The following is a 57,671-nucleotide window of genomic DNA, read 5'->3' as shown; positions in this document are numbered from 1 at the left end:
TTTTTCTGAATTTATGTACCTGATACTTGTGGACGTATCAGGTAAATGATTAATTTTTAGGTGATTGTGCTTGAGGTGTTTGTTTAGAAGACGTATTGGTATTATTTGATTTATTAGCAGGTGGTGTGTTCTGTTGTTGATTATTTTGGTTGTTTGTTGACGATTGACTACCACCATCGTGAGTATTATTTTTATTTGAATTTGAGTCTTTTGGCTGAGCTGGTTGCGTATTCGATGGTGCTGTTGAATGGTTGTTAGGAACATTTGACGGTGAAGATGGTTGATTGTCATTAGTATCGTTATTGCCATTATTTTGATTTTTATCTGCTTTGTCTGCACTATCATCTTGTTGATCATTTTCTTCGGTTTCTGTCTTTTTATGTGTAGCTTTATTTTCTTGTTCTTGGTTATTACTTGATGATGTAGAATGATTTATTGCAGCATAAATTGCGAACCCAAGTGCTCCGATTAATACGATAATTACGATGGTAATAAGAAGTTTTTTCAAATATAACGCCTCCATGTTAATGAAAAGTAGTTGATACGTGAAGCTAAATAATTTATTTCAATATTGCCATAATCATTTTAAAAAATAAATATTAGAAAAGTAGGCGATATTAATATTTTCATTGTTTTTTGTGTACTTCAATTAGTATAACAAAACTGTTATGTATTTATAAATATAATCATTAGTATTTTTATGGCTGAAAAAGTTATAATAAAAGTGTAAGGAATAAAATATTTGTATGGAAAAGAGAGATAATTATGAATAAAACCAGTAAAGTTTGTGTAGCAGCAACATTAGCATTGGGCACACTGATTGGAGTAACAGTTGTTGAAAATTCGGCGCCAACAAGTAAACAGGCACAGGCAGCAATAACCCCATATTATACTTATAATGGTTATATTGGTAATAATGCTAATTTTATTCTGGATAAGAATTTTATTAACGCGATTAAGTATGATAATGTGAAATTCAATGGTATTAAATTAGCTAAAACGAATACGATAAAAAAAGTAGAGAAATATAATCAAACTTTTAAAGGTGTTTCTGCAAAAGGAAACGAAGCAAGTCAATTGCAATTTGTAGTTAAAAATAATATTTCATTAAAAGATATCCAAAAAGCTTATGGCAAGGACTTGAAAAAAGAAAATGGTAAAACAAAGGAAGCTGATAGCGGTATTTTTTACTATCAAAATGCTAAAAAGACATTAGGCATCTGGTTTGTCGTTGATCATAATAGAGTTGTCGAAGTAACAGTTGGACATACACCATACAAAACAAGTAAATAAAATAATGGCATATTAAGGCTAGAGTGTGAGGGGAGATACCGCATTCTAGTCTTTTTTATTAAATAATAACGATTATTGCGTCTTACATAGTTGTTTGAAATTGATAAAAATGTTTATTTGATCATGATTATTTAAATAGTTATCTCACATATTTCAAGCATTGATTAAGTGTATAGAGCACCATTTTGTATTTGTTAATATTTTCACAAAAATAAAGCCTTGATAAATTTTAAAATATAATTAAGCTCAATTTTTAAAATTTTATTTAGTTACAGATAACATTTTTAAAAAAGAAAAGAATCAATAAATAAAATCAACGAACAAAAAGTATCGAAATAAATAGAAATAATCATTTACTTTTCTGAAAAATTAAATTAATATTTTATTTATAAGCTGTTTTTAAGATTTCAGGAGGAATGAAATGTGAGGAAATTTTCAAGATATGCATTTACAAGTATGGCAGCAGTAACCTTGTTGAGCACTTTATCACCAGCAGCATTAGCGATTGATTCAAACAATAAACCAGCTAATTCTGATATTAAATTTGAGGTGACTCAAAAGAGTGATGCGGTCAAAGCATTAAAAGAATTACCTAAATCCGAAAATGTAAAAAATATTTATCAAGATTACGCTGTTACTGATGTAAAAACTGATAAAAAGGGATTTACGCATTACACATTGCAACCGAGTGTTGATGGTGTTCATGCACCTGACAAAGAAGTGAAAGTACACGCAGACAAATCAGGAAAAGTCGTTTTAATCAATGGGGATACTGATGCGAAGAAAGTAAAGCCAACGAATAAAGTGACATTAAGTAAAGATGACGCAGCCGACAAAGCATTTAAAGCAGTTAAGATTGATAAGCATAAAGCGAAAAATCTTAAAGATAAAGTCATTAAAGAAAACAAAGTTGAAATCGATGGTGACAGTAATAAATACGTTTATAATGTTGAGTTAATTACAGTGACACCAGAAATTTCACATTGGAAAGTTAAAATTGATGCTCAAACTGGCGAAATTTTAGAAAAAATGAACTTAGTTAAAGAAGCTGCAGAAACTGGTAAAGGAAAAGGTGTACTTGGCGATACAAAAGATATCAATATCAATAGTATTGATGGTGGATTTAGCCTAGAAGATTTAACGCATCAAGGTAAATTATCAGCATTTAGCTTTAATGATCAAACAGGTCAAGCAACATTGATTACTAATGAAGATGAAAACTTCGTAAAAGATGAGCAACGTGCTGGCGTAGATGCAAATTATTACGCTAAACAAACATATGATTATTACAAAGACACATTTGGTCGTGAATCATATGACAACCAAGGTAGTCCAATTGTTTCATTAACGCATGTTAATAACTACGGTGGTCAAGATAACAGAAATAATGCCGCATGGATTGGTGACAAAATGATCTATGGTGATGGTGATGGTCGCACATTCACAAGTTTATCGGGTGCAAATGACGTAGTAGCACACGAATTAACACACGGTGTGACACAAGAGACTGCAAACTTAGAATATAAGGACCAGTCAGGCGCTCTAAATGAAAGCTTTTCAGATGTTTTTGGATACTTTGTAGATGACGAGGATTTCTTAATGGGTGAAGATGTCTACACACCTGGAAAAGAGGGAGACGCTTTACGCAGCATGTCAAACCCAGAACAATTTGGTCAACCAGCTCATATGAAAGACTATGTATTCACTGAAAAAGATAATGGTGGCGTACATACGAATTCTGGAATTCCAAATAAAGCAGCTTATAACGTGATTCAAGCAATAGGGAAATCTAAATCAGAACAAATTTACTACCGAGCATTAACGGAATACTTAACAAGTAATTCAAACTTCAAAGATTGTAAAGATGCATTATACCAAGCGGCTAAAGATTTATATGACGAGCAAACAGCTGAACAGGTGTATGAAGCATGGAATGAAGTAGGCGTGGAGTAAAAATATATAAACAAGAAGAAGTAATGTTAAACACTTATAAATAATTAAATTTTAAATACAGCTTATATATGGGGTATACCTACATTGATAATTGACTTTGTAGGTATACCCTCTCTTTGTAATTAGATGAGAGGAGTGTGAGGGTTGTCTGCCGAAAGACTACTCGGCAGTCTAAAATCATTACAAGTAGTAGATATGTGATAATTAAATGCTGACTTAGAATACAAAATTCATTTTAAAAGTTGTCACAAAAAATTTACATGTATTTTTATTATCTTTTGCAAAACAAAGTGTTAAATTATAAATGAAACATGCATGAATTTATTTTTTAATACAAGAAACGTAACTACCAAAGGAGTTTACAATATGAAGAAAAGTAAACGATTAGAAATTGTTTCTACAATAGTTAAAAAGCATAAGATTTATAAAAAAGAACAAATCATTTCATATATTGAAGAATATTTTGGTGTAAGATATAGTGCAACAACAATTGCTAAAGACTTGAAAGAACTTAATATATATCGTGTCCCTATCGATTGTGAAACATGGATTTATAAAGCTATTAATAATCAAACAGAACAAGAGATGAGAGAAAAGTTTAGACACTATTGTGAACATGAAGTTCTAAGTTCAATCATCAATGGTTCATACATTATCGTCAAAACCTCACCTGGTTTCGCCCAAGGCATAAACTATTTTATCGATCAGCTAAATATAGAAGAGATATTAGGTACGGTGAGTGGAAATGACACTACATTAATCTTAACTGCCTCAAATGATATGGCAGAATACGTATATGCAAAATTATTTAAATAGACATGTATCAAATGAATAATAAAAATTTGTTTCGTATCACGTGTACTCAAGTTAGTTACCAAATATTAACTTGTGTACGCGTTTTTTTATGGAAAGAAAGAATTCATAGTCATTCAATTGACTGTATAAAAAACTTTATACAACATGTTTTTATGGGTATTTTTGAATAAAAAATGCATATTTTGACCCAAAATACCTTTATTTATGTATAAAAATCCATTATTATGTATTGTATAACAAAAAGATATGAAATTTTCGACTTTCTTTATGTGAATATAATCACATGTAAGCGTTTGAAGATTGTCTATACTCTAAATGAATTCAAAGATAAAAGGAGGAAATAGACATGACAGATGGTCCAATTAAAGTAAATAGCGAAATTGGAGCTTTAAAAACTGTGTTACTTAAGCGTCCTGGAAAAGAATTAGAAAATTTAGTACCTGATTATTTAGATGGATTACTATTTGATGATATTCCATATTTAGAAGTAGCTCAAAAAGAGCATGACCATTTTGCGCAGGTGCTAAGAGAAGAGGGTGTTGAAGTACTTTACCTTGAGAAGTTAGCAGCTGAAAGTATTGAAAATCCTCAAGTAAGAAGTGAATTTATTGATGATGTATTAGCAGAGTCTAAAAAAACAATATTAGGTCATGAAGAAGAAATTAAGGCATTATTTGCGACACTTTCTAATCAAGAACTTGTAGATAAAATAATGTCAGGGGTACGTAAGGAAGAAATTAATCCGAAATGTACACATCTAGTAGAGTATATGGATGATAAGTATCCATTCTATTTAGATCCAATGCCAAACCTTTATTTTACTAGAGATCCACAAGCCTCAATAGGACACGGTATAACAATCAATCGGATGTTCTGGAGAGCACGACGACGAGAATCAATATTTATTCAATATATTGTAAAGCATCATCCTAGATTTAAAGATGCGAATATTCCAATCTGGTTAGATCGAGATTGCCCATTCAATATTGAAGGCGGCGATGAACTTGTTTTATCTAAAGATGTCTTGGCTATAGGCGTTTCAGAACGTACATCTGCACAAGCTATTGAAAAGTTAGCGCGACGTATTTTTGAAAATCCGCAGGCGACGTTTAAAAAAGTAGTAGCAATTGAAATTCCAACTAGTCGAACTTTTATGCACTTAGATACAGTATTTACAATGATAGATTATGACAAATTTACAATGCATTCAGCCATTTTAAAGGCAGAAGGCAATATGAATATATTTATTATTGAATATGATGACGTAAATAAAGATATTGCCATCAAACAATCTAGTCATTTAAAAGATACTTTAGAAGACGTACTAGGTATAGATGATATCCAATTCATTCCAACAGGAAATGGTGATGTCATTGATGGTGCTAGAGAGCAATGGAATGATGGCTCAAATACATTATGTATAAGACCAGGCGTTGTAGTGACTTACGATAGAAACTATGTATCGAATGATTTATTGAGACAAAAAGGCATAAAAGTCATTGAAATATCTGGTAGCGAACTGGTACGTGGACGTGGGGGCCCTAGATGTATGAGTCAACCACTATTCAGAGAAGACATTTAACGTAATAAATTATAGAAGCGAGGGTGAAAATAATGACAGAAATTCAAAAACCGTATGATTTAAAAGGCAGATCATTATTAAAAGAAAGTGATTTTACCAAAGCAGAATTCGAAGGACTTATTGATTTTGCAATTACATTAAAAGAGTATAAGAAAAACGGTATTAAGCATCACTACTTATCTGGAAAAAATATTGCACTACTATTCGAAAAGAATTCGACGAGAACGCGTGCAGCGTTTACAGTTGCGTCTATTGATTTAGGTGCGCATCCAGAATTTTTAGGGAAAAATGATATTCAATTAGGCAAAAAAGAATCTGTAGAGGATACTGCGAAAGTATTAGGTAGAATGTTCGATGGTATTGAATTCCGTGGTTTTTCACAACAAGCTGTTGAAGATTTAGCGAAGTTCTCTGGTGTGCCGGTGTGGAATGGATTAACAGACGATTGGCATCCTACACAAATGTTAGCTGATTTTATGACAATAAAAGAGAATTTTGGATATCTAGAAGGAATAAACTTAACTTACGTTGGAGATGGACGTAATAATATTGCGCATTCATTAATGGTAGCAGGTGCTATGTTAGGTGTTAATGTAAGAATTTGTACACCTAAATCATTAAATCCAAAAGAGGCATATGTTGATATTGCAAAAGAAAAAGCGAGTCAATATGGTGGTTCAGTCATGATTACGGATAATATTGCAGAAGCAGTTGAAAATACAGATGCTATATATACAGATGTTTGGGTATCGATGGGTGAAGAAAGTGAATTTGAACAACGTATTAATTTATTAAAAGACTATCAAGTGAATCAACAGATGTTTGATTTAACAGGTAAAGATTCAACGATATTCTTACATTGTTTACCAGCATTCCATGATACAAATACACTTTATGGACAAGAAATTTATGAAAAATATGGATTAGCTGAAATGGAAGTTACAGACCAAATCTTTAGAAGTGAACATTCAAAAGTGTTTGATCAAGCTGAAAATAGAATGCATACAATTAAGGCAGTAATGGCAGCAACATTGGGGAGTTAATCACTAAATGGAACGATATGAATATGATGTGTCTGATGATATAAGTGTCATGTACAGACACCTCATATTGGTATTAAAGGAGAAATGAATATGAACGAATCAGGAGATAACAAACTCAGTAAATCTTCTTTAATTGGACTAGTTATAGGATCCATGATTGGTGGCGGTGCGTTCAATATAATGTCTGATATGGGCGGTAAAGCCGGTGGATTAGCCATTATTATTGGTTGGATTATTACAGCTATAGGAATGATTTCATTAGCGTTCGTATTTCAAAATTTAACCAATGAACGGCCGGAGCTAGACGGTGGTATTTATAGTTATGCTCAAGCAGGATTTGGCGATTTTGTAGGATTTATCAGTGCTTGGGGATATTGGTTCTCAGCGTTTTTAGGCAATGTTGCCTATGCAACACTATTGATGTCAGCAGTAGGTAACTTTTTCCCGATTTTTAAAGGAGGCAACACATTACCAAGTATTATTGTCGCCTCGTTACTACTCTGGGGTGTCCATTTCTTGATTTTAAAAGGCGTTGAAACAGCAGCATTTATCAATAGTATTGTTACTGTTGCAAAGTTAATACCGATTTTACTTGTAATCATATGCATGATAATTGCATTCAATTTTGACACTTTTAAAACAGGCTTTTTCGGTATGACGTCAGAGGGTGTATTGCCATTTAGTTGGGCGAGCACAATGAGCCAAGTTAAAAGTACGATGCTAGTGACAGTTTGGGTGTTTATCGGTATCGAGGGTGCAGTAATTTTTTCTAGTAGAGCTAAAAATAAAAAAGATGTAGGTAGTGCCACGGTTATAGGACTTATATCAGTTTTAATTATCTATTTCTTATTAACTGTATTAGCTCAAGGCGTGATTTTGCAAAATCATATTTCTCAATTAGATTCGCCAAGTATGGCACAGGTGCTTGCAACTATTGTAGGTGGTTGGGGATCTACACTTGTAAATATTGGTTTAATTATTTCGGTACTAGGTGCATGGTTAGGATGGACATTGCTTGCTGGTGAATTACCTTTCATTGTTGCAAAAGATGGATTATTTCCAAAATGGTTTGCTAAAGAAAATAAAAATGGAGCACCTGTAAATGCACTGCTTATTACCAATATATTAGTACAATTATTTTTAATAAGTATGCTATTTACACAGAGTGCGTATCAATTTGCATTTTCACTAGCATCAAGTGCTATTTTATACCCTTACATGTTCAGTGCATTTTACCAAGTTAAATACACTTTAGAGCATCGACAGCAAGCAACTACTAAACAATGGACGATTGGCATCATAGCCTCAATTTATGCTATATGGCTTATATATGCAGCAGGTATCAATTACTTATTATTGACGATGTTACTTTATATTCCAGCTCTTCTTGTTTATTCAATCGTTCAAAAGAATAATCAGACACGTTTGATTAAATCAGACTATATTCTTTTTATGATTATTATCGTACTTGCAGTTATCGGATTAATTAAGTTATTGATGGGAACGATAAATGTTTTTTAAAAGGAGCGACAAAAATATGAAAGAGAAAATTGTCATTGCATTAGGCGGTAATGCGATACAGACAAAAGAAGCAACAGCTGAAGCACAACAAACAGCTATTAGACGTGCGATGCAAAACCTTAAACCTTTATTTGATTCACCAGCGCGTATTGTCATTTCACATGGTAATGGCCCACAAATTGGAAGTTTATTAATCCAACAAGCTAAATCGAACAGTGACACAACGCCGGCAATGCCATTGGATACTTGTGGTGCAATGTCACAGGGTATGATAGGCTATTGGTTGGAAACTGAAATCAATCGCATTTTAACTGAAATGAATAGTGATAGAACCGTAGGCACAATCGTTACACGTGTGGAAGTAGATAAAGATGATCCAAGATTTGATAACCCAACTAAACCAATTGGTCCTTTTTATACGAAAGAAGAAGTTGAAGAATTACAAAAAGAACAGCCAGACTCAGTCTTTAAAGAAGATGCAGGACGTGGTTATAGAAAAGTAGTTGCGTCACCACTACCTCAATCTATACTAGAACACCAGTTAATTCGAACTTTAGCAGACGGTAAAAATATTGTCATTGCATGCGGTGGTGGCGGTATTCCAGTTATAAAAAAAGAAAATACCTATGAAGGTGTTGAAGCGGTTATAGATAAAGATTTTGCTAGTGAGAAATTAGCAACGCTGATTGAAGCAGATACCTTAATGATTCTTACGAATGTAGAAAATGTATTTATTAACTTTAATGAACCTAATCAACAACAAATCGATGATATTGATGTAGCAACACTGAAAAAATACGCGGCACAAGGTAAGTTTGCGGAAGGATCGATGTTGCCAAAAATAGAAGCTGCGATACGATTTGTTGAAAGTGGGGAAAACAAAAAAGTTATCATTACCAATTTAGAGCAGGCATACGAAGCTTTGATTGGTAATAAAGGTACACACATTCACATGTAGCACTTTATCACGCGACAAAACATTAAATATGTTTCTCCGTTGATTCAAATGAAAAAGTTGTCTGCTGACACTTTGCAAGGTTTGAAGGAGTTTAACTTATGACAGAAAACTTTATTTTGGGTAGAAATAATAAATTAGAACATGAACTAAAGGCATTAGCAGATTACATTAATATCCCATATAGTATATTACAACCATATCAAAGTGAATGTTTTGTCAGACATTATACGAAAGGCCAAGTTATTTATTTTTCGCCACAAGAAAGTAGCAATATTTACTTTTTAATTGAAGGTAACATTATTAGAGAACATTACAATCAAAATGGAGATGTATATCGTTATTTTAATAAAGAGCAAGTATTATTTCCAATCAGTAACTTATTTCATCCGAAAGAGGTTAATGAATTGTGTACAGCATTAACCGATTGTACAGTTCTTGGATTGCCTAGAGAATTGATGGCCTTTTTGTGCAAAGCTAATGATGATATATTTTTGACACTTTTTGCATTAATAAATGATAATGAGCAGCAACACATGAACTATAACATGGCATTAACAAGTAAATTTGCTAAAGATCGAATTATCAAATTGATATGCCATCTATGTCAGACAGTAGGATACGATCAAGATGAATTTTATGAAATCAAACAGTTTTTAACTATTCAACTCATGAGTGATATGGCTGGGATTTCCCGGGAAACAGCTGGTCATATTATTCATGAACTTAAAGATGAAAAACTTGTTGTTAAAGATCATAAAAATTGGTTAGTAAGCAAACATTTATTCAATGATGTATGTGTTTAATATACAATGTAAAATGAATAAGTTGAACATGAGGTCTAACGTACATTTATACGTTAGGCCTTTTTTGCTAGCATGATGAATAATTTAAAATGTTAGTTAAATTTATCGTTGAAATTGCAATAACATTTCAGGTTATGAATAATTTAGAACTTCTAAGTTTTTGAAAAGTAAAACATTTGCAATAGTGTAAAAATGGTATATTGATTTTTGCTAGTTAACAGAAAATTTTAAGTTATATAAATAGGAAGAAAACAAATTTTACGTAATTTTTTTCGAAAAGCAATTGATATAATTCTTATTTCATTATACAATTTAGACTAATCTAGAAATTGAAATGGAGTAATATTTTTGAAAAAAAGAATTGATTATTTGTCGAATAAGCAGAATAAGTATTCGATTAGACGTTTTACAGTAGGTACCACATCAGTAATAGTAGGGGCAACTATACTATTTGGGATAGGCAATCATCAAGCACAAGCTTCAGAACAATCGAACGATACAACGCAATCTTCGAAAAATAATGCAAGTGCAGATTCCGAAAAAAACAATATGATAGAAACACCTCAATTAAATACAACGGCTAATGATACATCTGATATTAGTGCAAACACAAACAGTGCGAATGTAGATAGCACAACAAAACCAATGTCTACACAAACGAGCAATACCACTACAACAGAGCCAGCTTCAACAAATGAAACACCTCAACCGACGGCAATTAAAGATCAAGCAACTGCTGCAAAAATGCAAGATCAAACTGTTCCTCAAGAAGCAAATTCTCAAGTAGATAATAAAACAACGAATGATGCTAATAGCATAGCGACAAACAGTGAGCTTAAAAATCCTCAAACATTAGATTTACCACAATCATCACCACAAACAATTTCCAATGCGCAAGGAACTAGTAAACCAAGTGTTAGAACGAGAGCTGTACGTAGTCTTGCAGTTGCTGAACCTGTAGTAAATGCTGCTGATGCTAAAGGTACAAATGTAAATGATAAAGTTACGGCAAAAGATTTTCAATTAGAAAAGACTACATTTGACCCTAACCAAAGTGGTAATACTTTTATGGCGGCAAACTTTACAGTGACTGGACAAGTGAAATCAGGGGATTATTTTACAGCGAAGTTACCAGATAGTGTAACTGGTAATGGAGACGTGGATTACTCTAATTCGAATAATACGATGCCAATTGCAGATATTAAAAGCACGAATGGTGATGTTGTAGCTAAAGCAACATATGATATCTTGACTAAGACATATACATTTGTCTTTACAGATTATGTAAATGAAAAAGAAAATATTAACGGACAATTTTCATTACCTTTATTTACAGACAGAGCAAAGGCACCTAAATCAGGAACATACGATGCAAATATTAATATTGCGGATGAAATGTTTGATAATAAAATTACTTATAACTATAGTTCGCCTATTGCAGGAATTGATAAACCAAATGGCGCAAATATTTCTTCTCAAATTATTGGTGTAGATACAGCTTCAGGTCAAAACACATACAAGCAAACAGTATTTGTTAACCCTAAGCAACGAGTTTTAGGTAATACGTGGGTGTATATTAAAGGTTACCAAGATAAAATCGAAGAAAGTAGCGGTAAAGTAAGTGCTACAGATACAAAACTGAGAATTTTTGAAGTGAATGATACATCTAAATTATCAGATAGCTACTATGCGGACCCAAATGACTCTAACCTTAAAGAAGTAACGAATGAATTTAAGGATAAAATCACTTATAAATACCAAAATGTAGCAAGTATTAATTTTGGCGATATTACTAAAACGTATGTTGTATTAGTGGAAGGTCACTATGATAATACTGGTAAAAACTTGAAAACACAGGTTATTCAAGAAAATATTGACCCAGCGACAGGTAAAGACTACAGTATTTTCGGTTGGAATAATGAGAATGTTGTACGTTATGGTGGTGGAAGTGCTGATGGTGATTCAGCAGTAAATCCGAAAGACCCAACTCCAGGGCCGCCGGTTGACCCAGAACCAAGTCCAGACCCAGAACCAGAACCAACGCCAGATCCAGAACCAAGTCCAGACCCAGAACCGGAACCAACGCCAGATCCAGAACCAAGCCCAGACCCGGATCCGGAACCAACGCCAGATCCAGAACCAAGCCCAGACCCGGATCCGGATTCGGATTCAGACAGTGACTCAGAATCAGACAGTGATTCAGAATCAGACAGCGATTCAGAATCAGACAGTGACTCAGATTCAGATAGCGATTCAGAATCAGATAGCGACTCAGATTCAGATAGTGAGTCAGATTCAGACAGCGACTCAGGTTCAGATAGCGATTCGGATTCAGACAGCGATTCGGATTCAGACAGTGACTCAGAATCAGACAGTGATTCAGAATCAGACAGTGACTCAGATTCAGATAGCGATTCAGACTCAGATAGCGACTCAGATTCAGATAGTGAGTCAGATTCAGACAGTGACTCGGACTCAGATAGCGATTCGGATTCAGACAACGATTCAGACTCAGACAGCGACTCAGATTCAGATAGCGATTCAGACTCAGATAGCGATTCGGATTCAGATAGCGACTCAGACTCAGACAGTGATTCAGACTCAGACAGCGATTCAGATTCAGACAGCGACTCAGATTCAGATAGCGATTCGGATTCAGACAGTGAGTCAGATTCAGACAGCGACTCAGACTCAGATAGCGATTCGGATTCAGACAGCGATTCAGACTCAGACAGCGATTCAGATTCAGATAGCGACTCAGACTCAGACAGCGATTCAGAATCAGACAGCGACTCAGACTCAGATAGCGATTCAGACTCAGACAGTGATTCAGAATCAGACAGCGACTCAGACTCAGATAGCGATTCAGATTCAGATTCAGATAGCGACTCGGATTCAGATAGCGATTCGGACTCAGATAGTGACTCCGATTCAAGAGTTACACCACCAAATAATGAACAGAAAGCACCATCAAATCCTAAAGGTGAAGTAAACCATTCTAATAAGGTATCAAAACAACACAAAACTGATGCTTTACCAGAAACAGGAGATAAGAGCGAAAACACAAATGCAACTTTATTTGGTGCAATGATGGCATTATTAGGATCATTACTATTGCTTAGAAAACGCAAGCAAGATCATAAAGAAAAAGCGTAAATACTTTTTTAGGCCGAATACATTTGTATTCGGTTTTTTTGTTGAAAATGATTTTAAAGTGAATTGATTAAGCGTAAAATGTTGATAAAGTAGAATTAGAAAGGGGTCATGACGTATGGCTTATATTTCATTAAACTATCATTCACCAACAATTGGTATGCATCAAAATATGACAGTCATTTTACCGGAAGATCAAAGCTTCTTTAATAACGATACAACTGCTAAACCATTAAAAACTTTAATGTTGTTACATGGATTATCAAGTGATGAAACGACATATATGAGATATACAAGCATAGAAAGGTATGCGAATGAACACAAATTAGCTGTGATTATGCCCAATGTGGATCATAGCGCATATGCTAACATGGCATATGGTCATAGCTATTATGATTATATTTTGGAAGTATATGATTATGTTCATCAAATATTTCCACTTTCCAAAAAGCGTGATGACAATTTTATAGCAGGTCACTCTATGGGAGGATATGGCACAATTAAATTTGCATTAACACAAGGGGATAAATTTGCCAAAGCTGTACCATTATCTGCTGTGTTCGAAGCGCAAAATTTAATGGATCTAGAGTGGAATGATTTTTCAAAAGAGGCCATAATTGGCAATCTTTCAAGTGTTAAAGGAACTGAACATGATCCGTATTATTTGCTAGACAAAGCTGTAGCTGAAGATAAACAAATTCCAAAACTGCTCATTATGTGTGGTAAACAAGACTTTTTATATCAAGACAACTTAGATTTTATCGATTATTTATCACGCATAAATGTTCCTTATCAATTTGAAGATGGACCAGGAGATCATGATTATGCATATTGGGACCAAGCGATTAAGCGTGCTATAACATGGATGGTGAATGATTAATTATTTCCTGGAAAATATGTGGTTGCATTAAATACACAGAGTGAGAGATACAAACTATTTACGCACGACTAACATTTCTAAGTGTTTAAATTAAATTTGTATTAATATGATTGGCGCAATTTGCTGATACACAAAAATGTTTCTCGTGAAACTTAGATTTAGCTTATAGTTTTATCATCATTTGTATGACTTACATTATAAATTTTATTATAATGAGGTTAACGCTTTGAAAGGAGTCATCATCATGTCGACCAATAAAAACGATTATGAGCATATGTTGTTTTATTTTGCATATAAAACGTTTATTACTACCGCTGATGAAATTATAGAGAAGTATGGTATGAGCCGTCAGCATCATCGTTTTTTGTTTTTTATCAATAAATTACCTGGTATTACTATTAAATCATTACTAGAAATATTAGAAATTTCTAAACAAGGATCACATGCAACACTTCAAAAATTAAAAGAGCAAGGTCTCATTATTGAAAAAGTTTTAGAGACTGATCGACGTGTCAAAAAATTATATTCGACGGATAAAGGCGATCAACTCATTGCTGAATTGAACAAGGCGCAAGATGAATTATTGCAAAATATATATCAACAAGTCGGTTCGGATTGGTATGATGTGATGGAAGCATTGGCTAAAGGGCGACCTGGCTTTGATTTTATTAAGCATTTGAAAGATGAAAAAGAAAGCTAGCATCAGAAATGTTAAAAATCTTCGCATTCTTAAATTTAAAAAATATGTCAAAAAGTGTATAATAAAAACATATAATTTAATTGAACTCAGTTTCAACACATCTTAGAAAGGAGTTTGAATGATGAAAAAATTAGCAGTTATTTTAACATTAGTTGGCGGTTTATACTACGCATTTAAAAAATACCAAGAACGTGTTAACCAAGCACCTAACATTGAGTACTAAATTAAACCATAAAAAATTCCCGAACACCTTGTTATAGTGCTCGGGAATTTTTTTATGCTTTACTTGAATATATCAAATATTATTTTTGCGCTTTCTGTATTTTCGATATTACCACTAAATGATTCTGATCTAGGTCCATAAGCGTAGGTATTAACATCCTCGCCTGTATGTCCATCGGAAGTCCACCCTGTATAAGATTTATCATTTACTGGCTTCTGAATAGCGTGTTGTAGGGCTTTTGTTTGCGTTTCTACTTTTGCGGATTTTTCGTCTTTTTCTTTTTTAAGTAGTCTTTTTAGCTTTTTATTCTCTTTTTTAACCTTTTTCATATCATCTTGTGAAAATTCAAAGCCATAACCTTCATTAATAACTTTTTCAGGGTCTTCACCTTTAGCCATTTTTTCTGTCATATATGATCCAGAGTGTTTCATCGATTTAATCGGTTGAGGATTCCATTCGTATCCTTTATCTTTACCAATTGTTAGACCACCAGTAGAGTGATCTGCTGTTGCAACGACAAGTGTATCTTTATGTTTCTTAGCATATTGAATGGCGTCATCGAATGCTTTTTCAAAACCTTCCATTTCAGACATAACGCCTGTAATATCGTTGGAATGCGCTGATTTATCTATAGAAGCACCTTCGACCATTAAAAAGAATCCTTTTTTATTACGCTCAAGCTTACTAAGTGCACTTTGTTGCATATCAGCTAATGATGGTTCGTCTTTAGAAGCATCTATTGCAAGTGGCATATTTTTATCTGCAAACAAACCAAGAACTTTATCTTTATCAGATTTTGATAACTCCTTACTGTTTGTGGCAAGGTCGTAACCATCATTTTTGAATTTTTTATCTAAATTGCCATTACTTTTACCGAAATATTTAGCGCCGCCGCCTAATAAAACATCAACTTTATGCTTTCCGTTGATTTTATCTTTATAAAATTGTTTAGCGATTTCGTTTTTATCATCTCTAGAAGTCACGTGTGCAGCATATGCTGCTGGTGTTGCATCTGTTAATTCAGCTGTTGAAACAAGACCAGTCGACTTACCTTTTTCTTTTGCACGTTCAAGCACCGTCTTTACTTTCTGCTTGTTACTGTCAACACCGATGGCACCATTATATGTCTTATGACCAGAACTAAAGGCTGTTCCGCCAGCTGCAGAATCAGTAATATTCTGTTTTGGGTCATTTGAATATGTACGATTTGTGCCTTTTAAATATGAATCAAAAGCAGTAGGGGTCATTTCTTTAGCATGCGGATCATTTTTATAATAACGATAAGCTGTGTTAAATGATGGACCCATGCCATCGCCAACTAAAAAGATAACATTTTTTGGATTTTTAGTATTACCAACCGCGAAACTTTCATCTTTAGAACTTTTATCGGATTGCGCAATTGCAGGTGTGACAGAACTAAAAACCGTTGACACGATAATAAGGTTAGCAACTGCAAATTTTGTGGCTTTTTTAACTGATAACATAAGACATCCTCCTGAGTATATGACTATGTCTTCAGTGTAAAAGAGGAATTTTGAGCAATTATGTAGTTTTAGTTAAAAATATGTAAACAGAGTGATTTAGAATAACAAAAAATGAATATATATGACAATTTGTTATAGAAAGCGTTAGAATAGAAGCGTGTGAAAATATAGAATTAAATATAATTTGAGGTGGAAAAATGATACTAGTAATGTTATCTCCATTATTAATCATATTCTTTATAGTGTTGTCTATTTTAGAAGAGCGTAAACGTACGAAGAAAAAGCAACTCGAGAAAGAAAAAGCAAATACACTAAATCAAAATACAAATGACACGGAAAGTTCAAATCAAGAGCCGTCATTGCAGCAGGCTAAAGAACAAAAAGATAACAAAGGATAATTCAATTGAAGGAAGAAGATTATAGATGAAAATATTAATTGTTGAAGATGATTTTGTTATAGCAGAAAGTTTAGCATCTGAACTTAAAAAATGGAATTACGGTGTTATTGTCGTTGAACAATTTGATGATATACTGTCTATCTTTAACCAACATCAACCTCAGCTTGTATTGCTAGATATTAATTTGCCAACGTTAAATGGTTTTCATTGGTGTCAAGAAATCCGAAAAACATCTAATGTGCCAATTATATTTATTAGTTCCCGTATTGATAATATGGACCAAATTATGGCAATACAAATGGGGGGAGATGATTTTATCGAAAAACCATTTAACTTGTCATTAACGATTGCCAAAATTCAAGCATTATTGAGACGAACTTATGACTTGTCAGTAGCTAATGATTCATTGACGGTTAAAGGTTGTACATTAATATTAGATGAAGCAAAAGTCGTGTATCAAGAACAAAACATACAGCTATCTTTGACTGAATTACAAATATTAAAGTTATTATTTCAAAATGAAGATAAATATGTAAGTAGAACTGCTTTAATTGAAAAATGTTGGGAATCAGAAAACTTCATAGATGATAACACATTAGCTGTTAACATGACGCGCCTACGTAAAAAATTAAATACTATTGGCGTTAATGATTTTATCATTACAAAGAAAAATGTCGGATATAAAGTATAGGGTGAATGCAATGACCTTTCTTAAAAGTATTACTCAGGAAATAGCAATAGTCATAGTTATTTTTGCTTTATTTGGCTTAATGTTTTACCTGTATCATTTGCCATTAGAAGCATATTTACTAGCACTTGGCGTTATTTTATTATTATTACTCATATTCATAGGTATTAAATATTTAAGTTTTGTAAAAACTATAAGCCAACAACAACAAATTGAAAACTTAGAAACTGCGTTGTATCAGCTTAAAAATGAACAAATTGAATATAAAAATGATGTAGAGAGCTACTTTTTAACATGGGTACATCAAATGAAAACACCCATTACTGCAGCACAACTGTTACTTGAAAGAGATGAGCCTAATGTTGTTAATCGTGTTCGTCAAGAGGTTATTCAAATTGATAACTATACAAGTTTAGCACTTAGTTATTTAAAGTTATTAAATGAAACTTCTGATATTTCTGTCACTAAAATTTCGATTAATAATATCATTCGCCCAATTATTATGAAATATTCAATACAGTTTATTGATCAAAAAACAAAAATCCATTATGAACCTTGTCATCACGAAGTATTAACTGACGTTAGATGGACCTCTTTAATGATAGAACAATTAATAAATAATGCACTTAAGTATGCGAGAGGTAAAGATATATGGATTGAATTTGATGAGCAATCCAATCAATTATACGTAAAAGATAATGGTATCGGTATTAGTGAAGCGGACTTGCCTAAAATATTTGATAAGGGCTATTCAGGTTATAATGGCCAGCGTCAAAGTAACTCAAGTGGGATTGGCTTATTTATCGTAAAACAAATTTCAACTCACACAAACCATCCTGTTTCAGTCGTATCTAAACAAAATGAGGGTACAACATTTACGATTCAATTTCCAGATGAATAAAAACTTTCAATATTGTAAGTATACTAGTAACATTTTTTTACTAATTTAAATGTTATTAGTATTTTTTTGTTTTAATATAGATACTAACAAAGAAATGAGGTGCATGCCATGTTGCTAGAAGTGAAACATGTAAAAAAGGTTTATGGTAAAGGTTTGAATGCTACGACAGCACTTAATCAAATGAATTTATCAGTTGGAGCTGGTGAATTTGTTGCAATTATGGGTGAGTCTGGGTCAGGGAAGTCTACACTACTAAATTTAATTGCTTCTTTTGATGGACTAACTGAAGGTGACATTATTGTGGATGGCGCACATTTAAATAATATGAAAAATAAAAGTAAAGCACTGTATCGTCAACAAATGGTAGGTTTTGTTTTTCAAGATTTTAATCTTTTACCAACAATGACGAATAAAGAAAATATAATGATGCCATTAATTTTAGCTGGTGCTAAACGAAAAGATATAGAACAAAGGGTACATCAGTTGGCAGTACAATTACATTTAGAGGGATTCTTAAACAAGTATCCTTCTGAAATCTCTGGGGGTCAGAAGCAACGCATTGCCATTGCACGTGCATTAGTTACTAAACCGACGATTTTACTAGCCGATGAACCTACAGGTGCACTTGATTCAAAAACATCAAAGGCATTGATGATGTTATTTCAAGAGATTCATCAATTGGAACAGACAATTTTAATGGTAACTCATTCAAATATCGATGCGTCTTATGCAGAGCGAGTCATTTTTATTAAAGATGGGCGTCTATATCATGAAATATATCGTGGTGAAGAAAGTCAATTAGCTTTTCAACAACGAATAACAGATAGCTTAGCACTTGTGAATGGAGGAAGTGTCAATATATGAAGTTAAGATTGTTATGGCACATAGTGCGACGTCAATTTATTACGCAGCGACTTGTAATCATTCCATTCATTTTAGCGGTAAGTGTACTATTCATGATTGAATATACGCTTGTGTCAATTGGGTTAAATAGCTACATAAAACAGAAGAATGACTTCCTAGTACCATTTATTATCATAGCTAATTTTTTTATGGCGCTTTTAACTTTTATTTTTATTTTCTATGCAAATCACTTTATGATGTCACAAAGACGAAAAGAGTTTAGCATTTTTATGACATTGGGCATGACCAAGAAAAGTATGCGTTTAATTGTAGTGATGGAAACTATCTTACAATTTGTGATAATTTCAGTCGTTAGTATTGCCGGCGGATACTTACTTGGTGCGATATTTTTCTTGTTTATACAGAAAATAATGGGCAGTGAAGTTGCGACGTTAAGGTATTATCCATTTGACTCTGTAGCGATGTTTATTACTTTGATTATCATTGCTGTATTAATGGGCATGCTACTTATATTCAACTTGTTCAGTATTAATTTTCAACGGCCGATAACTTATCAACATCGTTCCGATTCTAGTGTCATATCACGATGGTTGCGTTACGTTTTAATTGTTATAGGAAGCGCAGCACTATATTTAGGTTACTTTATTGCATTACAACAAGATACGACGTTTGGTGCCTTTTTTAAAATATGGATTGTCATAGGATTAGTTATTATCGGTACTTATGCATTTTTTGTAGGTATAAGTGAAATAATTATTAGTATATTGCAGCAGGTATCAAAAGTTTACTATCATCCACGGTATTTTTTTGTGGTATTTGGGATGCGTGTACGTCTTAAAATGAATGCAGTCAGTCTTGCAACAATCACTTTGCTGTGTACATTTTTGATTGTAACGCTCACAATGACATTAACAACCTATCGTGATATGAATCATACCATTACGAAATTGATTACGAATGATTATGATTTGTCATTTAGCGACAATTCTAAGTCACAAATAGAACGTCAACAAACGATTGAGAATATTAAACGTGATATACAGGGTTCGGTTAATGCAAAAGACTTCAAAGTATATGAAACGACATTATTTAGAGCTTCTTTAGAAAAGAATCGTGCTTATTACAAGTTAAAACAGGCTAGTGATGATATTCCAATAGACTTCATTGGTAATGAAGGCTCGATATTTTCTAAGCAATCAGTAATGATCACAGCACTTACTGTGCAAGATTATAATCGATATCACCAAAACAAATTATACTTAGACAATCAAAGTATAGGTATGATTACGAATGTACCTATTTTTAAAAAGCAGTCTAAGGTCGGTCTTAATAATGAAGTCTTTAAAGTGAAACAACTTGACGCACATGCGTTAAATTTGATGATGATTCAAGATAGTATGGTTTTAATTGTTAAAGATAACAATCAATTACAAAAAGTAAAAGGATTTTATGCACATGAACAAAAGAAGTCGACAATATCGATAAACTTTAATGTATTTGGAAAGACGAAATTAACAACATCACAAATACAAAAGCTATCGAAAAAATACGATGCGTCAATAAATTCTAAATCAGAAATGCTAATGGTTTGGGATCGTCTGACAGGTGGACTAATATTTGTAGGTGGCGTAGTATCAATTGTACTTGTCATTGGAATATTTTTAATGATGTACTATAAACAAGTTTCAGAAGCCTATGCAAATCAGCACAATTATGACATTATGAAAAAACTTGGTTTAGATAATGGAAGAATAGCAAAGATAACACGAAATCAAATGACTTTCTTGTTCGCAATACCAATAACAGTAGCACTGATTCATACATTAATTTCTAGTAACATTGTATATACGTTACTAAATATGATAGGTATTAATAACCATCATATATTTTTAACAAGTTACGTACTAGCTGTCATTATAATTTCGTTTCTATATATGGCGATGTACAAAATAACTTCCTATATTTATGCTAAAGTTATTCATCAACAACGTAATTAACCATGTTTCAGTGAAATCACAATCAATCATGTATTTTCACTGAAATATATTATATTAAAAAGAAACCTAAAAACATTACAAATAACAATACCAAATTTGAACCGATAAGATAAAATGTCTTGTCGGTTTTTAATATAACAAGTGATATTTTGGGAATAACAAAAATATATAGATTGTTTATATAAAATGATTTAAAATGTTTTATAACAACATATTTTATGCAACACATAAAATGGGTAACTAACATCACGAAATCATTGTATTTGTTGTTACACTGATGAAGCGATGTCACAAAGAAATGTCGTTATCAAACGAAGCCCGAAATACATACTGATACTCGAAGTAATGTAACGATAAATAACAATGATAACGATTGATTACTACGCAAAAATATATGTAAATTGACGATTTAAATGCAATTCGTATATTTTGCCAATGATTTACACATTAAAATGTTTGAAAATTGTCACAATTCAGTCTAATTTAAAAGGAAGTTACTTACAAAATTCAAAAATCATGCATCGTGTCATTTAGATATTGAAAAAGATGAGTCAAATTTGTTTCATATAATTTCCAATAACAAATTATTATATCTAAATATACAATCAGAAATATATGAATAGAAATATCAATAAGAAAAATAATATGATTAAAAATGATGAATGGCATACTTATAAAGTGTCTAAATATTGGCGGTCAATATTACTTACAAACACGAATGTTAAGTAATGTAGACAATGCTGAAAAAACAATAAGTGGAAACTCTATATAGAATGTTCGTTTTTATTTTTAATAATTGAATAATCATTATTGATGATTTAATATGTATTCGGTCGCACACGATACAAAGTGACTTGTTTTAATGATATGCAATAATATGACGTTTATCGTCGCGTGTAACAATGTATGAGTGTGTCAGTTTAATTTTAAAAGGGTTATAAGGATATTTAATAAGATAAAGGAGGGCTTAATAAACAATCACATGTGAAGTTTTTAAGGATTATATGAGTTGGGCAGCTCTTTAATCCATAGTTATAACGAATTTTAAATTGTTAGATCTAACGTATGGTATCAGTATGTATGAGTTTAACTTAAGTATTAATCTATAGTTTAAAGAGCGGTCTAATTGTCTTTTTAAAAATAGAAAATAAGGATGATTATAATGAGGGGTTATAACGAAAGATATTGTAGCTGGACTAATACAGCTATACAATGTGATTATTTTAATAAAGTAAGACAGGTGAAAAAAGACGGTAAATCGGATAGGTTGAGCAACAACATAAACTCGAACATTATTTATCGTGTGCTCGAAAAATGTATCACGCTATATAATGTATGTTCGCGGTGTAAACGCGCACTTATTTTATCAGAACATTCTAAAAAGAATATATTCAATATAAAAAAGGCTGTGTAGGGGTGTCTTATGAATAATAGAAATGTGTATGATATCGAAGTAAGTGATTATAAAGGCTTAACTTATAAATTAGAAGCATTTAGAGGTAAAGTGATTTTAGTTGTTAATACTGCAACAGAATGTATATATAGCGAACAATTGAAAAAACTAGAGACTTTGTTTCAAAAATATAAGGATCGTGGGTTTGTAGTGTTGAGTTTTCCGAATAATAATTTTGACAATCGACAACCAGGTTCTAATGAAGAAATCTTGAAAATTAGTCGTGAGAAATTTGGTGTAACATTTCCAGTGTTAGCTAAAATATCTGTGAACGGGAACGATGAACATCCGTTATTTACGCATTTAAAGAATGAACAACCAGGAATCTTTGGGTCCCCAATAAAATGGAATTTCACAAAATTTATAATCGATCGACAAGGAAATGTTGTAAATCGATTCTTGCCAATGGAAGATCCATTGGATATATCGACAAATATAGAAATATTATTGCAAGAATCTTCATCTTAAATTTAAATTTGAGCGCTTAGTATGCAAATAACACAAGAGCCTCTTAATGATGTACTAATAGTATGTCATTAGGAGGCATTTTATATTTAGAAAATCAGTAATTTGACCTATTTTACTGAAAGGCTGATTTGGTACATAATAAATAGTAAATAAATAAAAAATAACAACGATGCATTACTGTATGCATTAATAACTGACACGATATAATCAAAGTTTTGTCTGAATTACTGATAATGTCATTCAAGCAACATGAAGGTTGTAAATATTTGTAAGTATAACTATCAGACACAACTCAAGTTTGTTTTAATTTATACCATACATATTAAAAAATTGACTAAACTATCGATAAAAAATGAGTCAATCATCTATTTCAAGTTTATTGAGGTGAAAATATTTGAAATTAAATACATCTAATAGTCCATTTACAGAAAAACAAGTCACAGAGATTAACAATCTGCTGCAAACATTAACAGAGAGCCAACAACAGTGGCTTAGTGGTTTTTTACTAGCTAATAGTAAAGATACAAGTGATAGTAATCAACAACAATTAGAGACAGAAGTGTGGCAACAATCACAAATATCAGAAGAACAAACAACTTCAACAACGTATATGTTACAAAATAAAGAGCCACATATCGAAGCTAATCAGCGGCATGTTACAGTGCTATATGGTTCTGAATCAGGTAATGCCATGCGTTTAGCTGAAATTTTTTCAGAACGTTTAAGTGATATCGGACATCAAGTTGTTTTGATGTCAATGGATGAATATGATACGACAAACATCGCACAGTTAGAAGATTTATTTATTATTACGTCTACTCATGGTGAAGGAGAACCGCCTGATAATGCATGGGATTTCTTTGAATTTTTAGAAGACGATAACGCACCTAATTTAAATCATGTGAGATATTCAGTACTAGCTTTAGGTGATCAAACATATGAATTTTTCTGTCAAGCCGGTAAAGATGTAGATGCTTTACTAGAAAATCTAGGCGCTGAGCGTATATGTAAGCGTGTAGATTGTGATATTGATTATGAAGAAGACGCAGAAAAGTGGATGGCAGACATCATTAATATGATTGATACTACATCAGAAGGTATTCAAAGTGAATCGGTGATAAGTGAATCAATTAAGTCTGCCAAAGAAAAGAAATATTCTAAATCAAATCCATACCAAGCAGAAGTTTTAGCGAATATCAATTTAAATGGTACCGATTCAAATAAAGAAACACGACATATAGAATTTTTACTTGATGATTTTAGTGAATCATATGAACCAGGAGATTGTATAGTAGCATTACCGCAAAACGACCCTGAATTGGTTGAAAAACTAATATCCATGTTAGGTTGGGATCCGCAATCTCCGGTGCCAATTAATGATCATGGTGATACAGTTCCTATTGTTGAAGCACTAACATCACATTTTGAATTTACTAAATTAACATTGCCATTATTGAAAAATGCAGATATCTATTTTGACAATGAAGAATTATCTGAACGTATTCAAGATGAGTCATGGGCGCGTGAATATGTTATAAATCGGGACTTTATAGATTTAATAACAGATTTTCCAACTATAGAATTACAACCTGAGAATATGTATCAAATCCTTAGAAAATTACCACCAAGAGAGTATTCGATTTCTAGTAGTTTTATGGCAACGCCAGATGAAGTGCATATTACCGTTGGTACGGTTCGTTATCAAGCACATGGACGTGAGAGAAAAGGTGTATGCTCGGTTCATTTTGCTGAGCGAATTAAACCAGGCGATATAGTACCAATTTATTTGAAGAAAAATCCGAACTTCAAATTTCCGATGAAGCAAGATATACCGGTTATTATGATTGGACCAGGTACTGGAATTGCTCCTTTTAGAGCATATTTACAAGAACGTGAAGAACTTGGTATGACTGGGAAAACATGGTTGTTCTTTGGCGATCAACACCGTAGTTCTGACTTTTTATATGAAGAAGAAATAGAAGAATGGCTTGAAAATGGAAACTTAACACGCGTAGATTTAGCATTTTCAAGAGACCAAGAACACAAAGAATATGTACAGCATCGTATAATGGAAGAAAGTGAACGTTTCAATGAATGGATTGAGCAAGGCGCAGCAATCTATATTTGTGGTGATGAAAAATGTATGGCGAAAGATGTCCATCAAGCCATTAAAGATGTATTGGTAAAAGAACGTCATATTTCTCAAGAAGAAGCGGAGACGATATTGCGTCAAATGAAACAGCAACAACGCTATCAACGTGATGTTTATTAGCGATTGGTGTTAAATGTTTTAAGATGAAATGACGTAAAAAGATATAAAGGATGTTGCTCAACATGAATATGCCATTAATGATAGATTTAACAAATAAAAATGTCGTCATAGTTGGTGGAGGCGTCATTGCAAGTCGTCGGGCACAAACATTAAGTCAATACGTTGAACATATGACGGTCATCAGTCCGACAATCACCGAAAAACTTCAAAATATGGTAGATAACGGTGTCGTCATATGGAAAGAAAAAGAATTTGAACCAAGCGATATTGTAGACGCGTATATAGTTATTGCAGCAACCAATGAGCCACGTGTCAATGAAGCGGTAAAACAAGCCTTACCTGAGCATGCCCTTTTTAATAATGTTGGAGATGCATCAAATGGCAATGTTGTATTTCCAAGTGCACTACACCGCGACAAGCTAACTATCAGTGTCTCAACTGATGGTGCGAGTCCTAAGTTGACAAAATCAATTATGGCAGAGCTTGAGGCGTTATATCCACCATCATACAGTTCGTATATCGACTTTTTATATACTTGCCGACAGAAAATAAAAGTACTTGATATAACATATAACGAAAAGCAACAGTTACTGTCACAAATTGTGTCACAAGAATATTTAAATCATGACAAACAAGCTCAATTTTTAGCGTGGTTGGATGTAAGATAATAATAGCGGACCGTCTAACCGTCTAAGGTAAGTCTTCTTATTTTAACTTTAACGCTTAATCATTGAAATTAAGACATGGGCGGCTTTGTGAATAGTCTAATAATGAAGGATTTAAGCGATAATGATATGCGTTTTAAATATGAATATTACAATAGAGAAAAAGATACGTAGAACAAACTTAATAAAATAGATGGATAAATTGAAATCTGGTTGAAGTCGTTACTATCATAGCGACCTTTAGCCAGATTTTTTGTGCAATAGAAAGCAATAATAAAAATGATAAATCAAAATGAAATACAGGACAGGATATACAAGGATTAGTCATGCCATGTTATCAAGTAGGAAAATCAAACTTCACTATTGATAGTTACGCAAAAAAGATTTTTTTGATAAAATGAGATAACTTAAATATAAAAAATTATATTAATTATAATATTTAAGTTAAAGAGGGGGATTATGTAAATTGTATTAAAAGTGGAGGGAGAAAATAATATGAATAGTGATAATATGTGGTTAACAGTAATGGGGCTCATTATTATTATTTCAATTGTAGGTTTACTCATTGCCAAAAAGATAAATCCAGTTGTAGGTATGACAATCATACCTTGCTTAGGGGCAATGATTTTAGGATATAGTGTGACAGATTTGGTTGGATTTTTTGCTAAAGGGTTAGATCAAGTCATCAACGTTGTTATTATGTTTATCTTTGCCATTATTTTCTTTGGTATCATGAACGATAGTGGTTTATTCAAGCCGCTTGTCAAACGCTTAATATTAATGACACGAGGCAATGTCGTCATTGTCTGTGCAATGACAGCTTTAATTGGCACAATAGCCCAATTAGATGGGGCCGGTGCGGTAACATTTTTGCTTTCTATTCCTGCATTATTACCTTTATATAAAGCGTTAAATATGAATAAATATTTATTGATTTTACTATTAGCATTAAGTGCGGCGATTATGAACATGGTACCTTGGGGAGGTCCAATGGCACGTGTAGCTGCAGTGTTAAAAGCCAAAAGTGTCAATGAATTATGGTATGGATTAATTCCTATTCAAATAATAGGATTCATTCTTGTTATGTTGTTTGCGGTATATCTTGGATTTAAAGAACAAAAACGTATCAAAAAAGCAATAGAGAGAAATGAATTACCGCAAACACAAGATATAGATGTACATAAATTAGTTGAAGTATATGAACGAGATCAAGATGTAAGGTTTCCTGTAAAAGGACGTGCACGAACAAAACCATGGATAAAATGGGTGAATACAGCTTTAACTTTAGCTGTTATTCTAGCGATGTTAATAAATATTGCGCCACCTGAATTTGCATTCATGATAGGTGTCTCATTGGCGCTTGTTATTAATTTTAAATCAGTGGATGAACAAATGGAGCGATTAAGAGCGCATGCGCCGAATGCATTAATGATGGCTGCAGTGATTATTGCAGCAGGTATGTTTTTAGGTGTACTAAATGAAACCGGTATGCTTAAAGCGATTGCGACGAATTTAATCAAAGTGATTCCTGCAGAAGTAGGACCATACTTGCATATTATTGTAGGTTTACTTGGCGTACCATTAGATTTACTAACTAGCACAGACGCTTATTATTTTGCTGTGTTACCGATTGTCGAACAAACAGCAGGGCAATTTGGTGTACCGTCTGTATCAACAGCTTATTCAATGGTTATAGGGAATATTATAGGTACATTTGTCAGTCCGTTTTCACCAGCCTTATGGTTGGCAATTGGTTTAGCAGAGGCAAACATGGGCACGTATATTAAGTATGCATTCTTTTGGATTTGGGGATTCGCCATCGTTATGTTAGTAATTGCAATGTTGATGGGCATTGTGACGATTTAAGTATGAAAAATAGAAACTATAGTCCCGGTGCAAAATGAAATAATAGTTGCATAAACATGTCGAAATGACGGACGAATCTTTAAACAATTTTAAAAATTAATGAAATAATTGTGTAGAAATATGAATTTCACTAAATGTTAATAACTTTGTGACGTTTTAGTTAACAGACTAATAAAAATTTGAAAATACTATATATAGTGGTATAACGTAATGAGTAGACACAATATATAGGAAGAAGGGGTAAAATGAATCAAATCGAAGAAGCATTAACGGGTTTGATTTCTAAAGATCCTGCTATTGTTAACGAAAATGCTAACAAAGATAGTGATACATTTTCAACAATGAGAGATTTAACAGCAGGTATCGTTTCTAAATCTTACGCATTAAATCATTTATTACCAAAGCACGTTGCAGATGCACATCAAAGAGGGGACATACATTTTCACGACTTAGATTATCATCCATTCCAACCGTTAACAAACTGTTGTTTAATAGATGCTAAAAATATGCTACATAATGGATTTGAAATAGGCAACGCGAATGTAACTTCACCAAAATCAATACAAACTGCATCAGCGCAGCTTGTACAAATTATAGCCAATGTTTCTAGCAGTCAATATGGTGGCTGTACGGTTGACCGCGTTGACGAATTACTTAGTACATATGCACGACATAATGAAGAAGAACATAGGAATATCGCAAAGCAATTTGTCAAAGAATCTGAAATTGATCGTTATGTTGATCAACAAGTCACTAAAGACATCAATGATGCGATTGAAAGTTTAGAATATGAAATTAATACCTTATATACATCTAATGGACAGACACCTTTTGTAACATTAGGATTCGGCTTAGGTACAGATCATTTAAGTCGCAAAATTCAACAAGCTATCTTAAATACTCGTATCAAAGGCTTAGGAAAAGACCGCACGACAGCGATTTTCCCGAAACTTGTATTTTCAATTAAAAAAGGAACCAACTTTAGTCCGCAAGATCCGAACTATGACATTAAACAACTAGCATTAAAGTGTTCAACGAAACGTATGTATCCAGATATTTTAAATTATGACAAACTCGTAGAAATATTAGGTGATTTCAAAGCGCCAATGGGTTGTCGTTCATTTTTACCAAGTTGGAAAGATGCGGAAGGTCATTTTGAAAATAATGGTCGTTGTAATCTTGGTGTTGTTACACTTAATTTACCTAGAATGGCATTAGAATCTGCCGGTAATATGACGAAATTCTGGGAAATCTTTTATGAACGTATCGATGTGTTACATGATGCATTACTTTATCGTATAAATCGTTTGAAAGATGCTGTACCGAATAACGCACCAATTTTATATAAAAGTGGCGCTTTTAACTATAAATTAAAAGAAACAGATGATGTTGCTGAGTTATTTAAAAATAAACGTGCAACGATTTCAATGGGCTATATAGGGTTGTATGAAACAGCTACTGTTTTCTATGGTCCAGACTGGGAAACATCTCAAGAAGCAAAAGCATTTACGCTTGAAATTCTTAAAGAAATGAAACGTTATCAAACGAAATGGACAGAACTATATGACATTTGGTTCAGTATTTACAGTACGCCGAGTGAATCGCTAACGGATCGTTTTTGTCGTTTAGACCAAGAGAGATTTGGAGATATTAAAGACATTACAGATAAAGGATATTACCAAAACTCTTTCCATTATGATGTACGTAAAGATGTTACACCTTTTGAAAAGTTAGATTTTGAAAAAGATTATCCTTATTATGCGAGTGGTGGTTTCATTCACTATTGTGAGTATCCGAAATTGCAACACAATTTGAAAGCACTAGAAGCGGTATGGGACTACTCTTATGACAAAGTTGGTTACTTAGGTACAAATATTCCGATTGATCATTGTTATGAATGTGATTACGATGGAGATTTTGAAGCAACTGAAAAAGGATTTAAATGCCCGAACTGTGGCAATGATAATCCTAAAACAGTTGATGTCGTTAAACGAACATGTGGTTACTTAGGCAATCCAGTTCAACGTCCAGTAATTAAAGGCCGTCATAAAGAAATTTGCGCACGAGTAAAACATATGAAAGCGCCTAAAGAATGACACTTTTAGACATTAAACAAGGACAAGGTTATATTGCTAAAATAGAATCAAATAGCTTTGTTGACGGTGAAGGAGTAAGATGCAGTGTTTATGTATCAGGATGTCCATTTAATTGTGTTGGATGTTATAACAAAGCCTCACAAAAGTTCAGATATGGCGAGAAATACACTGATGAAATATTAGCAGAAATATTAGATGATTGCGATCATGATTATATATCTGGGCTAAGTCTATTAGGTGGCGAACCATTTTGTAATTTGGATATTACATTAAATCTTGTCAAAGCATTTCGAGCACGTTTTGGAAATAAAAAGACAATTTGGGTATGGACTGGATTTTTATATGAATATTTAGCAAATGATTGTGCAGAACGTCGAGAGTTATTATCATACATTGACGTTTTAGTAGATGGTCTATTTATACAACACTTATTCAAACCTGATTTACCATATAAAGGTTCTTTAAATCAACGCATTATAGATGTACAACAATCACTCTCGCATGCGCGTATGATTGAATATATAGTTAGTTGAATATGTATTAGAAGTCAAGGTAACATTCGTTGCCTTGGCTTCTTTTTAGGTTAGGTACATAATTGAAAGTTAATAAAAGCAATTCTTTAGAAAAATATATTGATAGAATATGACCTAACAATCATTTTGATACCAATACTAAAAGTTGCATATCCGTTTTTTAAAAAAGTTGAAAGAGAAAAGTGGTATTTTAGTGGGAAGGAAGTCTAACTTTTTGGTAGCGTTTTACAATAAATAAATATTCGTTAATAACGTATAAATATTCTTAAATGCCGTCCTAGTAAAATTTGTTAAATTCGTTAAATCATAACTTAACACTATTGTTTTAGCGCTATTAAGGTTTTGTTTATTACGGGAAAAATTATATAAATATTCAATAATTGCCAAGTTTCAAATTGTATGAAATTTGCATTATTATTAAATGTTAGTTATTGTCAATTTTGTGAATCAATATAATTATTACATTTTGAGATAAATCGAAACAGGATTCATAAAATTAATAATTAGGGGGAGCACAATTGAAAAAAGAGAAAGTTATGGACTGGACGACCTTTATAGGGACAGTAGCTGTACTTCTTTTTGCAGTTATACCTATGATGGCTTTTCCAAAAGCAAGTGAAGATATCATCACTGGTATTAATAGTGCCATTTCTGATTCAATTGGTTCGATATATTTATTTATGGGGCTGGCGATTTTTTGCTTTGTAATGTATATCGCATTTGGTAAATATGGTAATGTCACACTTGGTAAAGCAAGTGATAAACCAGAATTTAATACATTTACATGGGCGGCAATGCTGTTTTGTGCAGGCATAGGCTCTGATATTTTATACTGGGGCGTTATTGAATGGGCTTTTTACTATCAAGTTCCACCAAATGGCGCGAAAAGTATGAGTGATGAAGCACTCCAATATGCGACGCAATATGGTATGTTCCACTGGGGGCCAATTGCTTGGGCTATTTACGTTTTACCAGCATTACCAATTGGTTATTTAGTATTTGTTAAAAAACAACCGGTGTATAAAATTAGTCAAGCTTGTCGTCCGATTTTAAAAGGTCAAACAGATAAATTTGTAGGTAAAGTTGTAGATATCTTATTTATCTTTGGATTGCTAGGTGGTGCGGCAACATCACTAGCGTTAGGTGTGCCATTAATTTCTGCAGGCATAGAAAGATTAACTGGTTTAGATGGTAAAAATATGATTTTACGTTCGGCCATTTTATTAACAATCACGGTTATCTTTGCCATTAGTTCATATACAGGATTGAAAAAAGGTATTCAAAAGTTAAGTGATATCAACGTTTGGCTATCATTTGTACTTTTAGCCTTTATATTTATTATTGGACCGACTGTTTTTATTATGGAAACGACAGTGACAGGGTTCGGAAATATGTTGAGAGATTTCTTCCATATGGCAACATGGTTAGAACCATTCGGTGGTATTAAAGGTCGAAAAGAAACGAATTTCCCACAAGACTGGACAATATTCTACTGGTCATGGTGGTTAGTATATGCGCCATTTATCGGTTTATTTATCGCTAGAATTTCAAAAGGTCGACGCCTTAAAGAAGTCGTGCTAGGAACAATTATTTATGGAACGCTTGGATGCGTATTATTCTTTGGTATTTTTGGTAACTATGCTGTGTATTTACAAATTTCTGGACAGTTTAATGTAACACAATATTTAAATACACATGGTACAGAGGCAACCATTATTGAAGTGGTGCATCATTTACCATTCCCATCATTGATGATTGTACTATTCTTAGTATCTGCTTTCTTATTCTTAGCAACAACATTTGATTCGGGTTCATATATTTTAGCGGCAGCATCTCAGAAAAAAGTGGTAGGCGAACCATTACGTGCCAATCGTTTATTCTGGGCATTTGCATTGTGCTTATTGCCATTTTCATTGATGCTAGTTGGTGGCGAACGTGCATTAGAAGTATTGAAAACTGCTTCAATACTGGCAAGTGTGCCATTAATTGTTATTTTTATTTTCATGATGATATCATTTTTAATCATTTTAGGGCGCGATAGAATTAAACTTGAAACGCGTGCTGAAAAATTAAAAGAAGTTGAACGTCGTTCATTGCGAATCGTTCAAGTATCAGAAGAAGAACAAGACGATAATTTATAATTCAAAGCGGGTCTGGGACGACGAAATGAATTTTGTGAAAATATCATTTCTGTTCCATTCCCCTTTTTTTAGTAGCATTGTAGGATGAACTTTTAGGTTTTCATTAATGTTGTACTAAAAGATTTAATTTTTTAGTGCTCCAAGTACTTATTTATTGTATGAAGCATATTCTAAATCGAAGTTTGAAAGACTCTCATTGATTATTAAATTAAATAAAGGGTACTGCGTATGTACAATTCAAATTAATCGAAGGATGAAATAAAATGACTAATCAATTTAAAAATAAACAGTCCAAATTACATGACAGTTTAGAATCCATCACAAAAAACTTATATGCGACACCTACTTCGGAACTGCCTTTTGATAATCGATTTCTATTTAAATCTTTTATTTTAAAACGTGAAACAGGTAATATTGTTATCTATCATTCCGGACACTTAGGTGACTCCCAACAAAACATTGCATCATTAGGTGGTGTTTCAAAAGTATTGATGAATCATGATCATGAATCTATAGGAGGTTCTAATCAAGTTGAAGCCCCTTACTTTATACATGAAAATGATGTGGCTGCACTGAAACATAAGATTTCTGTTCAAAAAACAATTTAGTAATCGTGTAATGTTGGATAAGGATTTAGAAGTTATTCCCGCGCCTGGACATACACCAGGGACGACACTATTTTTATGGGATGATGGTCATCACCGTTACTTATTTACTGGAGATTTTATATGTTTTGAAGGGAAGAGATGGCGTACAGTTATATTAGGTTCAAGTGATAGAGAAAAATCTATTCAAAGTTTAGAGATGGTTAAAGAATTAGATTTTGATGTACTTGTACCTTGGGTTACTATCAAAGATGAACCGTTAGTTTATTTTGTAGAAAATGAATATGAAAAACGTGAACAAATACAAAATATTATTGATAGAGTACGTGAGGGCGAGAATAGCTAATTGAAATAAATTGGCGAAGCAATGTAACGAATCTAAGAAAGCCCTAGAAAATACCTCCATAATTGATTGTCAAATAAAACAAAAACGGTAATTTCTATTTATTGAGATAGAAATTACCGTTTATTTCGTGGACCTATTGCATTGTTTTTATCATGCATAATCATCATTGTCGTTGTTTGAGTCAATTTTAATTTTCAGAATCAGAAGGCTGTTCTGGAATTGGGAAATATTTGAAAATTTCACCGCTTTCAATCGCTTCGGTTAACTGTTCTAACCATTCGTAATAAACATGTGTATGATCAAGCTGAGCTTTAATTTTTTGTGCCTCTTGTGTTTCAGCTTCAGTTAAATCACTGCTTTCAAGTAATGGATTGATAATAGCTTGAGCATCTTTTACTGCTTCGACATTGATGTCAATTTCACGCTGAAATTTTTTAGTGAAAAAGTTTCGGAAAAAGATGAAAAAGTCTTTCTCGGCGATAAAATGTTGTTTGCGGCTTCCTCTCGTAAATTGTTGTTTAACAATATCAAATTCCTGCAATTTCTTAACGCCAGCACTCATACTTGGTTTGCTCATTTGCAATTGATGACGCATTTCATCAAGCGTCATACTGCCTTCAAACACCATTGTGCCATATAAGTTTCCTACACTTCTATTAGTGCCATACAAATCCATTGTCTGTCCAATTGAATTAATTACAATATCTTTTGCTTGTTCTAATTGTTGCTGTTTGTTCTGAGAACGAGTCATCATTGCACCTCCGTACATCATTTTGGTCATTCTAAAATAAATACTAATACATTATAAAACCTTTTCTAAAAAAAGACATTAAAAATATTTAAAGCATTAAAGTTAAATGTTTCGTTAAATAAAAATCTAACAAACTTACAAAACTTAATTCTTGAGTTGTTTTGTAAATTGACACATTTTTCATTTCTATGCTAACATAAGTTTGTAAAATTCGTTAAATAAAAATTTAACAAACTTAACGGAGGTTGTTGAATGGAACTTTTAAAACATTTATCTCAGCGTCAATATATTGATGGTGAGTGGGTTGAAAGCGCGAATAAAAATACAAGAGATATTATCAATCCTTACAATCAAGAAGTGATATTTACGGTTTCTGAAGGGACAAAAGAGGATGCAGAACGTGCAATCTTAGCTGCAAGACGTGCGTTTGAGTCTGGTGAATGGTCGCAAGAAACTGCTGAAACAAGAGGTAAAAAAGTACGTGCCATCGCGGACAAGATTAAAGAACATCGCGAAGCGTTAGCACGATTAGAAACATTAGATACTGGAAAAACGTTAGAAGAATCATATGCAGATATGGATGATATTCATAATGTGTTTATGTATTTTGCTGGATTAGCAGATAAAGACGGTGGCGAAATGATTGATTCACCAATTCCAGATACAGAAAGCAAAATTGTTAAAGAACCAGTAGGTGTAGTTACACAAATTACACCTTGGAATTATCCGTTATTACAAGCATCATGGAAAATTGCGCCAGCGCTTGCTACGGGTTGTTCACTAGTTATGAAACCAAGTGAAATTACACCATTAACAACAATACGTGTTTTTGAATTAATGGAAGAAGTTGGTTTCCCTAAAGGAACAATTAATCTTATTCTAGGTGCAGGTTCTGAAGTTGGTGACGTAATGTCAGGTCATAAAGAGGTTGACCTTGTATCATTTACAGGTGGCATTGAGACTGGTAAGCATATTATGAAAAATGCTGCTAATAATGTTACGAATATTGCCTTGGAACTTGGCGGTAAAAATCCAAACATTATCTTTGATGATGCTGATTTTGAATTGGCAGTAGACCAAGCGTTAAATGGTGGATATTTCCATGCAGGTCAAGTTTGTTCAGCAGGATCAAGAATATTAGTACAAAACAGTATTAAAGACAAATTTGAGCAAGCACTTATTGATCGCGTGAAAAAAATCAAATTAGGTAATGGTTTTGATGCTGATACTGAAATGGGACCAGTGATTTCAACAGAACATCGTAATAAGATCGAATCTTATATGGATGTAGCTAAAGCAGAAGGCGCAACAATTGCTGTTGGTGGTAAACGTCCAGATAGAGACGATTTAAAAGATGGTCTATTCTTCGAGCCAACAGTCATTACAAATTGTGATACGTCAATGCGTATTGTACAAGAAGAGGTTTTCGGACCTGTCGTTACTGTAGAAGGCTTTGAAACTGAACAAGAAGCGATTCAATTAGCGAATGATTCTATATATGGTTTAGCAGGTGCTGTATTTTCTAAAGATATTGGAAAAGCACAACGCGTTGCTAACAAGTTGAAACTTGGAACGGTGTGGATTAATGATTTTCATCCATATTTTGCACAAGCGCCATGGGGTGGATACAAACAATCAGGTATCGGTAGAGAATTAGGCAAAGAAGGCTTAGAAGAGTACCTTGTTTCAAAACACATTTTAACAAATACAAATCCACAATTAGTGAATTGGTTTAGCAAATAAAAATTAGATAAGGTGAGTGCCATTGTAAGAACACAAGACACTCACTTTGTTTTGTATAAGTGGCGAAATGTTAATTGATAATTTGAACTAAACGCAAAATGAATCATAGATTGTTTCATGACTGTTAGTAACAATCATAAAAGGAAAATCGAGTGTTTTGGTTAGCTAAGTTTAGCAATTCAACGATAACCAATCAGCGACTAACAAATATTTCATGCAATACTCACTTTGAAATACAACAAACTTTGGAGGTCATAACGATGAGTAACAAAAATAAATCATATGATTATGTCATCATTGGAGGAGGCAGTGCAGGTTCTGTACTAGGTAATCGTCTGAGTGAAGATAAAGATAAAGAAGTCTTAGTATTAGAAGCGGGTCGCAGTGATTATTTTTGGGATTTATTTATCCAAATGCCTGCTGCGTTAATGTTCCCTTCAGGCAATAAATTTTACGATTGGATTTATTCAACAGATGAAGAACCACATATGGGCGGTCGTAAAGTAGCACATGCCCGAGGTAAAGTTTTAGGTGGATCAAGTTCGATTAATGGCATGATTTATCAACGTGGTAATCCAATGGACTATGAAGGCTGGGCAGAACCAGAAGGTATGGAAACTTGGGATTTTGCGCACTGTTTACCGTATTTTAAAAAATTAGAAAAAACATACGGTGCAGCGCCTTATGATAAATTTAGAGGCCATGATGGACCAATTAAGTTAAAACGAGGGCCAGCAACGAATCCTTTATTCCAGTCATTCTTTGATGCAGGTGTTGAAGCAGGCTATCATAAAACACCTGATGTGAATGGATTTAGACAAGAAGGTTTTGGACCGTTCGATAGTCAAGTACATCGTGGTCGCCGAATGTCAGCTTCAAGAGCATATTTACATCCAGCTATGAAGCGTAAAAACTTAACCGTTGAAACACGTGCCTTTGTAACTGAAATTCATTTTGAAGGTAGAAGAGCAACTGGTGTTACGTATAAGAAAAATGGCAAATTACATACCATCGATGCTAATGAAGTCATTTTGTCTGGTGGGGCATTCAATACGCCACAATTACTGCAATTATCTGGTATCGGTGATTCAGAGTTCCTAAAATCAAAAGGCATTGAGCCACGTGTTCATTTACCTGGTGTGGGTGAAAACTTTGAAGATCACTTAGAGGTATACATACAACATAAATGTAAGGAACCTGTATCATTACAGCCAAGCTTAGATATCAAGCGCATGCCATTTATTGGTTTACAATGGATTTTCACACGTACAGGTGCAGCAGCATCTAACCATTTTGAAGGTGGCGGATTTGTACGTTCAAATAACGAAGTTGATTATCCTAACTTAATGTTCCATTTCTTACCAATAGCTGTAAGATATGATGGTCAAAAGGCAGCGGTCGCACATGGTTATCAAGTTCACGTAGGACCAATGTATTCAAACTCTCGTGGTAGCTTGAAAATCAAATCTAAAGATCCATTCGAAAAACCAAGTATCCGCTTTAATTATTTATCAACAGAAGAAGATAAAAAAGAATGGGTAGAAGCAATTCGTGTAGCAAGAAATATCTTATCTCAAAAAGCAATGGATCCATTCAATGGTGGAGAAATTTCACCAGGACCAGAAGTGCAAACAGACGAAGAAATTCTTGATTGGGTTCGTAGAGATGGTGAAACAGCATTACACCCATCTTGTAGTGCTAAAATGGGTCCTGCTTCAGATCCAATGGCAGTAGTTGACCCGTTAACAATGAAAGTCCACGGTATGGAAAATTTACGTGTAGTTGATGCATCCGCTATGCCACGTACGACAAATGGCAATATACACGCACCTGTTTTAATGTTAGCTGAAAAAGCAGCAGACATTATACGTGGCAGAAAGCCTTTAGAGCCACAATATATTGATTATTATAAGCATGGTGTTCATGATGAAAATGAAGGTGCAATCGAAGTAAAACCATACGCTAAATAAATTTATATAGTAGACTCTTAGTCTGGCATCTATTGTATTGGTGCCAGGCTTTTTTGCGTTTTATCTAAATGAGAAGTTAATGTGTTGTTCAAAAACGGTGTGTGAGTATATGAACTGAAAATAGAGTTAATTGTACATTGTGATGATTAATTGACCTAATTGGCAGACATTAAAAGAGTGCACAACCTTAAAAAGTTCACTAAATAGACATTTAATTGTGTTTTCTTGAAAGCTTTCGTGGTAGGATTTATATAAGTAAATTGAGAGAAGGAATACTATGAGCTTTTACGAATATATACAAACATTTAAAGATGATAAAACACCATTAGGCGAATTAGCGATTTGGATTAAAGAAGATGATTCATTCCCAAAACAAGAGAAGCTAACAGAAAACATTTTGTCTTATTTTCATCAAATGTCCAATATAGATCATGAGTTTTTAGAAATTGTAAAAAGATCACTTTCTCTGTATGATCAATTAAAATCGTAAAATCAGAAATAAAGTTAGCTAAAATAAAAGGCCGGTGATTTCACAGATGAAGTTGTCGGCTATTTTCATGACTAATGTTAAATAATGATCATGAAATTGAAGACACAAAAATAGTGGGCGACTCCTGTCCCCATTTGCATGAAATATTAATACTTTTTACAAAGTCTTATCTTTTAAAAAGAAGCCAAACTATGATTGTAATTAATAAATACGGGAATGAATTAGTAATAGATATAAAGTAATATGACCAAAAATATAAATGAAATGAAGGCATTTATTATGAACATTTATGATGAATATAGAAGTTATGTAATAGAAGAACTGGATGATTGTCTCACAATACAAAAAAATAATGACACTGCATATTACGATGTGCTAGAAGCGATAAATGATTTATCAAATGATTCATTATGTGTGTTAAATCATTTATATATTAACGAAGGACAAGAAGAAACATTCGAGCAAAAATTTTTGCGACGTAATAAGCATTTAAAAAACGTTGATGGATTTAAAGCATTAAGGTTTTTAAGACCTAGAACAGCTGGTAGACACTATATCATTATTACGCTGTGGGAAAATAGGCAAGCATTTTATCATTGGCAAAATTCAGCTGAGTACAAGCATACACACAAGCATCGTGGCACTTCGAAAGGTGCAGATGTAAAAATAATTAATCGTGAATTATCATACAATATTCGTATTGAATTAGCTGATATGGTCTAGCCCGAGATATCAACCCTCAATCATTTGAAAGTCCTTGAATGCTACGTCATGTCAAAGTGTAGTGTCGAGGACTTTGGTATTTAACCCTATTTAATTGAAAATTCTGTAAAGATAGGCGTATGATATATATAATTCATTTATAAAATTACAATGTTCATCACAGGAAAAGTGGATGTATGAAAGGAAGTTAGTTATGCAAAAGTCAGCTCTATTCGCGCCTGAAAAATATAACATTATTTCGGAAATCGAAAAATATAGCCACATACCAGATAAAAAGGCAATTTTATATCATAATACTGAAGGCGAAGATATATCAGTCACTTACCAACAGCTCATTGAACAGTCTAATAAAGTAGGTAATGTTTTAGCATCGCACGGTTTATCTAAAGGCGATAAAGTACTCATTATGATGCCACGATCTATTGCGACGTATGAATTATATATTGCTGCTTTAAAATTAGGTGTTGCAATCATTCCATGTTCTGAAATGCTAAGAACTAAAGATTTACAATACCGTATCACACATGGTGAAATTAATGCAGTTATTGCACTAGAGCCATTCACAGTTGAATTTGAAAAAATTAAAGAATATGATGCGTTAACTAAATTTGTTATTGCCGGTCAAAAAGATGGATGGATTTCACTTGAAGCTGAAAAAGAAAACGCAAGTAACAAACTAGAAATGGCAGATACGACGCGTGATGATATGGCGATTCTGTCATATACATCTGGTACAACTGGCAATCCTAAAGCCGTTACACATTGTCATGGATGGGGATTTGCACATTTACAAATGGCACCAAAACATTGGTTATGTATTAATGAAGATGACTTAGTTTGGGCAACAGCAGCACCAGGTTGGCAAAAATGGGTATGGAGTCCTTTCTTATCTGTATTAGGTTCAGGTGCAACTGCTTTTGTATTTAATGGAAGGTTCAGTCCTGAAACATACTTAGAATTGCTTCAAAAATATCAAATTAATGTTTTATGTTGTACACCGACAGAATATCGTATGATGGCTAAATTACAGAACTTAAATGATTATGACTTAACGCATTTACATAGTGCCGTTTCTGCAGGTGAACCACTAAATCGAGAAGTAGTTGAACAATTCAAGAAATACTTTAATTTAACTGTAAGAGATGGATATGGCCAGACTGAAAGTACCTTGCTTATAGGCTTTTTAAAAGATACACCACAGAGGATTGGATCAATGGGTAAAGGCATTCCGGGTAGTTCGGTCACTGTAGTAGATGATGAGGGGAATAGCGTACCTGCTAATACGAAAGGGAATATTGCAGTACCACTTGATTTGCCAGCACTTTTCAAAGGGTATTATAAAGAGCCAGAACGTACGGCGAAAGCGCAAACAGGTAAATACTACATCACTGGTGACTTAGCTCATGTAGATGATGATGGTTATTTCTGGTTTGAAGGACGTCGAGATGACATTATTATTAGTTCAGGCTATACGATTGGGCCTTTTGAAGTTGAAGATGCGTTAACGAATCATCCAGCCGTTAAAGAATGTGCTGTAGTAGCAAAACCTCATGATATACGAGGAAATATTGTTAAAGCATTCGTTATTTTACAGGACCATACTGCGGGTGATGATACGTTAGTTAAAGAACTACAACAATTTGTTAAAAATGAAGTTGCACCATATAAATATCCGAGAGAGATTGAATTCGTTGACGACTTACCAAAAACAAACTCAGGTAAAATTCGTCGTGTTGAACTACGAGATTCTGAAATAGAAAAATGGCAACAACAAAAAGATAGCAATCAATAAACATAGCAAAGCAGTCCAATGCGTAAGGTATGATGATACGCACTGGACTGCTTGTTTATTTATGATGTTCTTTGTCGTCTAGTTATAAATATTAAAATTAGTTTAGAAACAAGCGCAACCAGTATTAAGAATGAGAAAATATAAGATGTTAAACCTCGAATATCCCATGTTAATAAAAACACATTACTATCACCGGCATTAAACTTAAACTCAGCATGTGTAAAAACGATAATCACAATGCCTATAAGTGAAAGATTCAAAATAGTTTTCAATATTAAAGGTAATTGTGATGTTTTTCTTGGATGCAGATATTGAATCTCCTTTTTATGATTGATTTTACACTTATATTGTATCAAAATAGAGTATAGGTTTAAAATGCTATAATCCAAATGTAGATTAAAACAATCGTTAGCTATTTGTTGTCAAATAATTATGATCGATTTGATATTTATCTTCTATGAATAAAAGATTTAATATATTGCAAAGTTAATGAATAATTATAATTTACATTTACCACTGCTTGCTTTAACATATACATGTAAGCACTAACTATAGTATTTTGTTACAGCGTATCAATTAAAACAGGAAGTTATCTATGGCGTTGATATTTTAAAGAAATATGTCAGTTTTATGTAACTTTCATATTGATGATACACATTTACAATTTTTGGAGAGGTGAAACCAATGGCTAAGTCTAATAGTAAAGACATCGTTTTAATTGGAGCCGGTGTACTTAGCACAACATTTGGTTCAATGTTAAAAGAAATTGAGCCAGACTGGAATATCCACGTTTACGAACGCTTGGATCGTCCTGCAATCGAAAGTTCAAACGAAAGAAATAATGCTGGTACGGGTCATGCAGCATTATGTGAGTTGAACTACACAGTTTTACAACCTGATGGTTCTATCGACATCGAAAAAGCGAAAGTGATTAACGAAGAGTTTGAGATTTCAAAACAATTCTGGGGTCACTTAGTGAAAAGCGGTAGCATCGAGAACCCAAGAGAATTTATCAATCCATTACCACACATCAGTTATGTTAGAGGTAAAAACAATGTTAAATTCTTAAAAGATCGTTACGAAGCGATGAAAGCTTTCCCTATGTTCGATAATATCGAATATACTGAGGACATCGAAGTAATGAAAAAATGGATTCCATTGATGATGAAAGGCCGTGAAGATAACCCTGGTATCATGGCGGCAAGTAAAATTGACGAAGGTACAGATGTAAACTTCGGTGAATTAACACGTAAAATGGCTAAAAGCATTGAAGCACATCCAAATGCTACAGTGCAATTTAACCATGAAGTTGTTGATTTTGAACAATTATCAAATGGGCAATGGGAAGTTACTGTTAAAAATCGCCTAACTGGTGAGAAATTCAAACAAGTAACTGACTACGTATTCATCGGTGCTGGCGGTGGAGCAATTCCATTATTACAAAAAACAGGTATCCCTGAAAGTAAACATTTAGGTGGATTCCCTATCAGTGGTCAATTCTTAGCTTGTACAAACCCGCAAGTTATTGAACAACACGATGCCAAAGTTTATGGTAAAGAGCCACCTGGTACACCACCAATGACTGTACCTCATTTAGATACGCGTTACATTGATGGTCAAAGAACATTATTATTTGGACCATTTGCTAATGTTGGACCTAAATTCTTGAAAAATGGTTCTAACTTAGATTTATTCAAGTCTGTTAAAACATACAACATTACAACTTTATTAGCAGCAGCAGTTAAAAACTTACCTTTAATTAAATACTCATTTGACCAAGTGATTATGACAAAAGAAGGTTGTATGAACCACTTACGTACTTTCTATCCAGAAGCACGTAATGAAGATTGGCAATTATACACTGCTGGTAAACGTGTACAAGTTATCAAAGATACACCTGAACACGGTAAAGGATTCATCCAATTCGGTACAGAAGTGGTTAACTCACAAGACCACACTGTAATCGCATTATTAGGTGAATCACCAGGGGCTTCAACTTCAGTTTCAGTTGCGTTAGAAGTATTAGAACGTAACTTCCCTGAATACAAAACTGAATGGGCACCTAAAATCAAGAAAATGATTCCATCATACGGTGAATCATTAATTGAAGACGAAAAATTAATGAGAAAAATCCGTAAACAAACTTCAAAAGACTTAGAATTAGGTTACTACGAAAACTAAATTCTAATAGCTATATTTAAAATCGGACAACTGAGAAATCTTAAAGATTTTTCAGCTGTCCGATTTTTTTACGTAATCTAATACATACGGCAAAATCAACTTTAATCAAAAAAGACTCATACACAATGCCATTAAAGCACATGTATGAGTCCTTTTTAGTAGTTTATATCAAAAAATACGTTTAATGCATAAATTAGTTTTTGTTTACAGAAGCATCGTAAATTGATTCTACAGCATCACCTAAAGCTTTATCGAATTCTTCTTTAGATTGATCAGCTCTTAAATCACTAGCTAATGCACGTGAGAAACTTGCGATAAGTTCATCGTTATCTTTAAGTAATTCATTTGCTTTTTCTCTGCTGTAACCACCTGATAATACAACGACACGAACAACATTAGGATGTTCAGCTAACTCTTTGTATAAGTTTGGTTCAGTAGGAATTGTTAATTTCAACATTACTAATTGATCAGCATTTAAGCTATCTAAACCTTTTTTAAGTTCAGCTTTTAATACTTTTTCAATTTCAGCTTTATCTTTTGCATTAATATTAACTTCTGGTTCGATAATTGGAACTAAACCTTTAGCAATAATTTGTTTAGCAACTTCAAATTGTTGTTCAACAACGTCTTTGATACCTTGCTCATTTAATTCTAAAATGTTAGAACGCATTTTTGTACCAAAAATGTGACGTTCGTTTGCACGGTCTAATAAACTGTCTAAGTTGTCGATTGGTTTCATTAATTGAACACCATTTTGCTCTTCAGCAAGACCTTTGTCTACTTTTAAGAACGGAACAACACCTTTATCAGCTAAGTAATCTGCAGTGTATTTGCCTTCTACTTCGCGATCCATTGTTTGTTCGAAAAGAATAGCACCCAAAATTTTATCTGGTGAGAATGAAGGTGAAGTTACCACACGTGTACGCATATCGTGAACAAGTTGGAACATTTCGTCTTCATTGCTATATTGATCTTCGTTTACACCATATTCTTTAAGTGCTTTTGGTGTACTACCACCACTTTGGTCTAATGCGGCAATAAAGCCTTTTCCATTTTTCATTTTTTCTAATTGCTCTTTATTCATACTTTCCACTCCTTAACTTTTCAATACACCTCCAGTATGATAAAAATGAGAACATTTCTCAAGTCATAAACCTTGAAAAGTGTATAAAATGTGAAAAATAATTGTCAGTTTAATTAAAAATATTATTTTATTCTAGGTATGACTAACGCTATTAATGACATAAAGAAAATATGTGTAATAATCCAACCGATTAATTCTGTCACACTAAATTGAAAAATTGGACGTTGCGCAATAAATACTAAAAAGGGATACAATGCTATAAATAAGAAAAATAAAGGGATATAACATAGATAGTAAAGCCATTTAGAAGTATGAAACAGCAACACAAATACAAAATAAATGACGCTACCAATTAGTAAGTGACATATTATTTCTAGAATATATGGTGTATTGTCAGAAGGAATTAGAAAATCTAAATTCAATAATAAAGCTTTTAAATGTGATTGATTGCTTATTAAGTCAAACAACATGGTCATCCATAGCAACATGAATGATATGAAAATAGCAGCAATGAAATGGAACAATACTTTTAAACGCATTCGTATCACCTCAGAGTCAAATGAAATATAGTAAACAATTCCCTAATCGAACAAAATTATGCGCATAAACAAAGTAGATTGATATAAAATTCTTAATTATCAGAATATATTTACAAATCTGAATTTTATTAGTATATTGGATAGTATTCATAGAGGCATGACGGTATTTGAGCAGGATTTTAAATCGGATTTTATAATCGATTTAAGAGAGGCCACTTTGCTTGCATATTAATACTGTCAATGGGAGGGGAATGTATATGAGTAAAGCACATCAATTAATTCAAGAGGATGAACATTATTTTGCGAAATCAGGACGTATTAAATATTATCCGTTAGCGATTGATCATGGATATGGAGCAACATTGGTTGATATTGAGGGGAAGACATATATCGATTTGTTATCGAGTGCGAGTTCTCAAAACGTAGGTCATGCACCTAGAGAAGTAACAGAAGCGATAAAGGCACAAGTTGATAAATTTATTCATTATACACCAGCATATATGTATCATGAACCGTTGGTACGTTTAGCTAAGAAGCTTTGTGAGATTGCACCTGGAGATTTTGAAAAAAGAGTGACTTTCGGATTAACCGGATCAGACGCAAATGATGGCATCATTAAATTTGCCAGAGCATATACAGGGCGCCCTTATATCATTAGTTTCACTAATGCATATCATGGTTCAACTTTTGGCTCGTTGTCTATGTCAGCTATTAGTTTAAATATGCGCAAACATTATGGTCCATTATTGAATGGTTTTTATCATATTCCGTTTCCAGATAAATATCGTGGTATGTACGAGCAGCCGCAAGCTAATTCAGTAGAAGAATATTTAGCACCCTTAAAAGAAATGTTTGCGAAATATGTACCTGCTGACGAAGTAGCATGTATTGTTATTGAAACGATACAAGGCGATGGTGGACTTTTAGAACCAGTTCCAGGGTATTTTGAAGCGTTAGAAAAGATTTGTCGTGAACATGGTATTTTAATCGCTGTCGATGATATTCAACAAGGTTTTGGGCGAACAGGTACATGGAGTTCAGTCTCGCATTTTAATTTTACGCCTGATTTAATCACTTTTGGAAAATCCTTAGCAGGTGGTATGCCTATGTCAGCAATTGTTGGACGCAAAGAGATTATGAATTGTTTAGAAGCGCCAGCACATTTATTTACAACAGGTGCTAATCCAGTTAGTTGTGAAGCTGCATTAGCCACAATTCAAATGATTGAAGATCAGTCGCTTCTTCAGGCTAGTGCGGAAAAAGGGGAATATGTTAGGAAACGAATGGATCAATGGGTATCTAAATACAATAGTGTAGGCGATGTTAGAGGTAAAGGTCTGAGCATTGGTATTGATATTGTTTCCGACAAAAAATTCAAAACACGTGATGCCAGTGCGGCACTTAAAATTTGTAATTACTGCTTTGAGCATGGCGTAGTTATTATAGCTGTAGCAGGAAATGTGTTGCGATTCCAACCGCCATTGGTGATAACATATGAGCAATTAGACACGGCGTTAAACACTATAGAAGATGCACTGACTGCTTTGGAAGCAGGTAACTTAGATCAATATGACATATCTGGACAAGGTTGGTAATAGCGATTATCTTAATATAAAATAAAAAATCATTTCCACATCTGGATGTTAATCAGATGGGAAATGATTTTTTTGATTTTTATTTTGGTGGGTGGTATTCAGCTACGTCATTTTTCTTAGAATGTCTAAGTCCATAACTTAAATATAGAATGATACCAACAATAAACCAAATTAAAGTGTATAATTTCGCTTCGAATCCTAATCCCCAGAATACTAGCAATACTAAAACAAATGTAACTGCTGGTAACACAGGATATAAAGGTAATTTAAATGCAGGAATTGGTAGATCTTTACCTTCACGCTTTCTCAAACGATACATTGCTAATGAAACGAACATAAATGCAACAAGTGTACCTGCTGAAATTAATTGTGCTAAAAATGCGAATGGGAACATAGAACCAATTAAAACACCAATAATAGTAAGTATAACTAGTGCGCGATTAGGTAAATGTTTGTCGTTTAAATGGCTTAACCATGAAGGTAATAAGCCGTCACGTCCAAATGAATAAAGTAAACGTGAGCCTGCTAACATCATACCAATTAATGCTGTAAACATACCGATAACAGAGATAGCTTGAACAATAGCTGCTACAACACCATGACCACTTTGACGTAAAGCCCAACCAACAGGTTCAGCATTGTTTGCGTATTGTGAGTAATGGAACATACCAACTAACACAAGTGCTACAGCAATAAATAATACGATAGCAACACTTAAAGAACCAAGAATACCTCTAGGCATTGTCTTTTGAGGGTCAAGTGCTTCTGCTGAGTTTGCTGCGATAGAATCGAAACCGATATACGCTAAGAAAATCATTGAAACACCAGCATATATGCCTTGCCATCCACCAAAGTCACCTGTAGCAGTTACTTTGTGTTCTGGAATAAATGGCACATAGTTACTAACATTTATTGCTGTTAAACCTACGATTACAAATAAAATAATAGCTAATACTTTTAAAATAACTAAAATGTTTTCCATACGTGCTGCTTCTGACATACCACGTGATAGTAATAATGCAGTTAATAAAATAACGATAGCAGCAATAATATCGATAAAACCGCCATTCGTACCAAATGGATTTGATAATGCTGCAGGTAATTCGATGCCAATTGGTTTCACAAGTCCGCGTAAATTCGCTGAGAATCCTGATGCAACAAAGGCTACGGCGATAAAATATTCAGCTAATAGAGCCCAACCGGCAACCCATCCAAAAAATTCACCAAATAATACATTGACCCAAGAATAGGCTGAACCTGCAAATGGCATAGCGGCAGCCATTTCTGCATAAGTAAATGCAACTAAACCAGCAACAATAGCAGCGAGTAAGAATGATAACGCAACGGCCGGTCCTGCATGTTCTGCAGCAACAATGCCAGGTAGCGTAAAGATAGATGTCGATACAATTGTTCCTACACCTAAAGCTAAGAAATCACGCACCCGAAGTGTACGCTTTAAATGACCATCTTTATTTTGATAGATAGCCGGATCCTCTTTTCGTGCTATTTTATTGAAAAAACTTCCCATAAACTTTCCTCCCAAACATTCATAAACAATTCTATACGGTGTTTTTTAATATGTTATATCATAGCACAAATAATCAATATTTTGTCTAAAAATTCTGAAAAATCACAACTTTATGTTACGTATTAATGACTTGTCTTGATAACATCCATAGATTTTTTAAATGATAAAACTGATTATAACAGATATTAAATGAATAAGTACTATTTTTTGCTAATTTTCTAACAATTTTGCGCATTATATTTTTAAAATCAATTTCATGTTTATGTCTGATTGGTTAGTTTGTATGAAATGTAATTTTTTGACTATAAAAAGATGCATCAAATATGATGAGGGTAAGGCGGAAAATAGGAGGTTATATAGTAAGTCATTTAAATCGGATAGCCATCCTTTTTAAAATGAAAAAAATAGAAAGCTCAATAGTTTGTTAAAGCCTTTAAATAGCGTCATTACGCAATTTTAGAATGCTAAAAATTGTCACAAATTTCAAATTACGTGCTAAAGCTTGAGATATCAATATTTATTGGCGTTAGAGTGTAATTTGACTCCGCTTACATCTCAGTTTTATGTTTGTAATTTGGTAGCATAATATTATAATAAAATAAAATTGTTAATCTTTAATTTCAGTATAGATATTTTTACGTGTAGTCACGTGTAAAATAAATTCAATTAGGTTAGGAGACATAATTATGAAAACATTTGGTAAAAAGGTTGTATTAATCGGAGATGGATCTGTAGGATCAAGCTATGCCTTTGCAATGGTTACGCAAGGTGTTGCTGATGAATTTGTAATTATTGACATTGCAAAAGACAAAGTAAAAGCAGATGTTCAAGATTTAAACCATGGTACAGTCCACAGTCCTTCACCAGTTGATGTGAAAGCAGGTGAATACGAAGACTGTAAAGATGCAGATTTAGTTGTTATTACAGCTGGTGCACCTCAAAAGCCAGGTGAAACACGTTTACAATTAGTTGAAAAAAATACTAAGATTATGAAGAGCATTGTTAAGAGTGTAATGGATAGCGGCTTTGATGGATATTTCTTAATCGCGGCAAACCCTGTAGACATTTTAACAAGATTTGTAAAAGAATATACTGGATTGCCAGCAGAGCGTGTTATCGGTTCAGGTACTGTATTGGACAGTGCACGTTTACAATATTTAATTAGCCAAGAACTTGGTGTTGCACCTTCAAGTGTTGACGCTAGTATTATTGGTGAGCATGGTGATACTGAACTTGCAGTTTGGTCACAAGCAAATGTAGCAGGTATTTCAGTATATGACACATTAAAAGAACAAACTGGTAGCGAAGCTAAAGCGGAAGAAATTTATGTAAATACACGTGACGCTGCTTATGAAATTATCCAAGCTAAAGGGTCAACATACTATGGTATTGCATTAGCATTGATGCGCATTTCAAAAGCCATTTTAAATAATGAAAATAATGTCTTAAATGTTTCTATACAATTAGATGGTCAATATGGTGGTCACAAAGGCGTTTACCTAGGTGTACCAACATTAGTTAACCAACATGGCGCAGTTAAAATTTATGAAATGCCATTAAGTGCCGAAGAACAAGCGTTGTTCGATAAATCTGTTAAAACATTAGAAGATACATTTGATTCAATTAAATATTTATTAGAAGACTAAGCCTATTTTAAGTATTAATTAGAAATATATTAATGGTAAGAGGATCTATTAGTGTTGCAGTAACATGTGGCACTGATAGGTCCATTTTTTTAGCAAGCATTGATAGAGGCAAAACTTTTGCGTAAAATAATAATTGAATAAAGTATTATGACTCGTGAAAATTTAGTGACATGAATCGAAATGCCGAGGCGTCATTGAGTATAAAGGAAAGTAGTTCTGCATTAAGCACGAAGTAGAGCATGACAACGAGGAATAACTATAGGGAGATGGTTTTGGAATGACGAATGTCTTGTATCAACATGGTACATTAGGTACGTTAATGGCTGGCTTACTAGAAGGAACAGCTACAATTAATGAATTGTTAGAACATGGAAATTTAGGGATTGCAACGTTAACAGGGTCTGATGGCGAAGTAATATTTTTAGACGGGAAGGCATATCATGCTAACGAGCATAAAGAATTTATAGAATTAAAAGGCGATGAGAAAGTACCGTATGCATCGATTACTAATTTTAAAGCGAGTAAGACATTTTCATTGCAACAATTATCACAAGATGATGTATTCGCACAAATTAAAAATGAAATGTTAAGTGAGAATTTATTTTCGGCTGTTAAAATTTATGGCACATTTAAACATATGCATGTACGAATGATGCCTGCTCAGCAACCGCCATATACACGTTTGATTGATTCAGCACGCAGACAACCTGAGGAAAAAAGACAAGATATTCGTGGTGCCATTGTTGGATTTTTTACACCAGAATTATTTCATGGCGTAGGGTCTGCTGGTTTTCATATACATTTTGCGGATGATGAAAGAGCTTATGGTGGACATGTTCTTGACTTTGAAGTGGATGACGTTGTCGTTGAGATACAAAACTTTGAAACATTCCAACAACATTTCCCGGTAAATAACGAGACGTTTGTTAAAGCGAAAATAGACTATAAAGATGTGGCAGAAGAAATTAGAGAAGCTGAATAGTCTAATATAATTAAAAGACCTTAGCGATATTAGGAACAGGTGGTTCTAAATGCATCGTTAAGGTCTTTTTATATTATATATGTGCTTACATATTTTGTTGATACGCGCGTAAAAAGCTATAAATAGTATCAAGATATGGGGTGTCAAGATTGTGTTCACGTGCACGGCGATAAATAAAGCCTTGAATCGCTTCGACTTCAAGAGGTTGCTGATGCACAATGTCGTAATACATGCTCGTTCCCATTTCGTCGGGATAACCTTGATATATAGTCATAATAGTATCGACAGTTTGTTCTGAAAAGTTTAACCCCTCTGCCTGTGCAACACGACAACCATCTAGTAATAGCTGTCTACACAGTGTACGTATTTCAGGATTATGCATGATTGCAACTGTCTGTCTACCGAGTGCTGTGATAGAATTAATGCCCAAGTTAACTAACAATTTATACCAAATAGCTTGTTGAATATTTGCTTCTAATACAATGTCGATTTGACTGTCTTGGACCAAATCTCTAAATTGTCGAGTTAATGCATTATCTTGTATACGTAATTGATAATCTCTGAAGTGCGTAACAACATCGCCTTTCTTTTGACCACTTATATAGACAACTGCTTGGCATACGTTTTTAAATGAAATATGTTCGAGTTGACCATAACCATTTTGGGCTAAAATGATGAGCGTGTCCTCATGTGCAAGATGAGTTAAATGAGGAATAACTGCATCAAGTTGATGTGTTTTGACTGCAATAATAATAACATCAAATGTGTTTGTGACATCTTCATAACCTTTCACAACAATATCTTGTGCAGGTGCATGTGGTACAGTATAATATGTTATTGTTTTGGCGTGTCTCCCGATAAGCGTTGTATGAGGCAATGATTGTTGTAATTCATAGGCAATAGTTGTACCGACAGCGCCTGGGCCTATAATCGCAACTGATAACATCTTCTTCTTTCCTTTCTATAAAAGATTCATTATACTATTTCTAATAATACTGCAAAAAGAGGTTGAATAACATTGAAAACAGTAAGTCAATTAATAGATATGAAACAAAAGCAAACTAAAATTTCTATGGTAACAGCTTATGATTTTCCAAGTGCTAAACAAGTGGAAGCAGCGGGTATTGATATGATTCTTGTTGGGGATTCACTTGGTATGACTGTATTAGGTTATGAAAGTACCGTACAAGTGACGTTAGCAGATATGATTCATCACGGTCGTGCAGTAAGAAGAGGCGCACCAAATACATTTGTAGTTGTTGATATGCCGATTGGTGCAGTAGGCATCTCTATGACACAAGACTTAAATCATGCTCTAAAGCTTTATCAGGAGACGAATGCAAATGCAATTAAAGCAGAAGGAGCGCATATTACACCATTTATTGAAAAAGCAACGGCAATTGGTATTCCTGTTGTTGCACATTTAGGATTAACACCTCAAAGTGTTGGCGTTATGGGGTATAAATTACAAGGTGCAACGAAAGAAGCAGCGGAGCAACTTATTTTAGATGCGAAAAATGTAGAACAAGCTGGTGCAGTTGCGTTAGTACTTGAAGCAATTCCAAATGATTTAGCAGAAGAAATTAGCAAGCACTTAACAATTCCAGTCATTGGTATTGGTGCAGGAAAAGGTACAGATGGTCAAGTATTGGTTTATCACGATATGTTAAATTATGGTGTTGAACATAAAGCGAAATTTGTGAAGCAATTTGCTGATTTTAGTGTTGGTGTGGACGGTTTAAAACAATACGATCAAGAAGTTAAATCTGGTGCATTTCCATCAGAAGAATATACGTATAAAAAGAAAATTATGAATGAGGTTAATAACAATGACTAAGCTGATTACTACGGTAAAAGAGATGCAACACATTGTTAAAGCAGCCAAACGCTCAGGAACAACGATTGGTTTTATCCCAACAATGGGTGCCTTACATGATGGACATTTAACGATGGTACGCGAATCAGTTAGTACAAATGATATTACAGTTGTGAGTGTATTTGTTAATCCATTACAATTTGGTCCAAACGAAGATTTCGATGCTTATCCGAGACAAATTGATAAAGATTTAGAATTAGTATCAGAAGTAGGGGCGGACATTGTTTTTCATCCTGCAGTAGAAGATATGTATCCAGGTGAATTAGGTATTGATGTCAAAGTAGGTCCATTAGCTGATGTGTTAGAAGGAGCGAAGCGTCCAGGGCATTTTGATGGGGTGGTAACAGTAGTTAATAAGCTATTTAATATTGTTATGCCGGATTATGCTTATTTTGGTAAAAAAGATGCCCAGCAATTGGCTATTGTCGAGCAAATGGTAAAAGACTTCAATCATGCCGTTGAAATTATTGGTATTGATATCGTTCGAGAAGCAGATGGTTTGGCGAAAAGTTCAAGAAATGTTTATTTAACAGAGCAAGAACGACAAGAAGCGGTACATTTAAGTAAAAGTTTGCTATTAGCACAAGCGTTGTATCAAGACGGTGAACGTCAAAGTAAAGTAATTATAGACAGGGTTACTGAATATCTTGAATCACATATAAGTGGACGCATTGAAGAAGTTGCTGTTTATAGTTATCCTCAATTAGTAGAACAACACGAAATAACTGGACGCATATTTATCTCGTTAGCTGTTAAATTTTCAAAAGCGCGTTTAATAGATAATATAATAATTGGAGCTGAATAAAGTGATAAGAACAATGATGAATGCTAAAATTCATAGAGCAAGAGTGACTGAGTCAAATTTAAATTATGTAGGTAGCATTACGATTGATTCAGATATATTGGAAGCGGTAGACATCTTGCCAAATGAAAAAGTAGCCATCGTGAATAATAATAATGGTGCACGTTTTGAAACATACGTAATAGCTGGTGAAAGAGGTAGTGGTAAAATTTGTTTAAACGGTGCAGCATCAAGACTTGTTGAAGTAGGCGATGTAGTCATAATCATGACTTATGCACAGTTGAATGAAGAAGAAATTCAAAACCATGCACCTAAAGTAGCAGTAATGAATGAAGACAATGTCATTATTGAAATGATTCATGAAAAAGAAAATACGATAGTGTTATAAAATAGTATAAGTTAGAAACCTCTAGTAGATAACAATGTAGTTATCCATTAGGGGTTTTTATTTTTATGCCAATTGGGTTAGCGTAATAGAAATAAAGGTATTATCGTTGCAATTTTATCAGTGTTAAATGATGGACATATTTATAAAGAAATAGTTTTGTGAATTGATTATCTAAAACAGTATTCAGAATTTATTTGGTAGAAAATAGAATTCTTAACTTAACGAGATAAGTTAATGACATGTTGTTTAGTTTCGTGAAGTAAAAATATTGAATTGATAGCAATTATATAATAAAATTATACAAAATAGAATGATGGTCTGAAGAAGGTGGATATGATGAAAAAAGTTATAAGTTTATTTGTTGCAATTTTATCAGTGTTGATTTTTACGGATAATGCGAACGCCGAAAATAACAAGCCTGAAGGTGTGAATGAAAACAGCAATTTAATACCAGTTAGACAACCGGATGCAAATTATCCTGGGCCAGTTAGTGACATAGCACGTGTGAAAAAACTTGATAATTTAATAGATGGCACGAAAGATCCAGATGTTATCAAGCAGTTGAAAGATGATAATGAGGTGCAGAATAATGCGGTAAAGGCAAAAAAATCTGGAATAGTATCGGATTGTAGACATTTACTAAAACATCCAGATAATTTAATGGATGGCACGAAAGATCCAAAAGTTATCAAGCAGTTGAAAAACGCAAATGTAACATCGAATAATGGTGCTGTAAATCCAAGTGTTAAAGCAAATGATACTCACACAAAAAGTAATAAACAAATGGCTAAACAACAAAGTATTCATTTGGATAGCAAGAGCAAGTCAGTACATAAGCAACAATTGAAAGAATTGCCAAAAACAGGAGTAAACAACGGAAGTAATACAGCAATAATGGCTTTATTTAGTGGTTTAATATTGCTTGTAGTAAGTTTAGTGACAAGATTTATAAAATTAAATAGCCATCAATAATAAAAAGGGCCACACCTTGGTTTAAGATTCCAAGAGTGTGGCCTTCTCTTCTATCACTATGTCACTTTTAATCAAAAGCGACCGTAATTGCTGCATATCAATTAACGATAGGAATGATTAATTGTGAATCATATTTACCACCAGTATAAATCATGTGCATGCCTTTATTTACGGTTTCTTCATGTTCATAACGCGTTTTCATGCCAGGGGTACTATTACCAATTACAATTTCACTACCTTTTACAACAACTTCCAATGTTTCGCCTTGTTTAAATAGCGTGCCTGAAGGTAACAATTCGATTTCAACAGGTACAATCTCATCTTGTGACAACTTTAATTCTGTTTCATGTTTATGCCAAGGTTGCGCGATTGTGGATTTTTCTTGATCTAATTCACGATGTGATACGCGTAACCAACCAGTAGCTACTTGACCATTTTCAATATGATTAAAATCAGGGAAGTTAACTTCATTACCACGACGATCTAACTTTTTAATACCTGCAAATAAATCCATATCGTCTGAGTCTGTAGTGCTTACCCATAGTTTTAAGTTCATGTTTCCAACTAACTCAGTATCTTTGTCAAACGTATATTTAAAACTTACATCTTGTCGTTTATCTTCAGAGTCATATTGTGCGACATGCGCGCTACTAATCTTTGCATGATTCAATGTGTGATTTTCAGCATTCAAATACAATGGTGTATATTCTGTGTTAGGTAAAGGGAACGCTGACGCTGATTTGAATTCGCCTTTATAAAATTGATCTCTAACTTCATAAATGACATGAGGCGTATCTTTCCAATCGCTATTTTCTTCTTTAAGGTAAAAATCAAAGAATGATTTTTGGCGTTCGAGATTTTCTCTAGCGTAGTAACTTTCCCATTCTTTACGTCCATGCACATATAGCCATTTTTCTTCAGATGCAGCTTGTTTAAATCCTTCAAAAGAGCCACGGTTGTGCAAACCTTGTGTAGACCAACTGGCACATGTTAGTAGAGGTGTTTTAATTTGTGATAATGGCACTTGACGCTGTTTCCAAAAATCATCGAACAGAGGGTGTTCTTGTTGTGCTTGAATCAAATCTTCGATATTTGGATTATCTGTCCATCTCGCAAAAATACCTTGAGTCCAGAAACGATAATTAAAAATATACAATAAAATAAGGCAAGCCATGAATCGAGAGTGGCTTGCCTTGCTAAATAACCTAAGCTTATTAAATGATATCTTTATCAATAACATTATTGCTGGATTGCAGTATAGTCTTGACCATGTAACATCCAACGAACACCGTATTTATCGGTAAAGACACCCATTTTGCCACCCCAGAATTGGTCAGCAAACGGTAATTCTATTTCAATTGAAGAATGATCTTTAATTTGCTCATAGAATGCTTCAACTTTATCAGCATCTTCCTTATTGTTAACATCATAATCAATTAATAATGATATGCCATTATTAATTTTGTCAGCGCGACCAAAAGAATCAGAACATAGCACTTTTACGCCAAGCACTTCAAACTCAGCATGCATAGTTGCTTCTTGCGCTTCTTCCTTAGTCATGCCAAAATGTGACGCTTGTTCTTCGCCAACTTCTAAACGTTTAACGTCAGTTGCACCAAATACTTCTTCGTAATATGCAAGGGCTTCTTTTGAATTTTCAAAAGCGATATAAGGGAATAATGCTGTCATATAAAACACCTCAATGTATTATTTTTATTACTAACACCATGTTACATTAAAAAATGGCAAAAGTATAACTTTTACGATGAATTGAAGTCAATCTTTTGTAAAATACACGATAAATTGTAAGATGAAATTGATTTAAATGAAGTAAACATATATATGACATACAAAAAATGAAAATGACACAGAGACGTATGTGTTGTTTAGTGTTTTAAAATTCAAGTTTAAAAATGCTTTTAGATACATAAGGGACTTTCGAAATATAAATGCATTAAAATGAATTTCTAACTTTTTTTGACTGACATTTAATATGAATCATATATAATAGAAGTTAATGATTAAATGTGGGAGGTTAAATCATGATTAATGCTGAACCTATTATCAGTAAAATGAAAAATCAAAAAATTAATTATGACAAGGTGTTGAAGAAATTAATCGGGCAGTGGGAAAGAGAAGCAATCAGACCTAAAATCTTATTGCATAGTTGTTGTGCACCTTGTAGTACATATACATTAGAGTTTTTAACACAATATGCAGACATTGCAATTTATTTCGCGAATTCAAATATTCATCCGAAAAATGAATATTTACGACGTGCTAAAGTGCAAGAACAATTTGTGGAAGATTTTAATCGCAAGACTGGTGCGAATGTGAAGTATATTGAAGCACCTTATGAACCGCATAAGTTTGTGAAAATGGTGAAGGATAAAGAATTAGCTGATGAAAAAGAAGGCGGCTTACGTTGTACCGCTTGTTTTGAAATGCGTTTGGATATTGTAGCGAAAGCAGCTGTAGAACATGGCTATGATTATTTTGGCAGTGCAATCACATTATCACCTAAAAAGAACGCACAATTAATCAATGAACTTGGTATGGATGTCCAAAAAATATACGATGTGAACTATTTGCCAAGTGATTTTAAGAAAAGTAAAGGTTATGAGCGTTCCATAGAAATGTGTAATGACTATAATATCTTTAGGCAGTGTTATTGTGGATGTGTCTTTGCAGCGATGCAACAAGGTATTGATTTTAAAACAGTTAATAAAGAAGCGAAAGCATTTTTAGAACAATATCCAGATTAATCATTGGAAATGAGATAAAAGGCAGGCTCGTATACATGCCATATCCCATTAAAAATTATCAAATAGAAACCCGAGATTTTAGTGAAATGAATCATACTAAAATCTCGGGTTATTTATATAATCGTAAATATTGTAGCTATAA

Annotated in this window: 55 protein-coding genes and 2 pseudogenes; 44 read left to right on the top strand and 13 right to left on the bottom strand. The window is 33.5% G+C overall.

The features are described 5' to 3' along the window. Nucleotides 1-49 precede the first annotated feature (49 nt). Nucleotides 50-508: a hypothetical protein gene (locus KI230_RS13350; protein WP_000734792.1), complete on the bottom strand. Its 459-nt coding sequence runs from the start codon at nucleotides 506-508 to the stop codon at nucleotides 50-52. Nucleotides 509-765: 257 nt separating this feature from the next. Between KI230_RS13350 and isaB the strand changes: the two genes are divergently transcribed. The 13 genes from isaB (at nucleotide 766) to KI230_RS13875 (ending at nucleotide 14,925) form a co-directional block, all read left to right on the top strand. After that, nucleotides 766-1,293 carry an immunodominant staphylococcal antigen IsaB gene (isaB, locus tag KI230_RS13345; protein ID WP_001044561.1) on the top strand — a complete coding sequence of 176 codons (528 nt, stop codon included), beginning with the start codon at nucleotides 766-768 and terminating at the stop codon, nucleotides 1,291-1,293. A gap of 423 nt (nucleotides 1,294-1,716) precedes the next feature. After that, nucleotides 1,717-3,246 (top strand): zinc metalloproteinase aureolysin, encoded by a 1,530-nt coding sequence (gene aur / locus KI230_RS13340; protein WP_001225027.1) that lies wholly within the window; start codon nucleotides 1,717-1,719, stop codon nucleotides 3,244-3,246. Nucleotides 3,247-3,612: 366 nt separating this feature from the next. Further along, on the top strand, nucleotides 3,613-4,062 hold the full coding sequence (locus KI230_RS13335) for an arginine repressor (protein WP_000748760.1): 450 nt from the start codon (nucleotides 3,613-3,615) through the stop codon (nucleotides 4,060-4,062). Nucleotides 4,063-4,064: 2 nt separating this feature from the next. Next, a complete protein-coding gene (locus tag KI230_RS13330; RefSeq protein WP_001792441.1) occupies nucleotides 4,065-4,232 on the top strand; it encodes a hypothetical protein in 168 nt (55 codons plus the stop codon). Between the two features lie 176 nt (nucleotides 4,233-4,408). Beyond that, nucleotides 4,409-5,644, top strand: coding sequence for an arginine deiminase (gene arcA / locus KI230_RS13325; RefSeq protein WP_000129411.1), 1,236 nt, complete (start codon nucleotides 4,409-4,411; stop codon nucleotides 5,642-5,644). 32 nt (nucleotides 5,645-5,676) lie between these two features. After that, the gene (gene argF / locus KI230_RS13320) at nucleotides 5,677-6,687 is read left to right on the top strand and encodes an ornithine carbamoyltransferase (protein ID WP_000136166.1); all 1,011 of its coding nucleotides are present in this window, start codon (nucleotides 5,677-5,679) and stop codon (nucleotides 6,685-6,687) included. Nucleotides 6,688-6,777: 90 nt separating this feature from the next. Next, nucleotides 6,778-8,208, top strand: coding sequence for an arginine-ornithine antiporter (arcD, locus tag KI230_RS13315; protein WP_001005835.1), 1,431 nt, complete (start codon nucleotides 6,778-6,780; stop codon nucleotides 8,206-8,208). 16 nt (nucleotides 8,209-8,224) lie between these two features. Next, nucleotides 8,225-9,166, top strand: a complete 942-nt coding sequence (arcC, locus tag KI230_RS13310; protein ID WP_000660026.1) for a carbamate kinase — start codon at nucleotides 8,225-8,227, stop codon at nucleotides 9,164-9,166. Between the two features lie 98 nt (nucleotides 9,167-9,264). Continuing rightward, nucleotides 9,265-9,969, top strand: coding sequence for a Crp/Fnr family transcriptional regulator (locus KI230_RS13305; RefSeq protein WP_000138214.1), 705 nt, complete (start codon nucleotides 9,265-9,267; stop codon nucleotides 9,967-9,969). 348 nt (nucleotides 9,970-10,317) lie between these two features. Further along, entirely contained in the window at nucleotides 10,318-13,125 is a 2,808-nt protein-coding gene (gene clfB / locus KI230_RS13300; RefSeq protein WP_117216863.1) for an MSCRAMM family adhesin clumping factor ClfB, read from the top strand. A 115-nt stretch (nucleotides 13,126-13,240) separates the two neighbouring features. Then, the gene (locus KI230_RS13295) at nucleotides 13,241-14,002 is read left to right on the top strand and encodes an alpha/beta hydrolase (RefSeq protein ID WP_214958283.1); all 762 of its coding nucleotides are present in this window, start codon (nucleotides 13,241-13,243) and stop codon (nucleotides 14,000-14,002) included. Between the two features lie 244 nt (nucleotides 14,003-14,246). Next, the gene (locus KI230_RS13290; protein WP_000106185.1) at nucleotides 14,247-14,702 is read left to right on the top strand and encodes a MarR family winged helix-turn-helix transcriptional regulator; all 456 of its coding nucleotides are present in this window, start codon (nucleotides 14,247-14,249) and stop codon (nucleotides 14,700-14,702) included. A gap of 121 nt (nucleotides 14,703-14,823) precedes the next feature. Then, nucleotides 14,824-14,925, top strand: coding sequence for an SE2200 family small protein (locus KI230_RS13875; RefSeq protein WP_000731976.1), 102 nt, complete (start codon nucleotides 14,824-14,826; stop codon nucleotides 14,923-14,925). A 59-nt stretch (nucleotides 14,926-14,984) separates the two neighbouring features. Here the strand turns inward: KI230_RS13875 and KI230_RS13280 are convergent, their stop codons facing one another. Then, complete coding sequence (locus tag KI230_RS13280; protein WP_000953748.1) at nucleotides 14,985-16,409, bottom strand: alkaline phosphatase; 1,425 nt, start codon at nucleotides 16,407-16,409, stop codon at nucleotides 14,985-14,987. 197 nt (nucleotides 16,410-16,606) lie between these two features. Here KI230_RS13280 and KI230_RS13275 point away from each other — a divergent pair, with 197 nt between their 5' ends. From KI230_RS13275 to KI230_RS13240, 8 genes are all read left to right on the top strand, one after another. Continuing rightward, nucleotides 16,607-16,807 carry a hypothetical protein gene (locus KI230_RS13275; protein ID WP_000604727.1) on the top strand — a complete coding sequence of 67 codons (201 nt, stop codon included), beginning with the start codon at nucleotides 16,607-16,609 and terminating at the stop codon, nucleotides 16,805-16,807. A gap of 25 nt (nucleotides 16,808-16,832) precedes the next feature. Then, on the top strand, nucleotides 16,833-17,498 hold the full coding sequence (gene nsaR / locus KI230_RS13270) for a nisin susceptibility-associated two-component system response regulator NsaR (RefSeq protein ID WP_000697877.1): 666 nt from the start codon (nucleotides 16,833-16,835) through the stop codon (nucleotides 17,496-17,498). A gap of 10 nt (nucleotides 17,499-17,508) precedes the next feature. Then, nucleotides 17,509-18,396 (top strand): nisin susceptibility-associated two-component system sensor histidine kinase NsaS, encoded by an 888-nt coding sequence (nsaS, locus tag KI230_RS13265; RefSeq protein ID WP_000143426.1) that lies wholly within the window; start codon nucleotides 17,509-17,511, stop codon nucleotides 18,394-18,396. A 108-nt stretch (nucleotides 18,397-18,504) separates the two neighbouring features. Beyond that, nucleotides 18,505-19,260: an ABC transporter ATP-binding protein gene (locus KI230_RS13260; protein ID WP_000923760.1), complete on the top strand. Its 756-nt coding sequence runs from the start codon at nucleotides 18,505-18,507 to the stop codon at nucleotides 19,258-19,260. Further along, nucleotides 19,257-21,257 (top strand): FtsX-like permease family protein, encoded by a 2,001-nt coding sequence (locus KI230_RS13255; RefSeq protein ID WP_045178208.1) that lies wholly within the window; start codon nucleotides 19,257-19,259, stop codon nucleotides 21,255-21,257. Before KI230_RS13260 ends, KI230_RS13255 begins: the two co-directional genes overlap by 4 nt. 658 nt (nucleotides 21,258-21,915) lie before the next feature. Then, complete coding sequence (locus KI230_RS13250) at nucleotides 21,916-22,029, top strand: hypothetical protein (protein WP_072384844.1); 114 nt, start codon at nucleotides 21,916-21,918, stop codon at nucleotides 22,027-22,029. Nucleotides 22,030-22,410: 381 nt separating this feature from the next. Next, nucleotides 22,411-22,671, top strand: coding sequence for a hypothetical protein (locus KI230_RS13245; RefSeq protein ID WP_001791974.1), 261 nt, complete (start codon nucleotides 22,411-22,413; stop codon nucleotides 22,669-22,671). Nucleotides 22,672-22,680: 9 nt separating this feature from the next. Continuing rightward, complete coding sequence (locus KI230_RS13240) at nucleotides 22,681-23,178, top strand: glutathione peroxidase (protein ID WP_001065268.1); 498 nt, start codon at nucleotides 22,681-22,683, stop codon at nucleotides 23,176-23,178. Nucleotides 23,179-23,285: 107 nt separating this feature from the next. Here KI230_RS13240 and KI230_RS13235 read toward each other — a convergent pair whose 3' ends face one another. Further along, complete coding sequence (locus KI230_RS13235) at nucleotides 23,286-23,378, bottom strand: hypothetical protein (protein ID WP_010956583.1); 93 nt, start codon at nucleotides 23,376-23,378, stop codon at nucleotides 23,286-23,288. A gap of 194 nt (nucleotides 23,379-23,572) precedes the next feature. Here KI230_RS13235 and KI230_RS13230 point away from each other — a divergent pair, with 194 nt between their 5' ends. From KI230_RS13230 to KI230_RS13200, 7 genes are all read left to right on the top strand, one after another. Further along, nucleotides 23,573-25,450, top strand: coding sequence for an assimilatory sulfite reductase (NADPH) flavoprotein subunit (locus KI230_RS13230; protein ID WP_000775141.1), 1,878 nt, complete (start codon nucleotides 23,573-23,575; stop codon nucleotides 25,448-25,450). 62 nt (nucleotides 25,451-25,512) lie between these two features. After that, nucleotides 25,513-26,118, top strand: coding sequence for an NAD(P)-binding protein (locus KI230_RS13225; RefSeq protein ID WP_001057049.1), 606 nt, complete (start codon nucleotides 25,513-25,515; stop codon nucleotides 26,116-26,118). Nucleotides 26,119-26,193: 75 nt separating this feature from the next. Further along, entirely contained in the window at nucleotides 26,194-26,289 is a 96-nt protein-coding gene (locus KI230_RS13220; RefSeq protein WP_001789304.1) for a hypothetical protein, read from the top strand. 321 nt (nucleotides 26,290-26,610) lie between these two features. Further along, nucleotides 26,611-27,981, top strand: coding sequence for a CitMHS family transporter (locus KI230_RS13215; RefSeq protein WP_001083497.1), 1,371 nt, complete (start codon nucleotides 26,611-26,613; stop codon nucleotides 27,979-27,981). Nucleotides 27,982-28,226: 245 nt separating this feature from the next. Next, entirely contained in the window at nucleotides 28,227-30,077 is a 1,851-nt protein-coding gene (gene nrdD / locus KI230_RS13210; protein WP_045178204.1) for an anaerobic ribonucleoside-triphosphate reductase, read from the top strand. Next, nucleotides 30,074-30,610 carry an anaerobic ribonucleoside-triphosphate reductase activating protein gene (gene nrdG, locus KI230_RS13205; RefSeq protein ID WP_000173328.1) on the top strand — a complete coding sequence of 179 codons (537 nt, stop codon included), beginning with the start codon at nucleotides 30,074-30,076 and terminating at the stop codon, nucleotides 30,608-30,610. Before nrdD ends, nrdG begins: the two co-directional genes overlap by 4 nt. A gap of 99 nt (nucleotides 30,611-30,709) precedes the next feature. Then, nucleotides 30,710-30,820, top strand: coding sequence for a hypothetical protein (locus KI230_RS13200; RefSeq protein WP_001790600.1), 111 nt, complete (start codon nucleotides 30,710-30,712; stop codon nucleotides 30,818-30,820). Between the two features lie 15 nt (nucleotides 30,821-30,835). Here KI230_RS13200 and KI230_RS13195 read toward each other — a convergent pair whose 3' ends face one another. Then, complete coding sequence (locus KI230_RS13195; protein WP_001789302.1) at nucleotides 30,836-30,997, bottom strand: hypothetical protein; 162 nt, start codon at nucleotides 30,995-30,997, stop codon at nucleotides 30,836-30,838. Between the two features lie 131 nt (nucleotides 30,998-31,128). On the opposite strand from KI230_RS13195, the gene KI230_RS13190 reads away from it, so the two are divergent. Together KI230_RS13190 and KI230_RS13185 are read left to right on the top strand one after the other, a co-directional pair. Continuing rightward, nucleotides 31,129-32,751 carry a BCCT family transporter gene (locus tag KI230_RS13190; RefSeq protein ID WP_000711870.1) on the top strand — a complete coding sequence of 541 codons (1,623 nt, stop codon included), beginning with the start codon at nucleotides 31,129-31,131 and terminating at the stop codon, nucleotides 32,749-32,751. A gap of 263 nt (nucleotides 32,752-33,014) precedes the next feature. Continuing rightward, nucleotides 33,015-33,702, top strand: a pseudogene (locus tag KI230_RS13185) (MBL fold metallo-hydrolase). 187 nt (nucleotides 33,703-33,889) lie between these two features. On the opposite strand, the gene cudC reads toward KI230_RS13185, so the two are convergent. Further along, nucleotides 33,890-34,453, bottom strand: a complete 564-nt coding sequence (gene cudC, locus KI230_RS13180) for a choline uptake/conversion transcriptional regulator CudC (protein ID WP_000198598.1) — start codon at nucleotides 34,451-34,453, stop codon at nucleotides 33,890-33,892. Between the two features lie 88 nt (nucleotides 34,454-34,541). Beyond that, nucleotides 34,542-34,637, bottom strand: a complete 96-nt coding sequence (locus tag KI230_RS13175; protein ID WP_001803568.1) for a hypothetical protein — start codon at nucleotides 34,635-34,637, stop codon at nucleotides 34,542-34,544. Nucleotides 34,638-34,705: 68 nt separating this feature from the next. On the opposite strand from KI230_RS13175, the gene betB reads away from it, so the two are divergent. From betB to mbcS, 5 genes are all read left to right on the top strand, one after another. After that, complete coding sequence (gene betB / locus KI230_RS13170; RefSeq protein WP_000421701.1) at nucleotides 34,706-36,196, top strand: betaine-aldehyde dehydrogenase; 1,491 nt, start codon at nucleotides 34,706-34,708, stop codon at nucleotides 36,194-36,196. A gap of 260 nt (nucleotides 36,197-36,456) precedes the next feature. Next, nucleotides 36,457-38,166 (top strand): choline dehydrogenase, encoded by a 1,710-nt coding sequence (betA, locus tag KI230_RS13165; RefSeq protein WP_000066516.1) that lies wholly within the window; start codon nucleotides 36,457-36,459, stop codon nucleotides 38,164-38,166. 277 nt (nucleotides 38,167-38,443) lie between these two features. Beyond that, on the top strand, nucleotides 38,444-38,656 hold the full coding sequence (locus KI230_RS13160) for a sterile alpha motif-like domain-containing protein (protein WP_000011688.1): 213 nt from the start codon (nucleotides 38,444-38,446) through the stop codon (nucleotides 38,654-38,656). Between the two features lie 279 nt (nucleotides 38,657-38,935). Continuing rightward, nucleotides 38,936-39,379, top strand: a complete 444-nt coding sequence (locus KI230_RS13155; RefSeq protein ID WP_001028786.1) for an antibiotic biosynthesis monooxygenase family protein — start codon at nucleotides 38,936-38,938, stop codon at nucleotides 39,377-39,379. Between the two features lie 193 nt (nucleotides 39,380-39,572). Further along, entirely contained in the window at nucleotides 39,573-41,171 is a 1,599-nt protein-coding gene (gene mbcS / locus KI230_RS13150) for an acyl-CoA synthetase MbcS (RefSeq protein WP_001172341.1), read from the top strand. A 59-nt stretch (nucleotides 41,172-41,230) separates the two neighbouring features. Here the strand turns inward: mbcS and KI230_RS13145 are convergent, their stop codons facing one another. Continuing rightward, a complete protein-coding gene (locus tag KI230_RS13145; protein WP_001838111.1) occupies nucleotides 41,231-41,560 on the bottom strand; it encodes a hypothetical protein in 330 nt (109 codons plus the stop codon). 295 nt (nucleotides 41,561-41,855) lie between these two features. Between KI230_RS13145 and lqo the strand changes: the two genes are divergently transcribed. After that, the gene (gene lqo, locus KI230_RS13140) at nucleotides 41,856-43,352 is read left to right on the top strand and encodes an L-lactate dehydrogenase (quinone) (RefSeq protein ID WP_001130051.1); all 1,497 of its coding nucleotides are present in this window, start codon (nucleotides 41,856-41,858) and stop codon (nucleotides 43,350-43,352) included. A gap of 193 nt (nucleotides 43,353-43,545) precedes the next feature. Here the strand turns inward: lqo and KI230_RS13135 are convergent, their stop codons facing one another. Together KI230_RS13135 and KI230_RS13130 are read right to left on the bottom strand one after the other, a co-directional pair. Continuing rightward, nucleotides 43,546-44,436, bottom strand: a complete 891-nt coding sequence (locus tag KI230_RS13135; protein ID WP_001031409.1) for a fructose bisphosphate aldolase — start codon at nucleotides 44,434-44,436, stop codon at nucleotides 43,546-43,548. 122 nt (nucleotides 44,437-44,558) lie between these two features. Then, entirely contained in the window at nucleotides 44,559-44,975 is a 417-nt protein-coding gene (locus tag KI230_RS13130) for a hypothetical protein (RefSeq protein ID WP_045178200.1), read from the bottom strand. 257 nt (nucleotides 44,976-45,232) lie between these two features. On the opposite strand from KI230_RS13130, the gene KI230_RS13125 reads away from it, so the two are divergent. Further along, nucleotides 45,233-46,570, top strand: a complete 1,338-nt coding sequence (locus tag KI230_RS13125) for an aspartate aminotransferase family protein (RefSeq protein ID WP_000030050.1) — start codon at nucleotides 45,233-45,235, stop codon at nucleotides 46,568-46,570. A 79-nt stretch (nucleotides 46,571-46,649) separates the two neighbouring features. On the opposite strand, the gene KI230_RS13120 is transcribed toward KI230_RS13125, so the two are convergent. Further along, nucleotides 46,650-48,098: an APC family permease gene (locus KI230_RS13120; protein ID WP_000534428.1), complete on the bottom strand. Its 1,449-nt coding sequence runs from the start codon at nucleotides 48,096-48,098 to the stop codon at nucleotides 46,650-46,652. A 686-nt stretch (nucleotides 48,099-48,784) separates the two neighbouring features. Between KI230_RS13120 and KI230_RS13115 the strand changes: the two genes are divergently transcribed. After that, nucleotides 48,785-49,744, top strand: a complete 960-nt coding sequence (locus tag KI230_RS13115; RefSeq protein WP_000846637.1) for an L-lactate dehydrogenase — start codon at nucleotides 48,785-48,787, stop codon at nucleotides 49,742-49,744. Between the two features lie 277 nt (nucleotides 49,745-50,021). Continuing rightward, nucleotides 50,022-50,726, top strand: a complete 705-nt coding sequence (budA, locus tag KI230_RS13110; protein WP_000186125.1) for an acetolactate decarboxylase — start codon at nucleotides 50,022-50,024, stop codon at nucleotides 50,724-50,726. Between the two features lie 85 nt (nucleotides 50,727-50,811). Here budA and KI230_RS13105 read toward each other — a convergent pair whose 3' ends face one another. Continuing rightward, a complete protein-coding gene (locus KI230_RS13105; RefSeq protein ID WP_000953569.1) occupies nucleotides 50,812-51,672 on the bottom strand; it encodes an oxidoreductase in 861 nt (286 codons plus the stop codon). 72 nt (nucleotides 51,673-51,744) lie between these two features. On the opposite strand from KI230_RS13105, the gene panB reads away from it, so the two are divergent. The 4 genes from panB (at nucleotide 51,745) to sasK (ending at nucleotide 54,764) form a co-directional block, all read left to right on the top strand. Continuing rightward, nucleotides 51,745-52,563: a 3-methyl-2-oxobutanoate hydroxymethyltransferase gene (gene panB / locus KI230_RS13100; protein WP_000860047.1), complete on the top strand. Its 819-nt coding sequence runs from the start codon at nucleotides 51,745-51,747 to the stop codon at nucleotides 52,561-52,563. Next, on the top strand, nucleotides 52,556-53,407 hold the full coding sequence (panC, locus tag KI230_RS13095) for a pantoate--beta-alanine ligase (protein ID WP_000163742.1): 852 nt from the start codon (nucleotides 52,556-52,558) through the stop codon (nucleotides 53,405-53,407). Before panB ends, panC begins: the two co-directional genes overlap by 8 nt. Before the next feature lies 1 nt (nucleotide 53,408). Further along, nucleotides 53,409-53,792 (top strand): aspartate 1-decarboxylase, encoded by a 384-nt coding sequence (gene panD / locus KI230_RS13090; protein ID WP_000621533.1) that lies wholly within the window; start codon nucleotides 53,409-53,411, stop codon nucleotides 53,790-53,792. 336 nt (nucleotides 53,793-54,128) lie between these two features. Further along, nucleotides 54,129-54,764, top strand: coding sequence for an LPXTG-anchored surface protein SasK (gene sasK, locus KI230_RS13085; protein ID WP_045178198.1), 636 nt, complete (start codon nucleotides 54,129-54,131; stop codon nucleotides 54,762-54,764). Nucleotides 54,765-54,861: 97 nt separating this feature from the next. Here sasK and KI230_RS13080 read toward each other — a convergent pair. Together KI230_RS13080 and KI230_RS13075 are read right to left on the bottom strand one after the other, a co-directional pair. Beyond that, a pseudogene (locus KI230_RS13080) lies at nucleotides 54,862-55,905 on the bottom strand (CocE/NonD family hydrolase); the annotation flags it as partial. 98 nt (nucleotides 55,906-56,003) lie between these two features. After that, nucleotides 56,004-56,453 carry a VOC family protein gene (locus KI230_RS13075; protein WP_000125708.1) on the bottom strand — a complete coding sequence of 150 codons (450 nt, stop codon included), beginning with the start codon at nucleotides 56,451-56,453 and terminating at the stop codon, nucleotides 56,004-56,006. Between the two features lie 353 nt (nucleotides 56,454-56,806). Here KI230_RS13075 and KI230_RS13070 point away from each other — a divergent pair, with 353 nt between their 5' ends. Then, entirely contained in the window at nucleotides 56,807-57,529 is a 723-nt protein-coding gene (locus KI230_RS13070; protein WP_000606210.1) for an epoxyqueuosine reductase QueH, read from the top strand. Nucleotides 57,530-57,671: the final 142 nt, after the last annotated feature.

Source organism: Staphylococcus sp. MZ3 (assembly GCF_018622755.1).
Lineage (GTDB): Bacteria > Bacillota > Bacilli > Staphylococcales > Staphylococcaceae > Staphylococcus > Staphylococcus aureus.
Note: the sequence above shows the minus strand (reverse complement) of the source record. Positions and strands in the feature narration are given on the sequence as shown.

What these genes read in the sequence shown, in the direction of transcription:
- KI230_RS13255 (WP_045178208.1), top strand. Translation starts at nt 19,257, where the DNA reads ATGAAGTTAAGATTGTTATGGCACATAGTGCGACGTCAATTTATTACG.
- KI230_RS13335 (WP_000748760.1), top strand. Translation starts at nt 3,613, where the DNA reads ATGAAGAAAAGTAAACGATTAGAAATTGTTTCTACAATAGTTAAAAAG.
- nrdD (WP_045178204.1), top strand. Translation starts at nt 28,227, where the DNA reads ATGAATCAAATCGAAGAAGCATTAACGGGTTTGATTTCTAAAGATCCT.
- KI230_RS13105 (WP_000953569.1), bottom strand. Translation starts at nt 51,672, where the DNA reads ATGTTATCAGTTGCGATTATAGGCCCAGGCGCTGTCGGTACAACTATT.
- KI230_RS13125 (WP_000030050.1), top strand. Translation starts at nt 45,233, where the DNA reads ATGAGTAAAGCACATCAATTAATTCAAGAGGATGAACATTATTTTGCG.
- KI230_RS13225 (WP_001057049.1), top strand. Translation starts at nt 25,513, where the DNA reads ATGAATATGCCATTAATGATAGATTTAACAAATAAAAATGTCGTCATA.
- KI230_RS13305 (WP_000138214.1), top strand. Translation starts at nt 9,265, where the DNA reads ATGACAGAAAACTTTATTTTGGGTAGAAATAATAAATTAGAACATGAA.
- nsaR (WP_000697877.1), top strand. Translation starts at nt 16,833, where the DNA reads ATGAAAATATTAATTGTTGAAGATGATTTTGTTATAGCAGAAAGTTTA.
- KI230_RS13175 (WP_001803568.1), bottom strand. Translation starts at nt 34,637, where the DNA reads ATGAAAAATGTGTCAATTTACAAAACAACTCAAGAATTAAGTTTTGTA.
- KI230_RS13330 (WP_001792441.1), top strand. Translation starts at nt 4,065, where the DNA reads ATGTATCAAATGAATAATAAAAATTTGTTTCGTATCACGTGTACTCAA.
- KI230_RS13295 (WP_214958283.1), top strand. Translation starts at nt 13,241, where the DNA reads ATGGCTTATATTTCATTAAACTATCATTCACCAACAATTGGTATGCAT.
- KI230_RS13215 (WP_001083497.1), top strand. Translation starts at nt 26,611, where the DNA reads ATGAATAGTGATAATATGTGGTTAACAGTAATGGGGCTCATTATTATT.
- KI230_RS13280 (WP_000953748.1), bottom strand. Translation starts at nt 16,409, where the DNA reads ATGTTATCAGTTAAAAAAGCCACAAAATTTGCAGTTGCTAACCTTATT.
- isaB (WP_001044561.1), top strand. Translation starts at nt 766, where the DNA reads ATGAATAAAACCAGTAAAGTTTGTGTAGCAGCAACATTAGCATTGGGC.
- KI230_RS13120 (WP_000534428.1), bottom strand. Translation starts at nt 48,098, where the DNA reads ATGGGAAGTTTTTTCAATAAAATAGCACGAAAAGAGGATCCGGCTATC.
- KI230_RS13160 (WP_000011688.1), top strand. Translation starts at nt 38,444, where the DNA reads ATGAGCTTTTACGAATATATACAAACATTTAAAGATGATAAAACACCA.
- KI230_RS13260 (WP_000923760.1), top strand. Translation starts at nt 18,505, where the DNA reads ATGTTGCTAGAAGTGAAACATGTAAAAAAGGTTTATGGTAAAGGTTTG.
- KI230_RS13075 (WP_000125708.1), bottom strand. Translation starts at nt 56,453, where the DNA reads ATGACAGCATTATTCCCTTATATCGCTTTTGAAAATTCAAAAGAAGCC.
- lqo (WP_001130051.1), top strand. Translation starts at nt 41,856, where the DNA reads ATGGCTAAGTCTAATAGTAAAGACATCGTTTTAATTGGAGCCGGTGTA.
- KI230_RS13135 (WP_001031409.1), bottom strand. Translation starts at nt 44,436, where the DNA reads ATGAATAAAGAGCAATTAGAAAAAATGAAAAATGGAAAAGGCTTTATT.
- KI230_RS13245 (WP_001791974.1), top strand. Translation starts at nt 22,411, where the DNA reads ATGATTATAATGAGGGGTTATAACGAAAGATATTGTAGCTGGACTAAT.
- betA (WP_000066516.1), top strand. Translation starts at nt 36,457, where the DNA reads ATGAGTAACAAAAATAAATCATATGATTATGTCATCATTGGAGGAGGC.
- KI230_RS13220 (WP_001789304.1), top strand. Translation starts at nt 26,194, where the DNA reads ATGGGCGGCTTTGTGAATAGTCTAATAATGAAGGATTTAAGCGATAAT.
- KI230_RS13115 (WP_000846637.1), top strand. Translation starts at nt 48,785, where the DNA reads ATGAAAACATTTGGTAAAAAGGTTGTATTAATCGGAGATGGATCTGTA.
- KI230_RS13290 (WP_000106185.1), top strand. Translation starts at nt 14,247, where the DNA reads ATGTCGACCAATAAAAACGATTATGAGCATATGTTGTTTTATTTTGCA.
- KI230_RS13240 (WP_001065268.1), top strand. Translation starts at nt 22,681, where the DNA reads ATGAATAATAGAAATGTGTATGATATCGAAGTAAGTGATTATAAAGGC.
- KI230_RS13130 (WP_045178200.1), bottom strand. Translation starts at nt 44,975, where the DNA reads ATGCGTTTAAAAGTATTGTTCCATTTCATTGCTGCTATTTTCATATCA.
- argF (WP_000136166.1), top strand. Translation starts at nt 5,677, where the DNA reads ATGACAGAAATTCAAAAACCGTATGATTTAAAAGGCAGATCATTATTA.
- budA (WP_000186125.1), top strand. Translation starts at nt 50,022, where the DNA reads ATGACGAATGTCTTGTATCAACATGGTACATTAGGTACGTTAATGGCT.
- mbcS (WP_001172341.1), top strand. Translation starts at nt 39,573, where the DNA reads ATGCAAAAGTCAGCTCTATTCGCGCCTGAAAAATATAACATTATTTCG.
- KI230_RS13250 (WP_072384844.1), top strand. Translation starts at nt 21,916, where the DNA reads ATGAATGGCATACTTATAAAGTGTCTAAATATTGGCGGTCAATATTAC.
- nsaS (WP_000143426.1), top strand. Translation starts at nt 17,509, where the DNA reads ATGACCTTTCTTAAAAGTATTACTCAGGAAATAGCAATAGTCATAGTT.
- arcA (WP_000129411.1), top strand. Translation starts at nt 4,409, where the DNA reads ATGACAGATGGTCCAATTAAAGTAAATAGCGAAATTGGAGCTTTAAAA.
- cudC (WP_000198598.1), bottom strand. Translation starts at nt 34,453, where the DNA reads ATGACTCGTTCTCAGAACAAACAGCAACAATTAGAACAAGCAAAAGAT.
- KI230_RS13155 (WP_001028786.1), top strand. Translation starts at nt 38,936, where the DNA reads ATGAACATTTATGATGAATATAGAAGTTATGTAATAGAAGAACTGGAT.
- KI230_RS13275 (WP_000604727.1), top strand. Translation starts at nt 16,607, where the DNA reads ATGATACTAGTAATGTTATCTCCATTATTAATCATATTCTTTATAGTG.
- sasK (WP_045178198.1), top strand. Translation starts at nt 54,129, where the DNA reads ATGAAAAAAGTTATAAGTTTATTTGTTGCAATTTTATCAGTGTTGATT.
- arcD (WP_001005835.1), top strand. Translation starts at nt 6,778, where the DNA reads ATGAACGAATCAGGAGATAACAAACTCAGTAAATCTTCTTTAATTGGA.
- panC (WP_000163742.1), top strand. Translation starts at nt 52,556, where the DNA reads ATGACTAAGCTGATTACTACGGTAAAAGAGATGCAACACATTGTTAAA.
- nrdG (WP_000173328.1), top strand. Translation starts at nt 30,074, where the DNA reads ATGACACTTTTAGACATTAAACAAGGACAAGGTTATATTGCTAAAATA.
- betB (WP_000421701.1), top strand. Translation starts at nt 34,706, where the DNA reads ATGGAACTTTTAAAACATTTATCTCAGCGTCAATATATTGATGGTGAG.
- arcC (WP_000660026.1), top strand. Translation starts at nt 8,225, where the DNA reads ATGAAAGAGAAAATTGTCATTGCATTAGGCGGTAATGCGATACAGACA.
- KI230_RS13875 (WP_000731976.1), top strand. Translation starts at nt 14,824, where the DNA reads ATGAAAAAATTAGCAGTTATTTTAACATTAGTTGGCGGTTTATACTAC.
- KI230_RS13070 (WP_000606210.1), top strand. Translation starts at nt 56,807, where the DNA reads ATGATTAATGCTGAACCTATTATCAGTAAAATGAAAAATCAAAAAATT.